At 70.1% G+C, this 54,291-nt stretch carries 56 protein-coding genes (1 of these 56 running past the window's edge); 28 read left to right on the top strand and 28 right to left on the bottom strand.

Going from position 1 to position 54,291, the window contains the following annotated elements; all coding sequences use genetic code 11:
* The first annotated feature begins 392 nt into the window (after positions 1–392).
* From ACIBNE_RS34950 to ACIBNE_RS34940, 3 genes are all read left to right on the top strand, one after another.
* Positions 393–1,142: a hypothetical protein gene (locus tag ACIBNE_RS34950; RefSeq protein WP_399278911.1), complete on the top strand. Its 750-nt coding sequence runs from the start codon at positions 393–395 to the stop codon at positions 1,140–1,142.
* A 212-nt stretch (positions 1,143–1,354) separates the two neighbouring features.
* Complete coding sequence (locus ACIBNE_RS34945) at positions 1,355–1,528, top strand: hypothetical protein (protein ID WP_399278909.1); 174 nt, start codon at positions 1,355–1,357, stop codon at positions 1,526–1,528.
* Between the two features lie 1,594 nt (positions 1,529–3,122).
* Positions 3,123–3,566, top strand: a complete 444-nt coding sequence (locus tag ACIBNE_RS34940; protein WP_399278908.1) for a hypothetical protein — start codon at positions 3,123–3,125, stop codon at positions 3,564–3,566.
* A 609-nt stretch (positions 3,567–4,175) separates the two neighbouring features.
* On the opposite strand, the gene ACIBNE_RS34935 is transcribed toward ACIBNE_RS34940, so the two are convergent.
* On the bottom strand, positions 4,176–4,553 hold the full coding sequence (locus tag ACIBNE_RS34935; RefSeq protein ID WP_399278906.1) for a nuclear transport factor 2 family protein: 378 nt from the start codon (positions 4,551–4,553) through the stop codon (positions 4,176–4,178).
* Between the two features lie 536 nt (positions 4,554–5,089).
* Between ACIBNE_RS34935 and ACIBNE_RS34930 the strand changes: the two genes are divergently transcribed.
* The gene (locus ACIBNE_RS34930) at positions 5,090–6,493 is read left to right on the top strand and encodes a TolB family protein (protein ID WP_399278904.1); all 1,404 of its coding nucleotides are present in this window, start codon (positions 5,090–5,092) and stop codon (positions 6,491–6,493) included.
* A gap of 86 nt (positions 6,494–6,579) precedes the next feature.
* On the top strand, positions 6,580–7,230 hold the full coding sequence (locus tag ACIBNE_RS34925; RefSeq protein WP_399278902.1) for an HAD family hydrolase: 651 nt from the start codon (positions 6,580–6,582) through the stop codon (positions 7,228–7,230).
* Positions 7,231–7,380: 150 nt separating this feature from the next.
* On the opposite strand, the gene ACIBNE_RS34920 is transcribed toward ACIBNE_RS34925, so the two are convergent.
* Both ACIBNE_RS34920 and ACIBNE_RS34915 read right to left on the bottom strand, forming a co-directional pair.
* Positions 7,381–8,043, bottom strand: a complete 663-nt coding sequence (locus tag ACIBNE_RS34920; protein ID WP_399278900.1) for a DUF4097 family beta strand repeat-containing protein — start codon at positions 8,041–8,043, stop codon at positions 7,381–7,383.
* A 429-nt stretch (positions 8,044–8,472) separates the two neighbouring features.
* Positions 8,473–9,522 (bottom strand): hypothetical protein, encoded by a 1,050-nt coding sequence (locus ACIBNE_RS34915; RefSeq protein WP_399278899.1) that lies wholly within the window; start codon positions 9,520–9,522, stop codon positions 8,473–8,475.
* A 521-nt stretch (positions 9,523–10,043) separates the two neighbouring features.
* Here ACIBNE_RS34915 and hppD point away from each other — a divergent pair.
* Positions 10,044–11,081 (top strand): 4-hydroxyphenylpyruvate dioxygenase, encoded by a 1,038-nt coding sequence (gene hppD, locus ACIBNE_RS34910; RefSeq protein ID WP_399278897.1) that lies wholly within the window; start codon positions 10,044–10,046, stop codon positions 11,079–11,081.
* A 127-nt stretch (positions 11,082–11,208) separates the two neighbouring features.
* Here the strand turns inward: hppD and ACIBNE_RS34905 are convergent, their stop codons facing one another.
* From ACIBNE_RS34905 to ACIBNE_RS34895, 3 genes are all read right to left on the bottom strand, one after another.
* Positions 11,209–13,179 carry an Ig-like domain repeat protein gene (locus ACIBNE_RS34905; protein WP_399278895.1) on the bottom strand — a complete coding sequence of 657 codons (1,971 nt, stop codon included), beginning with the start codon at positions 13,177–13,179 and terminating at the stop codon, positions 11,209–11,211.
* 239 nt (positions 13,180–13,418) lie between these two features.
* Positions 13,419–14,522, bottom strand: a complete 1,104-nt coding sequence (locus tag ACIBNE_RS34900; RefSeq protein ID WP_399278894.1) for a hypothetical protein — start codon at positions 14,520–14,522, stop codon at positions 13,419–13,421.
* 172 nt (positions 14,523–14,694) lie between these two features.
* Positions 14,695–15,333: a TetR/AcrR family transcriptional regulator gene (locus tag ACIBNE_RS34895; protein WP_399278892.1), complete on the bottom strand. Its 639-nt coding sequence runs from the start codon at positions 15,331–15,333 to the stop codon at positions 14,695–14,697.
* 112 nt (positions 15,334–15,445) lie between these two features.
* On the opposite strand from ACIBNE_RS34895, the gene ACIBNE_RS34890 reads away from it, so the two are divergent.
* Both ACIBNE_RS34890 and ACIBNE_RS34885 read left to right on the top strand, forming a co-directional pair.
* Entirely contained in the window at positions 15,446–16,096 is a 651-nt protein-coding gene (locus tag ACIBNE_RS34890; RefSeq protein WP_399278891.1) for a DUF998 domain-containing protein, read from the top strand.
* Between the two features lie 61 nt (positions 16,097–16,157).
* Positions 16,158–16,394, top strand: coding sequence for a DUF4287 domain-containing protein (locus ACIBNE_RS34885; RefSeq protein WP_399278889.1), 237 nt, complete (start codon positions 16,158–16,160; stop codon positions 16,392–16,394).
* A gap of 77 nt (positions 16,395–16,471) precedes the next feature.
* Here ACIBNE_RS34885 and ACIBNE_RS34880 read toward each other — a convergent pair whose 3' ends face one another.
* Positions 16,472–16,936, bottom strand: coding sequence for an RICIN domain-containing protein (locus ACIBNE_RS34880; protein WP_399278887.1), 465 nt, complete (start codon positions 16,934–16,936; stop codon positions 16,472–16,474).
* Positions 16,937–17,057: 121 nt separating this feature from the next.
* Positions 17,058–18,032, bottom strand: a complete 975-nt coding sequence (locus ACIBNE_RS34875; RefSeq protein ID WP_399278886.1) for a helix-turn-helix transcriptional regulator — start codon at positions 18,030–18,032, stop codon at positions 17,058–17,060.
* A 233-nt stretch (positions 18,033–18,265) separates the two neighbouring features.
* Here ACIBNE_RS34875 and ACIBNE_RS34870 point away from each other — a divergent pair, with 233 nt between their 5' ends.
* The 3 genes from ACIBNE_RS34870 to ACIBNE_RS34860 all read left to right on the top strand — a co-directional run bounded on the left by ACIBNE_RS34870 (position 18,266) and on the right by ACIBNE_RS34860 (position 19,508).
* The gene (locus ACIBNE_RS34870; RefSeq protein ID WP_399278884.1) at positions 18,266–18,439 is read left to right on the top strand and encodes a hypothetical protein; all 174 of its coding nucleotides are present in this window, start codon (positions 18,266–18,268) and stop codon (positions 18,437–18,439) included.
* Positions 18,440–18,610: 171 nt separating this feature from the next.
* Positions 18,611–19,144: a stress protein gene (locus tag ACIBNE_RS34865; RefSeq protein ID WP_399278882.1), complete on the top strand. Its 534-nt coding sequence runs from the start codon at positions 18,611–18,613 to the stop codon at positions 19,142–19,144.
* A gap of 139 nt (positions 19,145–19,283) precedes the next feature.
* Complete coding sequence (locus ACIBNE_RS34860) at positions 19,284–19,508, top strand: hypothetical protein (RefSeq protein ID WP_399278881.1); 225 nt, start codon at positions 19,284–19,286, stop codon at positions 19,506–19,508.
* Between the two features lie 29 nt (positions 19,509–19,537).
* Here ACIBNE_RS34860 and ACIBNE_RS34855 read toward each other — a convergent pair whose 3' ends face one another.
* Positions 19,538–19,945: a hypothetical protein gene (locus ACIBNE_RS34855; RefSeq protein WP_399278879.1), complete on the bottom strand. Its 408-nt coding sequence runs from the start codon at positions 19,943–19,945 to the stop codon at positions 19,538–19,540.
* A gap of 59 nt (positions 19,946–20,004) precedes the next feature.
* The gene (locus ACIBNE_RS34850; protein ID WP_399278877.1) at positions 20,005–20,484 is read right to left on the bottom strand and encodes an RICIN domain-containing protein; all 480 of its coding nucleotides are present in this window, start codon (positions 20,482–20,484) and stop codon (positions 20,005–20,007) included.
* A gap of 243 nt (positions 20,485–20,727) precedes the next feature.
* On the opposite strand from ACIBNE_RS34850, the gene ACIBNE_RS34845 reads away from it, so the two are divergent.
* Positions 20,728–21,237 carry a hypothetical protein gene (locus ACIBNE_RS34845; RefSeq protein ID WP_399278875.1) on the top strand — a complete coding sequence of 170 codons (510 nt, stop codon included), beginning with the start codon at positions 20,728–20,730 and terminating at the stop codon, positions 21,235–21,237.
* Positions 21,238–21,324: 87 nt separating this feature from the next.
* On the opposite strand, the gene ACIBNE_RS34840 is transcribed toward ACIBNE_RS34845, so the two are convergent.
* The 3 genes from ACIBNE_RS34840 to ACIBNE_RS34830 form a co-directional block, all read right to left on the bottom strand.
* Complete coding sequence (locus ACIBNE_RS34840; protein WP_399278873.1) at positions 21,325–21,822, bottom strand: cupin domain-containing protein; 498 nt, start codon at positions 21,820–21,822, stop codon at positions 21,325–21,327.
* Positions 21,823–21,956: 134 nt separating this feature from the next.
* Positions 21,957–22,205 carry a response regulator transcription factor gene (locus tag ACIBNE_RS34835; RefSeq protein WP_399278871.1) on the bottom strand — a complete coding sequence of 83 codons (249 nt, stop codon included), beginning with the start codon at positions 22,203–22,205 and terminating at the stop codon, positions 21,957–21,959.
* Positions 22,206–22,271: 66 nt separating this feature from the next.
* A complete protein-coding gene (locus ACIBNE_RS34830) occupies positions 22,272–22,469 on the bottom strand; it encodes a hypothetical protein (protein ID WP_399278870.1) in 198 nt (65 codons plus the stop codon).
* A 169-nt stretch (positions 22,470–22,638) separates the two neighbouring features.
* On the opposite strand from ACIBNE_RS34830, the gene ACIBNE_RS34825 reads away from it, so the two are divergent.
* A complete protein-coding gene (locus ACIBNE_RS34825) occupies positions 22,639–23,661 on the top strand; it encodes a LuxR C-terminal-related transcriptional regulator (RefSeq protein ID WP_399278868.1) in 1,023 nt (340 codons plus the stop codon).
* A gap of 31 nt (positions 23,662–23,692) precedes the next feature.
* Here the strand turns inward: ACIBNE_RS34825 and ACIBNE_RS34820 are convergent, their stop codons facing one another.
* The 4 genes from ACIBNE_RS34820 to ACIBNE_RS34805 form a co-directional block, all read right to left on the bottom strand.
* Positions 23,693–24,472: a sporulation protein gene (locus tag ACIBNE_RS34820; RefSeq protein ID WP_399278866.1), complete on the bottom strand. Its 780-nt coding sequence runs from the start codon at positions 24,470–24,472 to the stop codon at positions 23,693–23,695.
* 46 nt (positions 24,473–24,518) lie between these two features.
* On the bottom strand, positions 24,519–25,088 hold the full coding sequence (locus ACIBNE_RS34815; protein WP_399278863.1) for a transcriptional regulator: 570 nt from the start codon (positions 25,086–25,088) through the stop codon (positions 24,519–24,521).
* A gap of 68 nt (positions 25,089–25,156) precedes the next feature.
* Entirely contained in the window at positions 25,157–25,351 is a 195-nt protein-coding gene (locus ACIBNE_RS34810) for a hypothetical protein (RefSeq protein ID WP_399278939.1), read from the bottom strand.
* A 50-nt stretch (positions 25,352–25,401) separates the two neighbouring features.
* Positions 25,402–25,641 (bottom strand): hypothetical protein, encoded by a 240-nt coding sequence (locus ACIBNE_RS34805; protein ID WP_399278861.1) that lies wholly within the window; start codon positions 25,639–25,641, stop codon positions 25,402–25,404.
* A 403-nt stretch (positions 25,642–26,044) separates the two neighbouring features.
* Here ACIBNE_RS34805 and ACIBNE_RS34800 point away from each other — a divergent pair, with 403 nt between their 5' ends.
* On the top strand, positions 26,045–26,623 hold the full coding sequence (locus ACIBNE_RS34800) for a TetR/AcrR family transcriptional regulator (protein ID WP_399278859.1): 579 nt from the start codon (positions 26,045–26,047) through the stop codon (positions 26,621–26,623).
* A gap of 175 nt (positions 26,624–26,798) precedes the next feature.
* Here ACIBNE_RS34800 and ACIBNE_RS34795 read toward each other — a convergent pair whose 3' ends face one another.
* From ACIBNE_RS34795 to ACIBNE_RS34780, 4 genes are all read right to left on the bottom strand, one after another.
* Positions 26,799–28,100, bottom strand: a complete 1,302-nt coding sequence (locus ACIBNE_RS34795) for an NAD(P)/FAD-dependent oxidoreductase (RefSeq protein WP_399278937.1) — start codon at positions 28,098–28,100, stop codon at positions 26,799–26,801.
* A gap of 211 nt (positions 28,101–28,311) precedes the next feature.
* Complete coding sequence (locus ACIBNE_RS34790) at positions 28,312–29,199, bottom strand: nucleotidyltransferase domain-containing protein (protein WP_399278857.1); 888 nt, start codon at positions 29,197–29,199, stop codon at positions 28,312–28,314.
* Between the two features lie 212 nt (positions 29,200–29,411).
* On the bottom strand, positions 29,412–31,178 hold the full coding sequence (locus ACIBNE_RS34785) for a helix-turn-helix domain-containing protein (protein WP_399278855.1): 1,767 nt from the start codon (positions 31,176–31,178) through the stop codon (positions 29,412–29,414).
* Positions 31,175–31,405, bottom strand: coding sequence for a helix-turn-helix domain-containing protein (locus ACIBNE_RS34780; RefSeq protein ID WP_399278852.1), 231 nt, complete (start codon positions 31,403–31,405; stop codon positions 31,175–31,177). Before ACIBNE_RS34780 ends, ACIBNE_RS34785 begins: the two co-directional genes overlap by 4 nt.
* A gap of 200 nt (positions 31,406–31,605) precedes the next feature.
* Here ACIBNE_RS34780 and ACIBNE_RS34775 point away from each other — a divergent pair, with 200 nt between their 5' ends.
* The 9 genes from ACIBNE_RS34775 (at position 31,606) to ACIBNE_RS34735 (ending at position 43,003) form a co-directional block, all read left to right on the top strand.
* Positions 31,606–32,760: a ParA family protein gene (locus ACIBNE_RS34775; protein WP_399278850.1), complete on the top strand. Its 1,155-nt coding sequence runs from the start codon at positions 31,606–31,608 to the stop codon at positions 32,758–32,760.
* Positions 32,757–34,085 (top strand): ParB/RepB/Spo0J family partition protein, encoded by a 1,329-nt coding sequence (locus tag ACIBNE_RS34770; protein WP_399278849.1) that lies wholly within the window; start codon positions 32,757–32,759, stop codon positions 34,083–34,085. The genes ACIBNE_RS34775 and ACIBNE_RS34770 overlap by 4 nt, the downstream gene beginning before the upstream one ends.
* 519 nt (positions 34,086–34,604) lie before the next feature.
* Positions 34,605–35,489, top strand: coding sequence for a ParA family protein (locus tag ACIBNE_RS34765; RefSeq protein ID WP_399278847.1), 885 nt, complete (start codon positions 34,605–34,607; stop codon positions 35,487–35,489).
* Positions 35,482–36,450, top strand: coding sequence for a hypothetical protein (locus ACIBNE_RS34760; RefSeq protein WP_399278845.1), 969 nt, complete (start codon positions 35,482–35,484; stop codon positions 36,448–36,450). Before ACIBNE_RS34765 ends, ACIBNE_RS34760 begins: the two co-directional genes overlap by 8 nt.
* A 359-nt stretch (positions 36,451–36,809) precedes the next feature.
* Positions 36,810–37,343: a hypothetical protein gene (locus ACIBNE_RS34755; protein WP_399278843.1), complete on the top strand. Its 534-nt coding sequence runs from the start codon at positions 36,810–36,812 to the stop codon at positions 37,341–37,343.
* Positions 37,344–37,797: 454 nt separating this feature from the next.
* Complete coding sequence (locus tag ACIBNE_RS34750) at positions 37,798–40,533, top strand: hypothetical protein (RefSeq protein WP_399278841.1); 2,736 nt, start codon at positions 37,798–37,800, stop codon at positions 40,531–40,533.
* A gap of 14 nt (positions 40,534–40,547) precedes the next feature.
* Positions 40,548–41,618: a fatty acid desaturase family protein gene (locus tag ACIBNE_RS34745; RefSeq protein ID WP_399278839.1), complete on the top strand. Its 1,071-nt coding sequence runs from the start codon at positions 40,548–40,550 to the stop codon at positions 41,616–41,618.
* An 80-nt stretch (positions 41,619–41,698) separates the two neighbouring features.
* On the top strand, positions 41,699–42,541 hold the full coding sequence (locus ACIBNE_RS34740) for a metallophosphoesterase family protein (RefSeq protein WP_399278837.1): 843 nt from the start codon (positions 41,699–41,701) through the stop codon (positions 42,539–42,541).
* A 102-nt stretch (positions 42,542–42,643) separates the two neighbouring features.
* Positions 42,644–43,003 carry a hypothetical protein gene (locus ACIBNE_RS34735; protein ID WP_399278834.1) on the top strand — a complete coding sequence of 120 codons (360 nt, stop codon included), beginning with the start codon at positions 42,644–42,646 and terminating at the stop codon, positions 43,001–43,003.
* Here ACIBNE_RS34735 and ACIBNE_RS34730 read toward each other — a convergent pair.
* Complete coding sequence (locus ACIBNE_RS34730) at positions 42,946–44,190, bottom strand: FAD-dependent monooxygenase (protein WP_399278832.1); 1,245 nt, start codon at positions 44,188–44,190, stop codon at positions 42,946–42,948. The two genes, ACIBNE_RS34735 and ACIBNE_RS34730, sit on opposite strands and share 58 nt — an antisense overlap.
* Before the next feature lie 124 nt (positions 44,191–44,314).
* Here ACIBNE_RS34730 and ACIBNE_RS34725 point away from each other — a divergent pair, with 124 nt between their 5' ends.
* Positions 44,315–45,121, top strand: a complete 807-nt coding sequence (locus ACIBNE_RS34725) for a TetR/AcrR family transcriptional regulator (RefSeq protein ID WP_399278830.1) — start codon at positions 44,315–44,317, stop codon at positions 45,119–45,121.
* A gap of 30 nt (positions 45,122–45,151) precedes the next feature.
* On the opposite strand, the gene ACIBNE_RS34720 is transcribed toward ACIBNE_RS34725, so the two are convergent.
* Positions 45,152–45,850 (bottom strand): helix-turn-helix domain-containing protein, encoded by a 699-nt coding sequence (locus ACIBNE_RS34720; RefSeq protein WP_399278828.1) that lies wholly within the window; start codon positions 45,848–45,850, stop codon positions 45,152–45,154.
* A 106-nt stretch (positions 45,851–45,956) separates the two neighbouring features.
* Here ACIBNE_RS34720 and ACIBNE_RS34715 point away from each other — a divergent pair, with 106 nt between their 5' ends.
* Positions 45,957–47,633: a methyltransferase gene (locus ACIBNE_RS34715; protein WP_399278826.1), complete on the top strand. Its 1,677-nt coding sequence runs from the start codon at positions 45,957–45,959 to the stop codon at positions 47,631–47,633.
* A gap of 381 nt (positions 47,634–48,014) precedes the next feature.
* Here the strand turns inward: ACIBNE_RS34715 and ACIBNE_RS34710 are convergent, their stop codons facing one another.
* Positions 48,015–48,878, bottom strand: a complete 864-nt coding sequence (locus tag ACIBNE_RS34710) for an NAD(P)H-binding protein (RefSeq protein ID WP_399278824.1) — start codon at positions 48,876–48,878, stop codon at positions 48,015–48,017.
* Positions 48,879–48,981: 103 nt separating this feature from the next.
* On the opposite strand from ACIBNE_RS34710, the gene ACIBNE_RS34705 reads away from it, so the two are divergent.
* Complete coding sequence (locus tag ACIBNE_RS34705) at positions 48,982–49,974, top strand: AraC family transcriptional regulator (RefSeq protein ID WP_399278822.1); 993 nt, start codon at positions 48,982–48,984, stop codon at positions 49,972–49,974.
* Here the strand turns inward: ACIBNE_RS34705 and ACIBNE_RS34700 are convergent.
* Positions 49,895–50,206: an ArsR/SmtB family transcription factor gene (locus ACIBNE_RS34700; protein WP_399278819.1), complete on the bottom strand. Its 312-nt coding sequence runs from the start codon at positions 50,204–50,206 to the stop codon at positions 49,895–49,897. The two genes, ACIBNE_RS34705 and ACIBNE_RS34700, sit on opposite strands and share 80 nt — an antisense overlap.
* Before the next feature lie 113 nt (positions 50,207–50,319).
* Here ACIBNE_RS34700 and ACIBNE_RS34695 point away from each other — a divergent pair, with 113 nt between their 5' ends.
* Positions 50,320–51,288: an alpha/beta fold hydrolase gene (locus ACIBNE_RS34695; protein WP_399278817.1), complete on the top strand. Its 969-nt coding sequence runs from the start codon at positions 50,320–50,322 to the stop codon at positions 51,286–51,288.
* 58 nt (positions 51,289–51,346) lie between these two features.
* On the opposite strand, the gene ACIBNE_RS34690 is transcribed toward ACIBNE_RS34695, so the two are convergent.
* On the bottom strand, positions 51,347–52,147 hold the full coding sequence (locus ACIBNE_RS34690) for an ArsR/SmtB family transcription factor (RefSeq protein ID WP_399278815.1): 801 nt from the start codon (positions 52,145–52,147) through the stop codon (positions 51,347–51,349).
* A gap of 105 nt (positions 52,148–52,252) precedes the next feature.
* Positions 52,253–53,083: an NAD(P)-dependent oxidoreductase gene (locus tag ACIBNE_RS34685; RefSeq protein ID WP_399278935.1), complete on the bottom strand. Its 831-nt coding sequence runs from the start codon at positions 53,081–53,083 to the stop codon at positions 52,253–52,255.
* 448 nt (positions 53,084–53,531) lie between these two features.
* On the opposite strand from ACIBNE_RS34685, the gene ACIBNE_RS34680 reads away from it, so the two are divergent.
* A complete protein-coding gene (locus ACIBNE_RS34680; protein WP_399278813.1) occupies positions 53,532–53,795 on the top strand; it encodes a hypothetical protein in 264 nt (87 codons plus the stop codon).
* Positions 53,796–53,901: 106 nt separating this feature from the next.
* Here ACIBNE_RS34680 and ACIBNE_RS34675 read toward each other — a convergent pair whose 3' ends face one another.
* Positions 53,902–54,291, bottom strand: partial view of a cytochrome P450 gene (locus ACIBNE_RS34675; RefSeq protein WP_399278811.1) — the 3' portion only. Its footprint extends 867 nt past the window's final position; the window shows 390 of its 1,257 coding nt (coding positions 868–1,257); its start codon lies beyond the right edge, outside the window; it ends in the stop codon at positions 53,902–53,904.

Here is a 54,291-nt window from a genome sequence, read left to right as displayed (position 1 = left end):
AGGCACACCAGCGCGAAATCACGGCGGGCATCACCCAGGATTACGCTGCGTACAACGCGTCGGGAACCCTGCGGTGATTCCGGTACAAGAGGGGCGCACTGAAGCTACTTCAAGATTCTTTGCCGCTCTGGATGCCTGCCGGGACCGAAGAAGTGAAGCTGTCGGCCCATCGCAGAAGGAGCGCCCTCGTGTCCCAGTCCTCCACCACCGCTCCGGTACCCCCACCGTTCCAGGTGGGGCGCATAGTTCCCCCGGTCTGGTATGTCCGGAGTGAAGAAGTCCAGATCCGCGCGGCCTCCGGCGGGGTCTACCACCAGGAGACAGATTGTGGCCTTGGGGTATTCCTATACGAGACCCCCGAGGGAGGGCTGGTAGAACGGCATCCGCGCGACATGATCCACGAACCCGCGATGGACATCGTCATGGGGATTTTGAAGCCGGAGGCGCCTGACCCCCTCGACCGCGTCGCAGTACGCCTGCGCCTCGGCGTGAACGCCCGTTACAGCACTGACTGGACCGAGGTGCCCGACGGTCCAAAGCCGGACATGATGGCTGCGTTGGAGGCCCGCGCCGACGCGCTACGAGGTCGCGCGGACAAGGTGGAGGACTTCGCCTCGCGCATCCTGGCAGTCACCCGCAGCCAGAGATGGAGGGAGGCGGTGTCAACCGCGCTGCTCGGGGACTGGACTGCTCCGCTGGAGCAGTACGGCCATCTCCACCCCCATGCCCTCGGCCAGCTGCGCTCCGAGGTTCGCGCCATCCACCGCCAGCTCGTCCCACTGTGGCGCCGACGCGTACAACGCTCCCGGGTGCTGCTCCTGGACGCTCCACTCGGTGACGGCCTGTGCCTGTACGACCTCGTCGCGGACCAGGCCGACTTCGCCGATGCGCGACTCGGCACGGCTCTACACGACGACCGCCTCGTACGACTCGTGCAGCACCTGACTCCTGAGGAACGGCTCGTCCTGGTCGCCCTGGCCACCGGTGACGGCACCACCTGGACCGAGGCGGCCACCCTTGCCGGCGCCAATGACCCGGTCAGGTTCGGCGAGCGAGTCCGCCGCAAGACCCGCCGCCTCGCCACCCGGGCCGCAGAACGCCGTGCGGCCGCACGCACCACGTCCCAGGCGGCCGGTTCGTAGAAAAACGAGACACACGGCCGCAACTGACGACAGGATGTACACCGCACTGAGGGGATCACCACCCCTCCGGGGAACGGAACACGCCGGACACCGGACGGGGCTGCGCACTTACCTGAGGCCGAGACTCCCGGCCAACCACTTTGCCTGCCTGGCTCTTCGAACACGGAAGGAACCGGTACGCGACGGAGTCCATTGCGCGTGCCGTGACGCCCGTGTACGACGTTCTCCGCGATTCCCTGCCCGAATTCCTCGGCGGTCTGGGCACCGTTCTCGTCACCGCAACCGCCTCTTGGGCCGCGAAGAAGATCCGCGACCGCCACACCGGCCCGCCGCCCGCCCCGCCCGCAGGCCGCGAGGATCGGGCCAACGACCCGTACGCCACCTGACCCTGGCTGGGCCTTGGTGCAGCTACCTGGTCAGCTGTCGCCATTCGGGCAACCACATGACCCCACCGCCGCGGCCGTGCCGCACTGCACTGTCGCGCGGAAGAGCGTGTGGAAGGACATGAGCGTTGCGTACGGCCAGCGCTGCTGCCCGCGGACTATGGGGGAGCAAGTCGCCAGGCTGAAGCTGAAGTCCGGTGGCGGCTTAAAGCGTCTCGATGCCCGCCGCCACACCCGGAACTCCAACGCCCACGACCTCAATCTTCCTCGGTCGCACGGCGAAGGACCGTGCTTGGCCGTAGGCTCGACGGCACTCGGGACGAAGGGCGGGGAAGCCACATGACTCAGGACAGGAAAGAAGACGAGTACGGTCCTGGAAGTCCTGACTATGGCCTGTCGTACGAACCTGGTCCATGGACAGAGCCAGACCCCAACCACGACCCGGATGGGTGGGAAGCCGACTTCCGCGAGCAAGATCCCAATGAAGACCATGCTGAGGCTGGCTGGGAGAAAGCCCTCAGAGACGGCCACATCACTCGGGAACAGTTCCAACGCCGAAGGCAGGGCGGAACCGAGACCCCGTCGTTCTAACCCCCGCCGCCCGGCGGCGTACCCCCCCCCAACAGCCAGGCGCGGGGCCGGACCTCGTCCGGTAGGAGCAGGACGAGGCCCAGGCCGATTGACGCACCCCGAGCCGGCGTAACCTCCCGCGCCAGATCAGCCGACGGCCCTGCCATCGTCGTCCTGGCTAGCTCGCAGATCGTGGCGTGCCGTGGGCGGTGAGGCCGGTCTCGATATCGTGGCCGCGTCCCAAGCCGTACCTCGCCCCGGGACAGCCGACCGCGCCGCGAAGCTCACCGAACAGAAGCCGACTGCCTCATATTCCGGCCGAGGCGGCGGTAAGGGCGTCCTCAAGGCCAATAGGCATCTCCCCCACAAGCGACACGCTCCACGTGGCGGCCCATGACATCCGCGGCAAGCGCAGCAAGTTCCGCACCTGCCTACACGCGCGACATCCGATTTACCCGGAAAACGACAACACTCTTCACCAGTCAGACGACACCCGCGCACTCATGAACCAGACCCACTCCAGCCCGACATCAGTGCATTCACTTGACGCTCACACAGTGAAAGACCCATGACACACATCATCGAGGAGTCCGGACGTCTTCGCGTATGGTGCGCCCACCGCCGCGCGGAAGAGGAACAGCACACGTCCCTCGGACCCGAGGGGCGCACCGTGCCCGTCCCTCCCCTCCTTCTTCTTCCGGGTTGGACGGGGGCGGGGTGCCGTGAGGGGGTTGTCAGGGTTTTCCGGTGCCCGGGATTCTGGGGCTGACCTGGGCGTATGCCAGTGGGCAGGCCATTTCCTACTTGCCCGTTACCTACGGCGCAACAGCGGCGCCAAGCGTGGACAGGCAGGGAAAGGCCTTCCGCTCGGGAAGCGGCATGGGAAGCAACCGCAGGCGCAGCCGTACATTCCACAGTCGCTGTCCCATCTCGCTGAACCTCGACCGACCTCACTGCACTTTGACGGGTCACCAGATGGTTGGGGGCCCTGAGCAGCGGGACGGGCCCGTAGCGAAGGATCGGTGCCATGTACGAGACCTTCCGCTACCGCTACCTTCACGCTGGCATGGGCCTGGCCGCCGACCTGCGTGCCGATGCGTACCAGGCGGACGGGCCCCCGCCTCCACCCACCCTCCTCATCCACCGCTCCCTGTACCTGCGGTTGCCCGGAGACCGAACCCCGTACTGGCTGGATGCGGCCTGGCTTGCCTTCGGGGCCTCCCTGCACGCCGAGCAGCTGGCTGACGGCCGGGCCCTGGTCCTCGACATCGAGGCGTTCACCTACCCCGGCGCCGACTATCGCGCGGAGGTCGCTGCCCTTGCCCTCGACGGCTGGATCCACCGCCGCTTCGGGCTCGCCCCCTGCGGCGCCTCGGTCACGTACGACAGGCCCTCCCACCGCTTCGCCTTCACCTGGCCGAGCCCAGACGCCCCCTTCACCGACGAGTTCCCGCCCCCAGGCCCAGCCTGATCTTCCGCCACCGGTGAACGTTCCCGCCCTGCCCGAAGCGACCGCACCGGCGGGCAGGACCCCACTCCACGACGGCATCCATGCTCAGCACCCTCCCCTTGCCGCTACCTGCCGATGCAGGGAACCCGACGCCCGGACCTTCCCGGCCAGCTACGGACCGCCTCCACCAGCCCCGACTGGTCCACCGCCGCCTGCCCGGCACTCCCGCCCCTGCAACACCCACCCCTCCTCCCCCACCGCCGGTACCCGGGTCTCCGGTCGTGACGGACGTCGCCGACCACGACGTTCCGGAACCTGACGACGACACCGACACCGACAGCGGCCAGGCCCGCGACAGCAACGGCGACAGGAGCGGGAGCAGCGTGGTGTCGTTGGCGGTCTGGCGGACCCGCTGGACGATGTGCTGTCCGAGCGGTTCCAGAGCGCTGCCGGGCATGGTGCAAGGGATCTTTGACGCGTACCGGGAACCCGGACCGGGCACGGGCCGGAGATAGGGCGGATGCCGGTCTACCGGGAGAACAAGCTCACCGCCAACCGGCCGGTGGCCGAACCGACCTGGGCCCCGGACGGGACCGCTTCAAGAGAAGGACGACACCAGAGGGGAACGGCTCACGAGACGGACGGCTCGATCTCCCCCGCGAAGACGATGACCTGGTCGATGAGACTCCGCCGCAGATGGACGACATCCGTTCCCGCCAGGCGGGGACCCCCGTCCGGCGTCGTGAAGACCCACTGGTACCGGGCCCACTCGTCCGGCATGTCGACCGCCGAACAGCGCACCATCGTGCCGGTCCCCGCAGGATGGCGCCGGATGTCCAGCACGAACCGCTCGACCGCCTCAATCCCCTCACTGCGGCCCAACGGCCCCCAGAAAACCACGTCCGAGGTGAGGGCCTGGGAGAGCAACACAGTCACATGGCTGTCGTCCGAGGCATTGAAAGCGGAGATGAACGTATCGATCGCGGACCGCGCGGTCTCTTCCTGCATACACCAGTAATACCAGTCACCTCCCGGAACGCACTCGTCCCGTGAGCCACCCACGGCAACGGCCCCCGACTCGATGACCTCCCCGCTCCTGAGCCCATCCCGCCTGGACAACAGCCGCTGCAGCACGCACATCCTCAACGACAAACACCGGCACGCCCCACCACCACACAGAACCGGCCACTCCACACACACGCAAGCGATCCGGTAATCCACAAGTTCGGCGCCTGCGACAAGCAGTGCGCTCCGCGTGAACGAAGGAGATCGCGCGCACCAGCGTGGACCCCGCCCCACGTACGTATTACGCGTGTGCGTGCATGGGGCCGGTACGGAACCGGGCCACCTGACCAGGCGGGTTCGGGGGCAACACGGAGTTCCCGCAGACCCGGGGGCGTGACCACCGAGGTGTCGTTCGTTGGCTGGTTCTGTGGCCGACACTCCGCCATAACCGGCTGCGTGTCCACGTGGTGGACAAACCGCCACGTACCAGACGTGGATCTTCAATACTCTCGCGACTCCACATATCAACGGAGGAACTTGTGAAGGTATTCCGTGCGGCTCGCCCGCAACTGCGCACGCTGGGGGCCGCGTTCGTCGCGCTGCCCCTGATCGTCGGGGCGGGCGCCCAGTCGTTCGCCGCGCAGAGCGCGGAGGAGCCCAGACAGCCGTCGACCCAGCGCGTGAGCCTGAAGAACAACGGCGGGCAGACCAGCGGGGGCGCGTACAGCATTGCCACCACGCCCGACGCCCGGTTCGTCGCGTACGTCTCCAAGGCGTCCGACATCGTCCCGGGCGACACCAACGGCGCTGCCGACATCTTCCTGCGCGACCGGCAGACCGGCACCACCGAGCGCATCAACGTCTCCACCACCGGCGAGCAGGCCCAGAAGGGGCCGGTGATCGGCGGGCCCTTCGGCTGGAGCTTCGGTTCGACCAACCCGACGATCAGCGCCGACGGCCGCTACGTCTTCTTCAGCTCCGACGCCCCGAACCTGGTGCCCGGCGACACGAACGGCGCCCAGGACGTCTTCGTGCGCGACCGCCAGGCGGGTACCACCGAGCGCCTCAGCCTCAACAACAGCGGCGCGCAGGTGGCCCAGGGCGGCGACACGCCGTCCAGCAGCGCCGACGGCCGTTACGTCGCGTTCCTCTCGGGTGCGACCAACCTGGTCTCCGGCGACACGAACGGCGTCGTCGACGCCTTCGTGCGCGACCGCCAGACCGGCACGACGACGCGCGTCAGCCTCGGCAACACCGGTGCGCAGGCGAACGCGGACCTGCAGGACCTCCAGATCAGCGCGGACGGCAAGGTGGTCGTCTTCGGCACCACCGCGTCGAACCTGGTCACCGGGGACACGAACGCGCTCAGGGACGTCTTCGCGCGCGACCTGGCCGCCGGCACGACGCAGCGGGTGAACGTCAGCAGCACGGGCGCCCAGGCCACCGGCGGCGAGTCCGGCGTGGAGGCCGGCAGCGTGAGCGCCGACGGCCGTCACATCGCGTTCGTCTCGGAGGCCAAGAACCTGGTGCCCGGGGACACGAACGCGCTGACGGACTTCTTCGTCCGGGACCGTCAGACCGGCGTCACCGAGCGGGTCAGCGTCGACTCGCAGGGCGCCCAGATGACGGGCAACATCATCACGGTGTGGACGTCGAGCATCAGTGCCGACGGTCGCTACGTCGCCTTCTCCACCGAGGGCAGGCTGTCGGCCAACGACACGCCGTACTTCGTCTCCGACATCTTCGTACGTGACCGTCAGACCCAGACGACCGAGCTCGTCAGCGTCGCCAACGACGGTACGTCGGTCGGGAGTTCGGCCATCTACCCCGCGCTGAGCGCCGACGGTCGGCAGGTCGCCTTCGTCTCCCGCTCGTCGCAGCTGGTCGCGGACGACACCAACAACGCGGAAGACGTCTTCGTGCGCGACCGCGGCACGCTGTAACCGGAGCGGGCCGACGCCTTCGGGCCGGGACGTCTTCGTACCGGCCCGGGGCGCGTCGCCGGGCGCGCGCGCCCTATGCTGCCGGGATGTCCAATCCGATTGAGCTGGTGATATTCGACTGCGACGGGGTCCTCGTCGACAGCGAACGCATAGCGGTCCGCGTCCAGACCGCGCTGGGCGCCGAGCTGGGCTGGGCGCTCACCGAGGACGAGGTCGTCGACCGGTTCATCGGGCGCTCGCACGCCTCCATACGCGAGCAGGTGGCCGACCGCCTCGGCGCGGAGACCGCCGCGATCTGGTCGGAGCGGTTCGAGCGGCTCCACCGGGAGGCCGTGGACTCCGCACTCGCCCCCGTCGACGGGCTGCCCGATGCCCTTGCCGGGATCGCCCTGCCGACCTGCGTGGCCTCCAGCGGTTCCCACGACAAGATGCGCCACACCCTGGGCCGTACCGGTCTCTACGAACACTTCGCGGGCCGTATCTTCAGCGCCACCGAGGTCGACCGCGGCAAGCCCGCGCCCGATCTCTTCCTGCACGCCGCCCGCCGGATGGGGGTCGACCCCGCCGCCTGTGCCGTGGTCGAGGACAGTCGGCCGGGCGTCCTGGCCGCCCGCGCCGCGGGCATGCGTGCCTTCGGGTACGCCGGAGGGCTCACCCCCGCCGAGCGTCTTGAGGGCCCCGGGACCACCGTCTTCCACGACATGCGCAAGCTCCCCGTGCTCCTCGCCGAACACTGACCGGCGCGGGAAAGCTGATGTGCCCTGATGGGGTGCGTGCCGGCAGTCCTGGCGTTTCGTCACACCGGTCGGTGCCCATCCATTCGGAAGGCGCGTACTCAGGCCCTCGGTGGGGTTGATGGTGCTCCGGTCGCTCTGGACGGCCTCCGCTCAGAGGCTGCGGGCGTGGATGTCGCCGTGGGAGGTGGTCGCGCGGATGTGGAGTGCGGTGGTGCCGTCGTTCTTGAGCTCGTTGTGGATTCGGCCGTAGACGGTGCCCGCGTCCAGCGTGGCGGAGACTCCGTGCGCGGCGGTGACCGACACGTCGCCGGCCTCGGTGCGCAGGACGAGGGTGCCTCGTACGGCTTCGGTGATGCGGATGTCGCCCTTCTGAACGCCGATCTCGGCGGGGCCGGTCAGGCGGCCGAGGGTGACGTCGCCCGCGGCGGCGGTGAGGCGTGCGCTCATGGCTTCGTCGAGCTTGACCGTGGCCTGCGCGCCTTCGAAGGCGACGTCGCCGAGGCGTCCGACGCCTCGCAGGTCCAGGCTCGCGGCCTTCGCCTCCACGTGCGAGCCGACCGGCAGCTGGACCGTCACCTCGATGGTCCCGGCGGCTCCGGCGAGGTGGTTCTTCGCTTCGGCCTCGATGCGCAGGATGCCCTCGCGGAAGTCGACGCGGGTCTCCTGGGCCGCCTTCACGTCCCGGTTCTTCGCGGGGTTCGCGGGTCGGACCTCGACCACGGCGTCCGCCCGGTCGGCGGCGATGAACTGGACGCGGCCCGCGGGGATCTCCAGGACCGTGGTGACGGCGGCGGTGGTGGCGAAGGTCTGCATGATCGGCTCCTGATTGTCTGCGTTGCGCTTTCTGTTTCCTACGAGAGAAAAGCTACGTTGCGTTTTAGTCCTTGGCAACTGTTGCGCTGCGCTCTTGCCGCTTAAATGCAGGTCAGGATGGGTAAACTGTTGCAATGAATTGAAGATCAATGCAACGTGGCGCGCCTCTTGTGTTGCAATGGAGTGAGAGTGAATGCGACGCGCTTCGGGTTCGGCGCTCTGGGGTGTTGCTGGATGGGTGCGGCCGGGACCAGGGCCGGGGGGCCTGGGTGACCCGCAGGTGCGGGTCGGCAGGGAAGCGGTCGCGGCCGACGTACGGCTTCTTGACGGTCCGTTTCCTCTTGGCGGGGTTCTACGAGGCGGTCTTCCGCAACGGCGTCTTCGCCCTGCGCCGGAACCTGCTCGCTCCTGCCGGTCCTCGCTCTTGGCTCAGCGGTGCTTCTTCCCATCGGCTGCGTCCGACACGAGTCGTGCCAGCTGTGCGAAGAGGGCGTCGATGGTCTTCTGGTCGGCGAGCAGGGGCAGGGTGTCGAAGTACAGTTCCCATTCGCCGTCCGGGCCGAAGCGTTCCACGATGCCGAAGGGCACGCGCTCGCCCGGTGTGCGTGAGACCGTGCCGTGCCACTCGACGTACGTCGTGGTCGTGCCGAAGGCGACCTGGCCCGCTTTGAACTCGACGTCCGCGGTTTCGAAGAACCGCTGGAGGTAGGCGTTCTTGGCGGCCGCGGTCGCCAGTGGTGTGCCGAGTCCCGGTCCCGACAGGCGTGCGTTGCCCGTACGGGCCAGCAGGGCTCCGGCGTTCTCGCTGTTCCATGCCGCGAGGCGCTGGGTGAGCTCGGCGGGCCGCAGCCGCGCGGGTGACGCCGGTTCGGCGGGCGCGGGGCCGTTGTCGGAGATCCCGTCGAACAGGCCGACGGGCGCGCCGGGCAGGGTGTCGCGCAGGAGTACGTGGCGGTCGTAGTAGCGGCGGGCCTGGAGGGACTTGCCGTCGTCCCCGAGCACGTTGCGCGCGATCTGGGGGAAGGCGATCCGGTGGCCGTTGATCGTGGCCTCGTTCCACTGTCCGAAGACCACGACGGCCCCGTCGGCGACCACGTTCGTGCCCCGGTAGCGCAGGTCCTTCACCAGCCCCAGGGAGTTGATGATGGACGGGCCGATCTCGTCGCGGCCGTACTTCGCTCTGCTGCCCGCCTCCCAGAGCGTGGCGTCCGTGTCGAAGATGTCGAGGTACGCCTTGACGCGGGGGTGGTCGAAGTCTCCCGGCCGCGGCGCGGGACCGGTCGGCATCTCGCCGAACGCGATCTGGCGTTGCAGGAACGCGCAGACGTTGGGTGTGATGCGGCCTTCCAGCCGTTCCGCCTTCGTGTGCGCCGCCGGGCACGCCTTCCGGACGGCGGTGGTGCCGCGCTCGGCGGATCCGCTGCCCGGGAGTGCCGCCGCCGAGGCCGTCGTCCCCAGCACGACACTCGCCAACGCCATTGCCACGACGCCTCGCCGATTCGCCAACACGCCCGTCCCCGCTCTCTGTTCGCCCTGTGCGGCCCTGTGCCGCTCGGGGGAACAGCATGCGGCGCGGGCGGCACCGGGATCGATTACCTCCGGAGTCATTGCGGCGATGGCGGATGTGTGTCGTTGCCATTTTTTAGGAGAATTCGATGAGGGATTGTGTGGTTCTTCTCGGTGTGCAGTTGCCCGCTGCGGTGCGCGCCGAGCCGGAGATGGTGCGGATGGCCGTCGAGCTGTTCCGCGCGGACCTGGGCGTCGTGGGCAGCTGCCGCTTCCGCCCCGGCGACCGGGTGCGCCTGCCCGAGCACGTGGCGGCGCGTCCGCTGCGGGTACCGGGACGCGCGTCTCGGACGGTGTCTCACGCGGCGATTTCCATGAGCTTTTCCCGGAAAGTCAAGGCAGTTTCAGAAATGTGGGAGGAGGGGAATTGCGGACCCTCTCGCCCGGTTCGGAACGTGACGGCTTCACCGGCCGAGCATCGGATGGGGAACATCATGACCGCACACGACGTCGAGTTCATCGAGATCTACACCTGCGACCAGGAAAGGACCACGGACTACTTCGTGTCCTCTTTCGGATTCCGGGAGATGGCGCGGTGCAGTACGGGTGGTCTGGATTCGACGCTGTTGCGCCAGGGCGGCCTCCAGCTGGTCGTCAGTTCCGGGGCGGCGGCGGCCGGGTTCCTCGCCGAGCACGGCGACGGCGTGGTCGACATCGCGTTCGCCTGCGAGGACGCCAAGGCTTCCTGGCGCGGCGCGCTCGCCGCGGAGGCCCGTGATCTCACGGTGGACGGTGCCCCCTTCCCCGCCGTCTCCGGGTTCGGCGCGGTCCGCCACACCCTGGTCGAGCGCCCGGCAGGCCTGGCGGCCGGGCTGCCCGCCGGACGGCCGTGGGCGCTGACTCCGGGCTCCGGGGCGGGCCGCAGCGGTGTGCCCCGGCTGCGGCGCCTGGACCACGTCGCGGTCTGTCTGGCGGCCGGTCGGCTGCACAACGCGGTGCGCTTCTACGTCGACGGGTTGGGCTTCGAGAACCACCACAGCGAGTACGTGACCGTCGGCGAGCAGGCCATGGACTCGATCGTGGTGCGCAGCCGCTCCGGCGGGATCACCTTCACCATGGTCGAGCCCGACCCGGCGAAGGAGCCCGGTCAGATCGACGGGTTCCTCGACCGCAACGGCGGCCCCGGCGTCCAGCACCTGGCGTTCCTGGTGGACGAGATCGTCCCCGCGGTGCTGGAGTTCGAGGCCGCCGGCGTCGAGTTCCTCCGGACTCCGGGGGCGTACTACGACGCGCTCCCCGGGCGGATCGGGGACCTCGTCGAGGAGGTCGCCGACCTGCGCAGGACCAATGTGCTCGCCGACCGGGACGTGTGGGGCCACCTCCTCCAGCTCTGCACCCGCTCGCCGTTCGAGCGGCGCACGCTCTTCTTCGAGCTGATCCAGCGGCACGGCGCGCAGGGCTTCGGCAGCTCCAACATCCGGGCGCTGTACGAGGCCGTCGAGCGGGCCGGGGTGGTTGCGGAGGCGAACTGACCGTACGGGCCGAACGGGCGGGTGCCCCGTCGGCCGCGGCGTGCGGCGGACGGGGCACCCTGTGGTTCGGGACCGGGGACCTCTGTCAGTGAAGACCGGGGGCCTCAGTTCGTGAAGGCCGGGGGCCTCAGTTGGTGAAGGTGAAGTACTTCCAGGCGCCGTGCGTGGTGGAGTTGACGGAGTCGCCGGAGGCGCCGTTGATGTAGGAGGAGCGCATGCGGGCGTGGATGCCCGCCTCGCCGGGCGCGGGGAGGCTCACGGCGGACTTGCCGTTGCGGCCCAGGGCGAAGTACTCGGCGCCGTCGCCCGCGTCGTACCAGGTGCCCCGGTAGAGGACCTGGACCTGGAAGCGCTGCTTGCGGCCGCCGTAGTAGTTCATGGTGGTGGTGAACAGCGGGTCGGTGCTCTTGCGGAAGTAGTAGTAGGTCGTGGAGCCGATCCGGCCGGTCCTGTAGTGCCGGGAGACGGCGGTGGTGACCTTGGCCTCGGCGAGCGCCGTGGCCGTCACGGTCCTGGGCGCGGTGCGGGCGTCGCCCGTGAAGACGGCGGTGACGGTGGTGTCGCGGGTCATGTCGACGACCGCCGCGACGTTGCCCTTGGCGTTGACCTTCGCGGTCTTCAGCAGCTTCTTGGGCTTGTCGGAGCCGAAGGGGTCCGCGTAGAGGGCGACGGTGCGGTTCGTGTAGGTCGCGCCGAGGTGCGCGGTGAAGGTGACGTCCTTGCCGTACGCGTAGAGCTTGCCGTTGTTGTTCAGGCTCATCGCGGGCGTCTTGCGGGAGACGGTGACGGCCGCGGTCGCGGTGGCGGCCGCGCGGGTGGCGTCGCCCGCGTAGGTGACCTTGTAGCGGACCTTTCCGCCGGCGGTGGGTGTGTCGGTGAAGGAGAAGGTGCCGTTCGCCGCGGTCTTCACGGCGGGCAGCTGCTTGCCGCCCGGCCGTTCGACGTCGGTGCGGACGACGGTGAGGGCGGTGCCCGCTGCGGGGACGGTCTTGGAGGTGAGGCGGCCGGTGACGGTGAGCTTCTTGGCGCGCTCGGCCTTGGCGGGCGCCGAGACCGTCAGGGCGGGGAGTTCCCTGACCGGGTCGGTCAGGGTCCGCAGGGTGTGGACGTTGTGGTTGTTGACCGAAACGGCGAACAGGCGGGTGCTGTCCGGGGACCAGGCCAGCGCGCCGTCCACGAGGGTGTCGGCGCCGCTGCTGGTGCCGGTGTTGGGGAAGTCGTACTCCCGTACCGGGGTGCGGCCGCCGGGCTTGTGGATGTGGACGTCGTCGCCGTACCAGGATTCGCTGCCGCCCGCGATGGTGCCGTCGGCCGCGACCCGGACCGCGTTGGGGTAGGCCTCGATGGGGTAGCCGCTCTGCGCGGCGAGGTCGCCGGTCGAGTACTCGCCGAGGCTGTAGCCGTGGCCCATCGGGCCCCAGGAGGTGAGGACCCGCTTGCCGTCGGGCGTCAGGTCCAGCTGGTCGACACTGGTGCTCATGTCGCCCTTGACCCGCAGGACGGCTCCGTCGGCGGTGACGTCGTACACGGCGAGCGCGCTGCCGCCGCCCGCCACCAGGACTCCGGGCACGGCCGGGTCGGAGGCCAGCAGGGTGGCGCCGCTGAACGTCACGGCGCCGTTCTGGGAGAGGCGGACGACCGGCTGCGGGCCGGAGACGTCGAGCGAGCCGAAGCTGGAGTCGTGGGAGAACCAGATCCGCCCGTCGACGACCTCCAGTTCCCGCGGCGCCGCGCCGAGGTCGTAGCTCGCGGTCGTGGTGTACGTGGCGGTTTCCACCGACACGATCCGCCTGGCGTCCTTCACCGCCGCGTACACCTGGGAGGAGTCCGCGGAGAGTGCCAGGCCCGACACGCCGGACAGCCCGGTCAGGGTGGCCTTGACGGTGCCCGCGTAGTCGGTGACGACGATCTTGCCGCTGCTCGGGTCGGAGACGTACACCCGCTGGTGGACGCCGTCGACGACGAGGTCGCCGACCGAGGCGACCGAAAGGATCCTGGCCGAGTCGGCGGATGCCTGGCTCGCCGCGCCCGTGGCCAGGACGACGGAGCTGAGGCCGACGGCGAGTGCCGTCGCGATGGACGTGCTGCGTGTGCGCACGGTGATGTGACCCCCACATGTGCCGGCCCGGCACTCGCCGGGCCGTGTTGAACCGGCCGCGCGTCCCCCCTTTTCGCACCGCGTTGCGGGTGCGTGGACGCTGCCGCGGTTGAGCGTATGGCATGCCTGTGACATGCACGCACGCGGTGTCCCGGCGGCGGCCCCCGCCCGGCTGCGGCCCCGCCCCGGCTGTGGCCCCCGCCCCGGCTGCGAGGCCGGGGCGGGGGCCGTACCGCGGTCTAGTAGAAGCGGCGGATGAACAGGTCCGGCTTGCCGTTGGTGTCGCCGGGGACGATGTCGTCGGCCGCGGACCTGAAGACCACGTCACGGCCGTCGGCGCTGACCGCGTCGACCTCGGCCGTGGCGGGCTGGTCCGAGACGGTCTCGTCGGTGCCGGTCTGGAGGTCGCGCAGGACCAGCGAGGGGCCGGTCGTGCCGACCGGGGCGTACAGCAGGTAGCGGCCCGTGGGGTCGATGGCCACGCCCTTGACGTTCGGCACCAGTTGGGCGGTGCCCGCGCTCACGTCGTGGACGTAGGTGTCGGCGCCCGAGAGGTAGACGGCCTTGTTGCCGTTGTCGCTGAGCTGGACGAGGGTCGCTTCCTTGGCGGGGCCCTCGATCGGGCCCGTGCTGGTGCCGCTGGTGCGGTCCCACACGAAGACGTCCTTCGTCTGGCCGTCCTGGTAGGCGACGCGGCGCGCGTCGCCGCTGATGGAGGGCAGCGCCGACTGGGTGTGGTTGAAGGTGGCGACGGTCTGCCTGGAGCCGCTGATCCAGTCCCCCACCTCGACGCGCTGCTGGGTCGCCGACACCCTGATGACCACGGCGACCTCGCCGAGGCCCGCGGACAGGGACGGCTGGTCGCAGGTGTAGGCCAGGCAGTTGAAGGAACCCGTCGCTCCCGTCTGCACCTGGTCCTGGCGCACCCGGATGTTCCGCATCCACGGGATCGAGTAGGCGACGTACTGGCCGTCCCCGGTGATGACCGGGGGCGCGAGCGGGGAGTAGGAACCGATCCGCTTGTTCTGCCCCGTCCGTTGGTCGCGGACGTACGGGGTGTTGTCTCCCGGCGTGCCGCCGGGGACGAGGTTCGTCGCCGTGGACGTGAAGACGACGTGGCGGCCGTCGGGAGTGATCGAGGCGCCCGCGGAGTCGCCGTTGGACTGGCTGCCGTCGGGCGCGACGCTGATCCTCTCGACGCCGGCGCCGAGGGTTCCCGCGGCGCCCGTCGACTCCGCCGCGGCGGATCCGGGCAGTACCGCCGTGACCGCGCAGACCACAACTGCCGCGCTCAGGACGGTCCTTGTACGTCTGGTGGTGCTTCGGTTCTTGTTTCCTCTCATGTTTCCCCCCTGCAGGTCCTGCCTCCGGTTTCGTTACCGGAGGACCGCAAGCATGCAATCGCAGTGGCGCTGTGGGGTCAATGAGGCGCGTGGCGTCAGCATCTTTCCACTGGGACTGGGCGGTACGCGCTCAGCGGTACGCGCTCAGCGGTACGCACCCAGTAGTACGCGCTCAGCGGTATGCGCCCAGGAACGCGGCCACGCCCGCCCTGCCCTGGTCCGCCAGCTCCGCCCGCGTGTGCTGGGCTCCGCCGTGGAACATCGCCTTGTTCACCGGGATCCACAGCAGCAGGCCCGTGAAGTGGTTGGCGGCCAGCAGGGGATCGTCGATGCGCAGCAGGCCCGCGTCGGCGAGGTGCCGGAAGGTCGTCGCGAGGGTGCCGAGGACCCGCTCGAAGCCCTGCTCGTACCAGGCGGCCCCGAGTTCGGGGAAGGTGTCGGCGTTGGCGATGATCAGGCGGCGGAGCTGGAGCACCTGGGGCTGGGTGAGGGCGGTGAGCAGCTGGTCCGCCAGCCTGGTGAGGTTGGCCTCCAGCGCGTCGGCGTCGGCCGGGATGTCGGCCACCAGGTCGACCAGGGCGTCGACCCGGTCGGTGGTGGCCAGGACGATCTCCGTGAACAGCTTCTCCTTGTCGGAGAAGTGCTTGTAGACGGTCTGTTTGGAGACCGCGGCGAGTTTGGCGATGTCGTCCATGCTGGTGCCGGGGTACCCCTTGGCCATGAACACCCGGGTCGCGGCGTCCATGATCGCTTGGTGCTTGAGGGCCGACCGGGTCTGTTCCCCGCCCTCCGTCCGCTGCCTCGCCGCCATGTGCGCTCCTTCGTCGGTCAGTACTGGACAGTCTAGTTCTGATGGGTCTACTGTAGCGCCCGGAGCGCAAGCAGTACTAGACCGTCCAGTTCCAATCTTCGGGAGGTTCCTCATGACCCACGCCATCGGCGCACCGGCGTCCGCGACGCCCGCCAGGTCCGCGACGCGCACCCTGCTGGGCGGCGGGGTCGTGGCCGGGCCGCTGTTCCTGGGCGCGGGGCTGGTCCAGGGGCTGACGCGGGACGGTTTCGACTTCACGCGCAACGCCATCAGCCAGCTGAGCCTCGGCGACCTCGGCTGGGTCCAGATCACGAGCTTCGTCCTGACGGGCGCCCTGCTGATCGCCGCCGCGGTCGGCATGCGGGGAGCGCTGCGCGACGGCCCGGGAGGGACCTGGGCGCCCCGGCTGGTCGGGGTCTTCGGCGCGTCCTTCCTGCTGGCCGCGGTGTTCGGCGCGGACCCGGGCGGCGGCTTCCCCGTCGGCGACCCGGCCGCCGACTCCACCGCGCTGAGCTGGCACGGCACCGTGCACATGCTCGTCGGCATGGTCGGCTACCTCGCCCTGTGCGCCGCGTTCCTCGTGCTCGCCCGCGTCTTCTCCGCGCGGGGGCGGCGCGGTTGGGCGATCGGATCCCGTCTGCTGCCGGTCGGTGTGCTCGCCGGTTTCGCGGGCTCCTCCGCCACCGTCGTGGCCTTCACCTTCGGCGCCGGCCTGGGCCTGCTCGGCCTGGCCGCGATCACCGCGCGCCTCGCCGAGGAGTAGGGCGCGCTCCCCCCGCAGTCCGTACCGTCAAACCTCCGTACCGCACAGACAGGACAGGCACATGAGCGCACCCGTGAAGGGCCCCGCGAGCTACTTCCCCTCCATCGAGAAGAAGTACGGCCGCCCCGTCGCAGAGTGGCAGGACCTCATCCGTACCTCGCCCCTCACCAAGCACATGGAGCTCGTCGCCTGGCTCAAGGCCGAGCACGGCCTCGGCCACGGCCACGCGAACGCCCTCGTGGCCCACACCCTGGCCGAGGGCAAGGACGCGAAGGGCAAGGACGCGAAGGGCAAGTAGGCCGCGAGCGGGGCGAGGAAAGCGGGGCGGGGGCCGTATGGCCTCCGCCCCGCTCCCGTTCTTCCGGGGCGCTCCCCCTACGCGTACCACTGCTGGTACGGGTTGCTCTCGCCGTAGGTCTTCAGGTACGCGTTGCCCTTGGTGTTCGAGTCCACCGCGTAGCTGCGGTCGTCGACCATGCGGACCTTGCCGCCGATGGTCAGCTCCCACCAGAGCTGCTCGGGGTCGTTCCTGTCGCACGGCTCGGTGACGAGCCCTTCGGTCCAGGCGTCCTCTATGGTCAGGCACCGCCCGGTCCCGACGTTCTTGAGCTTGATCCTGCCGTTCACGACCGTGCGGTCCCACTTCTGGAACGGGTTCGTGCTCCCGCAACTCTTGGTGTAGACCGCCCCGTTGGCGTTGGAGTCGAGGCAGAGCCCCGTCTGGACGTTCCGGTACTGCTTGGTGTCGGCGGCGCTGGCGTTCGGGGCCGTACCGGTCACCAGCAGGACGCTCGCCCCGACGACAGCCGCGGCTCCGGCGAATCCTCTTCTGAAACGCATGGGTTTTCCTCCTTGGGGAACGTGGGACTGCTTCTGGACTGCTGGGTTTCTCTGGACTGCTGGGTTTCTCAGGAAAGTCGTGGGTTTCCCGGGCGGGGGGGGCGGGGGGCCGAGTGCGGGCTCAGACCCACCCCCGTTCGCGGGCGCGGAGCGCGGCCTGGAAGCGGTTGTCCGCGTCGAGCCTGGCCATGAGCCGGGCCACGTGCTTCCGGTAGGTCCGCAGCGCCATGTTCAGTTGGCGCGCCCCGGTCTCGTCCTTGTCGACGAGGTACAGGGTGCGGAGTATCCGCTGCTCGGTCTCGGTGAGGGTGGGCAGGGCCTCTTCGGGGAGTTCCTGCGAGGCCGCCCACATCCGTTCGAAGAGCGAGACCACGGTGCTCACCAGACCGGGCTCGCGGGTCAGGAGCGCTCCGCGGGCCGTGTTCTCCGGGTCGATGGGGGTCAGGGCGACCGCACGGTCACAGATGATCATGCGTTCGAGCGGATGGGGCGAGACCCGGATCTCCGCCCCCTGGGCCGTGAGTTCCCGCAGGTAGGCCATGGTCGTCCCGTCCCGCAGGCAGGCCGACGCCATCAGGGTCCTCATGCGGACCCCCCGGCGCAGGATCCTCAGGTCGATCGGGCGGGAGACCTCGATCGACTCCGTGGAGAGCACCCCGACCGGGTTGGTGGTGAGGTTCTCGGTGTGGGCGAAGAAGGTCATCTCGTCGATGGCGCCGCGCACCGCCTCCAGGCCCTCGATCTGACGGATCGCCGGGTTGTCGTACGTGGCCGTCCTGGTGGCCGTACGGGCGGGGTCGGCCTCCGCGCTCAGGGAGTCGACGACCCCCGCGCGCCGCCCCGTCTCCTCCAGGTCGTCCTGGACCTGGCCCAGCCGGTGCTCGATCAGCCGCTCGACGGCCCGCTTGGGGGAGAGCGGGCGCAGGCCGCCCGCCGGGGTGCGCACCACGACGCCCAGTTCCAGCATCCGGGTGACCACGACCGGTTCGTGGTCGCCCGCGGCCTCGCGGTCCCGCAGGAGGGCCCGGTAGAACCGCTCCTCGTCGGGCGAGACCCCGAGGAAACCGAGGTCGTTGGCCGTCCGTCCGGTGGTCACGGCAACCACCGCCCGCCCGGCGGCAGGTCGCGTCCCGGAGCCGGGAGCGTGCAGGAAACTGCACGGGAACCGGGTCCCTTGCTGCACGGTCGCGGCCCGCTGCCGACCCCTCCCAGCAGGCAACATTCTTCTTGTGAGGGCGGCCCGCCGGAACGAAAGCCGAAACGGCGACGGCGGGAGGGCCCGAACGGCGCACCACTGTCCAGCACTCTCGCCGCTCCAGGAGGTACCCCGTGAACCGCTTCGCTTCCCGCATCGCAACCGGTGCGCTCACCGCCCTCCTGGCCGTCGGCGGCGCCGGGTTCGCCCAGGCCCACGACGCGGCCCCCCGTACGGCCCCGGCCGGGCAGGTCGCCTCCGCTGACGCCTCGGCCTCCGTCGGTCCGCTCACCAACGACTGGGGATGAGCGGGTCCCGGTGACGGCGGCCGCGCCGACAGGAGCGGCCCGCACCGCCGGGAACCCGACCGGCCCGACCCGGCGGAACGCCTCCACCGGTCCCCCAGCACCCTCTGATCGACCCCTTCCGTACGCATCCCGGGCATCCCTTTGCCCGAAAACCCTTCCGAGGAGATCGAAATGTCGAAGAACCTGAAGCGCGCCGCCCTCACCCTCGTCAGCGCCGTCGCCGTCGGCGGGCTGATGCTCCCGACCGCCGCGCAGGCCGCCACCACCCCGGCCCAGGCCCCCGCGCCCGCTCCGGCCGCGGCCCAGCAGGTGGGCACGGCGCAGCAGGTGGGCACGGCGTCGATCCTCTCCCCGCTGGTCCGGGTCGACGTCATCAACATCATCGGCGGCATCGTCGCGTCCGCCATCGAGCAGGCCCAGGCGAACGCGACCCGGGACACCTTCGTGAAGAGCCAGCTGGAGCAGGCGTGGAACAAGGCCGGCGGGCGCTACAACGTCATGGTCATCAACACGAAGCTCAACTACTCGCTGGACCTCAGGGGCGTGGTGGGTGACGTCACCTACCACCACAACGTCTACGGCTACCGCGTCCTCGTCTTCGAGTCGGGCACCGTCGTCAACCGCGGCGACGGCGGCTGGATCAACTGGGGCTTCCAGGGCTCGTGGACCCGCAACGGCGGCACCGTGAACTTCAGCAAGTTCTGATCTCACCGCCCGGACCTCCTTCGTCCTCTTCCTCGGTCCCGAAAACTCACGCAAATGGGCCGGTCTCCCTTCGGGAACCGGCCCATGCCGCGTCCTTCCCGGGGCCTTCGGATCCCACCGATCGGCAGGAGAAGAGACCGTGGAACACAGAGTTCGGCTCACCGGTACGCCGCATGCCGCCTCCGAGCTGGCGTGTCTGCGCGTCATCGCCCGGCTGCCGTCCCACTGGTTCAGCGAAATACTGGAATGCGGAACCGGATACGCCGTCCTCGGACTCCACACGGACGCCTCCGACAAGGACGTCACCGAAAAGGTCGACGCGGCCCTCACGGCATCCGCCTTGCGCGACTGGGTACGGGATTGACGTGCCGCATTCGATGCGGGGGCGGCCGGTCAGGTGAACTGGACGGTCACGGTCTGGTCGTTCCAGTCGCCCAGCCACTTCACCGAGGCGTACCCGCCGAAAGACAGCTTGTCGCCGGTCCTGTCCCGCAGCCAGAGTTCGCAGTTCTTGGAGGAGGAGTAGAGCTTCAGGGACGATATCCGCCACCGCCACTCCGAGTTCAGCGGGAACTGGTACTCGGGAATCCCGTCCTTGTCCTTGCTGCACCCGTTCCCACGGAATTCGATCCGCGACCCGGTGAAGTTCGCGTCCGCGTAGACGATGCCGAGCACTTCCGGCCCTTCTCCCATGGTCAGGAGGTCGTAGGGCGGCTCGGGCGCGGGTGCCGCGCTGGCCGGCACGGCCACGCCCAGGGACAGCAGGGCCGCGGCGCACACTCCGAAGAGCCTCTTCTTCATCTGGTTTTCTCCACTCTCGTGTCTCGTACGAAGAATTCTTGACGGACGGGCCGGGGGACTTACTCGTACCACTGCTGGTACGGGTTGTCCGGCCCGTACTCCTTCAGGTACGCGTCGCCCTTGGCGTTCGAGTCCACGGCAGCCTTGACGAGAGTTCCGTTCGGAAAGGCGTATCCGGTGATGCGGGTCGTGCCATTGGCCTTCTCCTCAAGCCACTGCTGCGTGCCGTCGGTGACGCACGGCTGAGTGGTGATCTTCGACCCGCCACCGGCCTTGGAAAGGCAGCGGCCGGTCTTGAGGTTACGGAGCCGGAGAACACCGTCCTCGTACCTGCGCTCCCACTTCTGGTACGGGTTGTCGCTGCCGCACTGCTTCGTGTAGACCGACCCGTTGGCATTGGAGTCCAGGCAGAGTCCCGTCTGCGCGTTCCGGTACTGCTTGATTTCGGCGGCATTGGCGGACGTCGTCGTACCGGTCACCAGCAGAACGCTCGCCCCCGCCGTGGCGACGGCACCGATGATTCCTCTTCGAACGCGCATGAAATTACCCCTCGGTGGGATGCGGAGAATGGTGAAGGCCCCGTCCTGCGGGGGCTCCTTCACTGTGCCGGTGAGCCGGTCGGCCACTCAAGTCACGTATTTCCGTCACCGAAAAAGCGGTACCGCGGTCCCGTTCCACCTACCTGGCCCGGTCCGGGTCACGGGTTTTCGTGACTGGTCCCGCGGTGTCGCCGTACAGGAGAGTGCTCCTGTCGGGCGCCGCACCAAGGACGGAGGACACCCATGACTGACTCGGCCCACGCCGCGGACGGCCAAGCAGCCCTGCACCTCCAGGAGTTGGCCTACTTCCTGGGCGTCCACCTGAACCGGGCACCGGGCATCCTCTGGTCCGAGCACGACCATCCGGCGCTGGGCGGGGCGGCGGGTCCCCAGGAGCTCGACGCGTTCGCGCGGGCGCTGGCCCTGCTGACGGGCCTCCCGGTGCGCACCCGTCCCGGCCGGCGGCCGACCGGCGCCCCGGCGCACGGCACCACGGAGCACGGCACCACGGCCGGGCACCTGCTGGTGCATCAGACGGCGGGGGCGGGTTCCTGGTACCTGAAGCGGACCCCGCGGGCGAGCGTGCCCGAGGACGGGAGCAAGTTCACCGAATCGCTGCGGTTCCGGCTGCGGACGGGCGACGTGCTGTACGTCCCCGCGTACTGGGGCTGGGAGGCCGATCTCACGCCGGAGGCGGAGCTGGTGGTCTCGGTGCTGGGGGGACCGCCGGGCGAGGCCGCCGGGACGCCGTGAGCCCGGCCGGCCCGGCCGCATCGGCCTACTCGGCTTCCCCTGCTTCTTGCGCTGCTTCTTCTGCTTCTTCTGCTTCTTCTGCTTCTTCTACTTCGCGGCTTCGAGGGCGGCCTGCCAGGCCGGGCTGTCGACGTAGTGGTTGTCGTACAGCTCGGAGGAGTTCTTGATCTCCTCGAAGCCCGCCTCGCCGCGCATGACGCGGCCCAGCAGACGCAGGTAGTCGAAGCGCGGCATTCCGGGGCCGAAGACGAACAGGACGTCCGCCTCACGGCCGGGCGCAGCGGCGAAGGCGTGCGGGGTGTGCGGCGGGACCAGCAGGAAGTCGCCCTTCTCCAGGACCTTCACCTCGTCGTCCACGAGGACCTGGAGCGCGCCGTCCAGCACGAAGAACAGCTCGGACGCCTTGGTGTGGAAGTGCGCCGGGGCGCCGACCGCGCCCCGCGCGAACGTCGAGCGGTAGCTCGTGAGGGCGCTGCCCTCCGTGCCGTAGTCCGCGAGCAGCGTCATCACGCTGCTCGGGTCGGCGGTCGTCTCGGCGGTGGCGGCGCGGGTGAGGACGGCCTTGGCTGCGGGCTGCGCGTTCATGGTGCTGTTTCCTGCCTCTGAGCTGCGGTTCCGGGCTCTCCCGGCGCCTTGTGAACACAACTCTACGAGGCACAGTGACATGGCATCAGGTGCATTTTGCTGCCCGATCCATGGGTCAATTCTGCGCTCGGCCGTCAGCCTGCGATGACCTGGCCCGGGGTGACCTGGCCGTCAGGGAGGCCGTGGATGCGGCAGGCGACCACGGCGAGCTGGAACTGGTTGGCGGCTCCGGTCTTGGCACGGATGCGGCGCAGGTAGGTGTCGACGGTGTGCGGGCTGAGGCGGAGGTGGTGGGCTATCGCGGGGTAGGTGGAGCCGTCCAGGAGGAGCCGGAGGATCTGCAGTTCGCGGGCGCTGAGGGACGGGGGCGAGGCGTGGGACATCGGAGTCTCCCTTTCGGTGGAGCCCGGTCTTTCGGTGGGACTCGGTGGGCGGCCCTTCGGGGCGGGTCAGTCGAGCGGCTTGCACCGGGGCGTGCCGCAGCTCCAGGACGTGTCGTCCTGGCCCGGGTGGCCGCCGGTGTGGGCGCCTCTGGTGGGGTCGGACGCGGCGGCCCGTGCGGTGTGGTCGGTCGAGACGGCCGCGGCGGTGGGGGCGGCGGGCAGGAGGGCGACGAGTGCGGCGACGGTGACGATCCAGGGCTTCATGGTTCCTCCGGGGAGCGTTCAACTGTGTGCGGACGGGCGGTTCTTCACTGATCAGCCCCCTTTGAGGTGGGTGCCTCTCGTGGATCTAGGATGTGGCCCGTGGCAGGGGCGGCGCCATGCTGCGGGCCCCTCACCAACTTCCGCGGCAGCAAGCTGACGAAGGAACGAAATGGCCATACGCTCAGATATGCCGCACGAGGCTTCGGAGTACGGACCTGATCGGACCGATACCGCGGTCTACGCGTGGGTGCTGGAGCACCGGCAGGTCGATCTCGACGCACTGGCCGCCCATCTGAGCAAGCTCGGTCTGGACCCCGAAGACGCGCAGGCGGCGCTCGACCGGCTGGTGCGCCTGCAACTCGTACACCCCGATCCGCACGACCCGCGCCGGGCGCAGGCCGTCGCGCCGCACGCGGCCATCCACGCCGTCTGCGCTCCGCTGGAGGAGCGGATGGCCCAGTTGCACACCCAGCTCGCCACCAGCAGGACGATGCTGGCGGGGTTCCTGCCGCACTACCTCGGGGCGTCGAGCGGCCGCGCAGGTGACAGCGTGGAGGTCATCGCCAGCAGGTCCGAGGTGCGCGCGGCACTGGAGTACCAGTCCCACAGCTGCGGCAGCGAGGTCATCTCCAGCCAGCCCGGCGGGGTCAAGTCGCCCGAGGCGATGGAGGAGTCGCTGCGCCGCGACCGGGCGCTGCTCTCGCGGGGCGTGCGGATGCGGACGCTGTACCACCACACGGCCCGGTTCAACGCCTCCTGCCAGGCGTACGTGGAGCAGGTCTCCGCGTCCGGTGCCGAATACCGTACGGCGCACCAGCTCTTCGGCCGTCTGATCGTCTTCGACCGGCACACCGCCTTCGTCCCGCTCGCCGACGGTTCCTTCGGCGCGGTCGTCGTGCGCCAGGAGTCCCTCGTGGCCTACCTGTGCGAGATCTTCGACCAGACCTGGGCGCTCGCCCAGCCGTTCACGGCGGCCGCCGAGGAAGGGCTCGCGCAGGTGGCGCAGGCGGTCGACGACACCATCGTGCGCCTGCTGGCCGCCGGGCTGAAGGACGAGGCAGTGGCCCGGCGGCTGGGCATGTCGCTGCGCACCGCGCGTCGGCACATAGCCGACATCATGGAGCAGTTGGGAGCGGAGAGCCGCTTCCAGGCGGGTGTCGCGGCGGCGCGCGCGGGGCTGCTCGACGAATGAGGCGCGGTGCCGGCCGGTGGTCGGGCGGGGCCTAGCCGTCCATGAGGGTCAGGGTGGTGAGGGCTTCGCGCACGCGCTCGCCCAGGTCCGCCTGGCCCACCTCGTGGTGTGCCGCGGGGAAGGTGCGGTGCGGGGGCTTCTCCTCCCACTCGTAGACGCTGCGGGCGGCGCGGCGCACGAAGACCAGTACGCCCACCGCGTTCTGGAAGAAGACGACCTCCAGCTCCCCGAACCGGTCGGCCCTGGTGGGGTTGCCGAGGAAGAAGACCTGGTGCAGGCCGTGGTTCGCCTCGACGTCGGGGATGTACTCGTCCATCAGCTGCGAGCCCTCGACGCGGTACCCCTCCTCCGCGAAGGCGTCCAGCACCGCCTCGTACACCGGCGGGGCCGCGATGTGCAGGAAGTCCAGGTCCTTGACCGGGGAGTCCGACTCCCAGCTCAGCTTGGTGGTCAGCGACACGTCCACGCCCAGTGCCCGGCCGCCGAGCTCGGTGACCGGGCACTCCCAGGGCAGGCGTCCGCCGAACGCGGAGCGCTCCTCCGCGCCGGGCGCCACGTCCAGCGAGTAGCGGCGGGCGTCGAGCCCGGTCACCGTCTCCTCGTTGACCTTGCCGTCGTAGTAGTGGGCCTTGGCCACCACGTCGAGGTCCAGGTGCTCGACCTTCAGCCCCTTGCTGCCGCCCCTGAGGGTGACCTCGCCCTCGACCTCGTGGCCCGGCAGCAGGGTCACCGAGAGGATCTGCGTGTCGATCTCCGGCGGCTCCTGGCCGTCGCCCTCGTCACCCGTCCCGAACAGCCTGCGAAATCCCATGGCGCGTTCCCTCCCCCTGGTGTCTGGGGCGCAGCATAGCCGCTGGTCAGGCCGCGAAGCCCACGTTCGTGACGTACTCGTACTGGCCCCACTGCGACCCCAGGTCCGTGATCACATCGGTCCAGGCGTCGTCGAGGGTGCGTTGGTCGCCCGCCGCCCAGGCGCCGATGATGCGGTCCCACTTACGCACGTTCAGGGAGCGGTACTCCACCACGCGCTGGTAGGGGCGGGCCACCTGGGACTGGTTCAGCGGGTGCAGCTCGACCCTGGTGCCGCCGCGGGAGTTGAGGCGCTGGAGGAGGTGGCGGGCGACGTTCTGGCGGCGGACCGTGCGGTAGGCGCCCTCGATCTTCTCCAGGCTGGCCCGCGACGGCTGCCGGCTGCCCGCCAGCCAGGCCCGCAGGGTGCGGTCCGTGACCGTGAGGCCCGCGGCCCTGGCGGCCGCGCGGGCGTGTTCGGTACGGGTCAGGTAGTTCAGACGGGCCATCAGACCGCGCTTGGCGGTGATCGGGGTGGCGATGCCGCCGCTGAGCGCGTCCAGTCGGCGCGCGACCAGTTCGCTGCCCCTGCGGCCCTGTGCGCCGTACTTCCCGAAGTCTTCGTTGTGTTCAGGCACCCGTCCGTCTCGTCCCTGTCGCCTGGTTTCCGGTCAAAGGTATAGGAGGGTGGGGTGGGGACGCGTGATCAGGGCGGGAAGGGGACGACCCGTACCACCGTGTTCGTGAAGACGGAGCCCGACACGTAGTAGCGGATGATGACGCCCGTGACGGTGGCCTCGCGGCGGTCCCGGTCCGAGCCGACCTGGCTGGAACCGTGCCCGTAGGGATCGGCGCCCAGGGTGCGCTCCAGTTCCGCCCTGAAGCGCTCGGCCCCGGTCATCTTGGTGAGGGCCGTGTCCGCGGGCGGGGCATACGTGATGCGGTAGCGGGTCAAGCGACGCGCCTCTCCCGCTCCCGGAGCCGTGCGGTGATCGCGCGCTCGGACTCGTCCTCGGCGAGTTCGAGGATCCAGTGGCGCAGGACCCCGTGGATCTCGTGCACGTCCGCTTCGTTGACGGCCCGGTCGAACTCCGCGCGGCGGTGCTCGGGAAGGGCGGCCCTGATGCCGGGGATGGTGCTCGGAAGCTCGATCTCCCGCCCGTTGCTGATGGTTTTCAGCGGCTCGGCCATGGCTCGCGCTCCCCGGGATGGACGCCTGCTGCTGCGGCCACGTTAGCGAGCACGGCAGAACGGCCCGGGGCGGTCCCGGGCCGTTCCGTACGCCTGTTGCCGGTGCGTTTTCCGTCCGTGCCGTGCCGTGCGCGGTGCTGTCACCGGCGCGTGCCCGGCTTGGGGAGCGGCCGGGGGCGCGGAACGGAACGCGGCTTCGGCTGCCGGAAGCCACCGGAACGGTTGAACTGGTGAGGGGCGGTCACGGTCCCGCTGTGGTGGGCGGTACGGGTGGTGCTGGCTCGCATCGCGTCTCCTGGGAAGGTCGGACGTGCCGGTCTCCGCGTAGTACTCTGCACGAAGTGATGTGAATATAGTACTGCATTTGCAGTGGTGTCAATGGAATCCGGAGGCTTCCCCCGCCATGCGTACGAACACCGAGCGCCGCACCGCACTGCTCGACGCCGCCATCGCCGTCCTCGCCCAGGAGGGCTCGCGCGGGCTGACCCTGCGCGCGGTCGACGCGAAGGCGGAGGTGCCCGTGGGCACCTGCTCCAACTACTTCCGCAACCGCGGCGAACTGCTCCGCCAGATCATGGGACGCACCCGCGAGCGCCTGATGCCCGACACCTCGTTGATCGAGGGCATGCTCGCCCAGGGGCCCTCCCGCGAGCTGACGTCCTCGTTCATGCGGCTGGTGCGCGAGCGCATGCACGCCGACCGGGACAGCCACCTCGCCATGCTGGAGCTGCGCCTGGAGGGCGTGCGGCGGCCCGAGCTGCGCGCGGAGCTGACGAAGGTGCTCGGCGACGAGATCGAGAACAACATCGCGTTCCACCTCGACGCCGGGCTGCCCGGCGACCGCGCCACCGTGCTGCTGATGTACTTCGCGATGTTCGGGCTGTTCGTCGACGAGTTGACCATCCCGGAGGCCGTCGACCGCCTGCCCGTCGACGAGCTCATCGGGACCCTGGTGGACCGGCTCACGCCTGCGGGGGAGTGAGCCGGAGGGGGGAGCGGGGTCGCCGGTGCGGTCCGAGCGGACGGCCGGCTGTTCACGTCACGCCGTCGTACGGTTCATGCCGCCGTGCGGGTCGCGCCGTCGTGCGGTTCACACCGTCCTACGGTTCACGCCGTCCTATGGTTCACGCCACCGTACGAGGCGCCCGGCTTTCCCGTCACACCGCTGTACGGGTCGCCCGGCCGCCCTTGGAGAGGCTCGCCGAGACGTTGAACCGCTTGCTGAGCCGGTACATCTTCACCGGGCTGCCGCTGATCGTCTCCTTGTACGCCACCGCTCCCCTGCCGGTCAGGCACCAGCGGCGCGGGCTGTCGTCGGCGCGAGTGAACTGGATGACCGCGTCGCGGCGGCCGAGGCTGACGGGCTGGTGGAAGTAGCCGAAGCGGAACGGCCTGACCGGCTTGGCGCGCAGTTCCCTGGCGATCGTGTCGGCGGCGTGGGCGGCGGCGGGCAGACCGCTCTGGCAGGTGCCGTGGACCTTGCCCCACGCCTGCTCCACCGCGGCCGCGTCACCGATGGCGTAGACGGTGGGGTGGGAGGTCGAGCGGAGGTACGGGTCGACCTGGACCAGACCGCGCGCATCGGTGGCCAGGCCGGAATCTGCGGCCAGCGGTGAGACCCGGACCCCCGTGCTCCACAGGCACAGGTCCGAGGGGACGAGTTCGCCGCCGTCCAGCTCGACCGCGTCGGGCAGCACCTTCGTGACCGTCGCGCCGGTCCGCAGGGTGACGCCAAGCCGCTCCAGGGCCCGGCGGAGGTACGTGCGCGCCCGGTCGCCCATCATCTCGCCGGGCGTGCCGCGGCTGATCAGGGTCACGTCGAGCCCGGGGTGGCTCTCGGCGATCTCGGCTGCGGCCTCGACGCCTGTCAGGCCGCCGCCGCAGACGGTGACCGTGCCACCGCCCGCCGCGGACAGTTCGGCGAGGCGGGTCGCGAACTGGCGGGTGGATTCCTGGCTGTTGAGCGTACGGGCGTGCTCGGCGGCGCCGGGGACCGTGCTGGTGTCGGTGGTGCTGCCGAGCGCGTACACGAGGGTGTCGTAACGCAGGAACTCGCCGTCGCTGAGCGTCAGTCGCTGTTCCTCCGGGTCGATGGCGGTGGCCGCGGCCTGGTGGAAGGTCACGCCTGTGCCGTCGAGCAGATCGGGGATGTGGTGGTGGGGCAGCTCCTGGCCCGCGGCCACCTGGTGCAGCCTGAGGCGCTCCGTGAAGCGGGCGGAGGGGTTCACGAGGGTGACTCGGGTGGTGGGGGCGGTGCGTGTGATGCGAAAGGTGCGGCCGGTGCGGGGACTTGCTGTTGGGGCGTTGTCCGAGGCGGGCGCGATTTGTTGTCCGCGGACAACAGATTCGGGGGCGCTTACGGCTCCGGTGCGGTGGGCCAGGCGGATCGCGGCGAGCATTCCGGTGTAGCCGGCGCCGAGGACGACGATGTGGTGGGTAGCACGGAAGTTGGCGGTCATCTCTCGCTCCATGGGCGCGGTGGTGAGGCGGACGTCCATGGGACTGAGCAGGCCCTGCTCCCGTGACAAGCCCGGAGGGTGACGTGGGTCACGCACGGATGGACGGTCTGCCGGGGCTCTCGGAGATCCCGGCAGACCGTCCGACCTGTCGTGCGATGCCGGTCAGTCGCGGTACCGGTCGGTCGCGGTACCGATCAGTTGGTGGTGTCGATCAGCCCTGGTTCAGCAGAGCACTGATCTCTTCGTGGAGTCCGGTCGGTACGGCGATGCCCCAGCGGGCCGCCGCCTCGGTCGCGAGGTCGCGGCTCCACTGCCAGCTGTCGCGCGCGGCGGCACGGACGTCCTGCGGCCGGGCCGCGCAGGTCGTCGACGTGTAGCGGTCGCGGTCGGCGGCGGGCAGGTCCTGCTCCAGCGCGCGGCTCGGGGTCAGCCAGTGGGCGGTGCTGCCGCGCAGGAGACGGCAGAGCTGGAGCTGTTGGGGGGCGACGACGGTGCCCAGGAGCGCGTGGGCACGGGCGGTTTCGCCGCGCCGGAGGACGTGGGCGAGCATCAGCGTCCAGTTGGTCAGTTCGTGGGCGAGCCGCTGGGCCGTTGCCGCTGCCTCGGGCGGGCAGTGCTCGGCCAGCTCCCGGGCGGCTTCCGTGAGACGGCCCGTACGGTCGAGGAGCACGGCGGCCTCGGGGTTCGGGAAGTGGACCGTCCCCCGCCAGGAGGGAACCTCGGCGATGCCCGCCTCCGCGGGCGCGAGGTGGAACTCGCCGCGCATCAGGTCGTCGAAGACGACGGCGAGGATGCCGTACATGTTGGTGTACGCCAGCTTCAGCGGCGCCAGGCCCGCCAGGAACTCCCGGCCGTCGAACCCCTCGACGTACTCGTCCCCGATGTAGAGGTACGCCTCGATGTCGGAGTGGGCGTCGGCCTCGCCGAGGGTCCACGAACCGTAGAGCAGGACCCCTTCGAGACGGGGATCGACCTGGGCGAGGCTCCTGAGCCGTTCGATACGGGCGTCCAGAGCGGGGGCGTCCAGAGCGCGGGCGGCGGATCCGGTGGTGGACGTACGGGGAGCCGTGGGGTGGGGCGTCGCAGGGCGGAATGCCATGGCTGTGTCTCCTGGGACATGGGTGAAGAGGAAGCGACGGAGGCCGTGTACGGGTACGCGAAACCGTCCCGGGACCGCCGGGAGGTGCTGTCGCGGACTCGCGTCCGTCTACTCAGGAGACGCCCATGAGGGGCAGTCTAAGAGCCTGTGTCCGCTCTGGGTCCGCCCTGGGTCGGACAGCAGGCTCAGACACGGGCTCCGGCTCCAGGCAGTCAGTCGGTCTCGGCGCCCGCCGTGTAGACGTCCTTGACCTTCACTTCGGTGACGCCCCTGCCCTCGGTGAAGACGCCGCGCCAGTCGCCGATCACGTGGAGCTCGTCGGTACCCATGGCCCGTACGACCGCGAGACCCTCGTCGTAGCACCTGTACGCCTTCATCCAGAGGTTCGCGAACGCCTGGGAGCGGATCAGGTGCATCCAGTCGGGGCGGTACAGCTCGCGGTTGAAGTTCGACTCCCCCATCGTCGCGACGAACTTGGAGTACATGGCCTTCACGTACTCCAGGGTGACGTCGTCGCCCGCTGCGATGGCCTCCTGGCGGGCCTCGACCAGGGTGGTCCTGAACTTCTCAAGGAGGTTCTCCGTCGCGCCCGAGGTGTACGACTCGTGGATCTCCGGCGGGTCGCAGAGCCCGTACTTGCCCGTCGACAAACGCAGCAGGAGCCGGAGGGTCGGTTCGGTGACCCAGAGGGGGCCCGGCTCGTCGCGGGATCCGATGGGGTTGGGGAGCACGGCCTCGTGCTCCCAGGCGGGCGGGGTGATCAGGTGGACGCCCGCGCGACGGCGGTCGTGGTGGTTGCCCGTGGAGTGTTCGAGGGTGCCGATCGGGAGGTGCGTCTTGAGTGCGGACAGGTAGGCGCCGTTGATGTCGAGCGCGGTGATCTCGTGGCGGCCGGGCGGGAGTTCATCCCGGGTCCACTTCGGCCGGGCCTCCCAGATCTCGTCGGCACCCTTCGACGTCTTCTTGCGGAGGATGTCCGGGAGCGGGGGGTGGCCGATGATTTCGTAGCGGGCACCCTTGCGGCAGGAGTCGAGCAGGGCCATCGCGTCGGGGATCGCCCGGCGTACGAGACGTGCTGTCGCGGCCTCGACGTCACCGTCGTGCGTGGTGAGGGCGTCCCGCACCGCCGCGGCGACGAGGGCCACCTCGTCGGAAGGCTCCTGGAAGGCACGGTTGGTACGGCCGGTTCGGGTGGCGTGAGGCCGCGATTTGTTGTCCGCGGACAACACTTTGGGACCGGCGGGGGTGCTGGAGGGTCGAGGCGATCTGTTGTCCGCGGACAACAGATCGGGGTCGGCAGCGGGCACGGGGGGCGCGGCCGAGGTGTTGTCCGCGGACAACAGATTCGGGTCAGCGGGGGAAGCAGGGGGCTCGGGCGAAGTGTTGTCCGCGGACAACAGATTCGCGACGCCCGGGGCGGCACCCGGTCCGGGTGATGTGTTGTCCGCGGACAACACTTTCGCGGCGCCGGGGGCAGTCGCGGAGGACGGCGAAGTGTTGTCCGCGGACAACAAATCCGGGGTTGCAGCCTCTGCGCATTCCTCTGGAGTGAGGTGCTGCGGGAAGCCTTCTACCTGGTCACGGGCTGGTTGCCCGCACAGCACGCAAGGCTGAGGAGCGGCGAGTTCCTCGTCAGCGGAGACGGAGAGGAAGCCGGAGGCAGAGGCGGAGGCAGTAGCGGGCGCCGGGCCTGAGGCCGGAGCCGGGACCTCGGGCGCGGGGGGCTCTTCCACGGCCGGGGAGGTCTTCGCCCGGAGGCCGTCCAGGAGGTAGGCGTACTTGGTGCGGATCTCGCCGGTGGGCTCGCGGCCCGCTTCCCAGCCGCCGATCGTCGACGGGCTGACGCCGAGCGCGCGGGCGACCTGGGCCTTGGAGAGGCGGGCCGTCTCGCGCAGCCGGACCCGGTCGGCGGGGGCGGGCAGTTCGGCTTCCTCGGTCACCGAGTTCAGCAGGGCGTCGATCGCCTCGAAGTCGCTCACGGGTGGTGCCTCCGGTAGCGGTGCGCCGGGAGCACCGCGCATGCTCGACCCGGGCCCGCCAGCAGGTCGAGAACGGGAATGTCGTAGTGGGCGGCGAGTACCTCGCAGTCCTTCAGCGTCCAGGCCGTCGTTCCGGCCTGGCGGCGCGACACCTGGGTCTGTGTCAGGCCGAGTGCCGCCGCCAGCTCGCGCTGCGGCTCGCCCGTCATCTGGAGCAGTGCTGCCACGGTCGTTCTCAGTGTTCCTTCCAGGCCCGGCTCCATGCGGGGTAACCCTAGTCGACCTTCATGCGTTTTCTGCATGTCCGCCGGTTGCGCGCACCGGCGGGCGCGGGACGGGCCGGGTCGGCCACCGCTTCTGAGAAGTTGTCACGCCAATCCCGCGCGTTGTGTCGTGCATCAGGAGCGAAGGTGAGTAAGGTACCCCCATGACCGCCCCATACGCCCCAGAGGAACGGGAAAAGGTAGTTGCCAAGCTCCCGGCTTCCCTCCGCCAAGAACTGAAGGTCCGCGCCGCAGAATTGGGCGTCGACATCAAGGACGCCGTCACCGAAGGCGTCCACGCCTGGCGCGCCGACTCCGCCCCCCGGCCGACCGTCGACACCTCGGGGGCCAGCTCCTTCTCCACGTACCTGCCCGCGGGGCTGTACGGCGAGCTGAAGAGCGACTGCAAGAAGCGGGGCGTGCCGTTCAACCAGGGCATCGCCCAGTCGATCCGGCTGTGGCTCGACACCCACCGTTCGCCCCGCCGCGTCCCCCGCACCACGGGTGCGAGGCGTCTCGTCATCGGCAACCAGAAGGGCGGCGTCGGCAAGACCGCGATCGCGGCCGGTGTCGCGCAGAGCCTGGCGGAGCTGGGACACCGCGTGTGCCTCATCGACTTCGACCCGCAGGGCCACCTCACGGTGCAGCTCGGCAACCAGATGTTCGGCATCGAGGACCCGAGCCTGGCCAAGCACATGCTGGGCGAGGCCAAGGGCGAGCTGCGGGAGCTGCTGGTCCCGATAGAGGAAGGCGTCTTCGGCGGACGGCTCTTCCTGCTGCCCGCGTGCAAGGACGCGTTCCTCCTGGACGCGAAGCTCGCCACCACCCGCCACGTGCGGGTGAAGGAGACGGCGCTGGAGAAGGCCCTGGAGCAGCTGGAGCAGGACTTCGACTTCATCGTCGTCGACTGCCCGCCGAGCCTCGGCTACTCCATGGACACGGCGCTCTACTACAGCCGTACGCGCGAGGGCGAGGAGCCCGGCACCTCGGGCGTCTACGTCCCGGTGCTGGCCGAGGACTCGTCCGCCGACGCGTACGACATGCTGTCGGACCAGATCCAGGACCTGATCGACGACCTGGACGTCGAGGTCGCCCTGCTGGGCTTCGTGGTCAACATGTACGACGGGCGGAAGGGGTACATCGCGACCTCCTCGCTCAACAGCTGGAAGGAGATCGGGGACCCGCCGGTCGTCGCGGTGATCCCCGAGCTGAAGGAGCAGCGCGAGGCGGTCCGCCTCAAGCAGCCGCTCCTCTACTACGCACCTGAGAGCGAGCAGTCCGAGGCCATGCGGGAGATCGCGCGGAGGATCGTCGTATGAGCCGTGTCGGAGACCGTCTCGGAGCCGGGTCGTTCGGCAGCTCGCCGGCGCGTCCCGGCGGGCGCAGCGCGCGGGGCCGGGCCAAGGCCGTGGCCCAGGGCGACGTGCCCGCGTACGAGCTGGTGCGCATCCCGCTCGACCTCGTCTCGCCCACTCCCATCAACCCGCGCCGGAACTTCGGTACGGAAGAGGAGAAGGAGCGCTTCGGCGAGGAGCTGCGCCAGGCGCAGCTCGCGGCGTGCGTGGTGGTGACCAGGTCCGCGTACCTGAATCTGTGGCCCGAGCACGAGGCGGAGCTGGGTGCCGCCGACTACGTCCTGGTCAACGGCGAGCGCCGGTACCGGAGCGCCACGCACGTGGGGCTCGACGCGCTGGACTTCGTCGTCCGGGACGACCTCGCGTCGTCGCGGGAGGAGTTCGTCGACCACCTCCTGAAGGAGAACCTGGAGCGGGAGGACTTCGACGTCATCGAGCGGGCGCGCGGTGTCCTGGAGCTGGTGCAGGTCTGCGCGGAGGAGTCGGGGGCCGGGGCGAAGGCTCGGGCGTCGAAGCGGCTGGGCAGGGACCGGTCCTGGGTGACCAATCAGCTGGCGCTGCTGGACCTTCCGTACGAGATCCAGACGATGCTGAGCGCGGGCACGATGCCGGAGCGCGACGGGCGGCGGCTGGCTCGGCACAGCAAGGAGAACCCCGCGCTCGGGGCGGCCGGCCTGCTGGCCCACCTCCAGCAGTTCAAGGACCAGGAGGCCCGGACGAAGGCGGAGCAGCGAGCCATCCTCCAGTCCGTGAAGGAGGCAAGGAGCGCGGAGGCCGTCGCTGAAGTGTTGTCCGCGGACAACACTTCGGGGGTCGGAGCGGCGGGGGTGCTGACGTCGACCGCGGGTGCCGTGGAGGCTTCGGGTCCTGCGGCTCCCCCGGCTGATCCTGTTCGTCCTGCGGCTTCGGCTGTACCGACGGCCACCCCGGCGACGGCTCCGGCGACCGCTCCGTCAGCTCCGGCGAAGGCTTCGGCGGCAGCCTCGGCGGCGGCTCCGGCGAAGGCTTCGGCGGCAGCCTCGGCGGCGGCTCCGGCAGCCTCTCCGTCCGCCGCGTTGTTGTCCGCGGACAACACTTCGGAGCTTCGGAAGCCCGCGAAAGCTCCCTCGGAGGCTTCTGTAGGAGCCAACGTGCCGCATCAGGCCGCTGAGCCGAATCCGGCTCCTGGCGCTCAGGCGCTTGTACAGAAGCTCGGTTCGACACCCGCGGAGCAGGCTCGGACGCTCGCGGCGGGACTCAGCAGGAGCGATCTGCACGCGTTGGTGACCGAGCTGCGGACGTACGCATAGCCGGGAGGGAGGTCGATGTGTTGTCCGCGGACAACATCCGGGGCAACTCACGGACAGCACATCGACCCGCTCCCGTCCTCCATCCGAACCCATCCCCGTTACGGATATAACGATGACTCTCACGATGGATGTTCTGTTGAGTACTGTGATCGCTGAGACGAATGTTGTTGCCCTGTTGCTAGCTGTCTCCCTAGTCCACTATCGGGTGACTCAACGGACTGGCGTTCTCATTCGCTGATCTGATTACTCGACACCCTTCCGCTTCCGATACGGTTCCCCCTAGCCGCAGTGAAGCCCTGGGTATCACCCCCTCTCAGGACTTCTGGCGCGTCTCCCCGTGCGCGTAGGGCATTCCTGTTATCGTCGTGCGCACCAGCTCCCGTGTCGCTAGAGCCCCCTGAAAACGGGTCGCTCCAAGGCCGCCTGGTTACTGGGGGATTAGGGACTCATCGGGACTTACCCCCCTGGTGTCACGCGGCGACGACCAGCAGCAACAGCTTCAGAGAGGCGGAGTAAGCGATGAAGGTCATCGCCGTCGCAACCCAGAAGGGAGGGGTCGGCAAGACGAGCACCACCGTCAATCTCGGTGCGGGGCTTGCTCTCTCGGGCGCTCGGGTGCTCGTCGTCGACCTCGACCCGCAGGCGCAGGCAGGTACCGCACTGGGAGTGAACCTCTCCGGTGAGGATCAGTTGGCGCGTTCGCTGGGGTGGGTGCTTCAGGCCCGGCTCCAGGGCATGCGGATGGATCTCTCCACCATCTGGTTCGACCGCAGCGAGCTGCTGGCCGAGTGGGAGGACGCCGGTACGGTCCATCTGCTCGCCTGTGAAGAGTCGACCATGACCGCGGCCCAGGACCTCATCCACAAGAAGGGGTACCAGTCGACGCCCGTACTGCGTCGCATGCTGCTTGAGGCCGCCGACCACTTCGACTTCGTCGTCATCGACACGCCTCCCGCGGTCTCCTCCCTCTCCGCCACCGCACTGGCCGCAGCCGACTACGTCGTGACGGTGTGCATCCCCGAGTACCCCGCGCTCAAGGGCGCGGCCGCGACGCGGGGGACCGTGCGCTACGTGAAGGACCGGACGGGAGGGGAGTGCGACCCCGTCTTCCTCGGGGCCGTGCTCAACCGGGCCAATCCGCCGTCCAAGTGGAAGAGCCAGGAGATCAACATCCGCAACGGCATGCTCGAAGCCGGACTGCACCCCTTCCTCACCGACATCCGCATCGACAACCGGATCTCGGACTCCTTCGCCTACGGGGTGCCCGCCGCGGTCCGTTACGCGAGCCACGCGCCGGGCAAGGCGTACGGGCAGCTGATGCTCCAGATCCTGGAACGGATGCAGCAGCCGCCGGAGAAGTGGGAGACGCCCGAGCTGATCGACCCGGAGGCATCCGTTGACTGAGGCCGGCGGCGCCAGGAAGAAGGCCGCGGCCAAGCCGAAGAAGAAGGCGCCCAGCCACTTCAAGACCAACGGGTCCAATCTCGTGCAGGGGCTGATCGCCGGAGCCGATTCGGTCGCCGGTCGTTCGTTCCTCGGTGGGGGAGGGGTGCCGGAGCCCTCTCGGGGCACCGACGCGCGGTCCGGAGCCGGGTCCCGGGAATCCCTCGTTGACGTCGATGTCGTGGACGAGGCGGACGACGAGGTCGAGGCAGCCGCCGCAGCGGCGCCGCCTGTTGCCTCTGTTGCTCCCGTTTCCCCTGGTACACCTGGTGTAGCTGGGGTTCCGTCCCAGGCGCGGGAGGCCGCGGCTCCAGAGCCGTATCCGTCGCTTGCACCCACGCCCGTCAACCGTCGTCGCGGCCTTCCCTCTGTCGTGTACGAAGTTGTAGAAGCGCTTGACCCGCCCGAGCCGCATGGTCCGGGGCAGCCTTGGGCCCATGAAGCGCTGCACCGGAGCTTCGCCGAGGCCAAGATCCACTCGGAGAAGTGGCGGAGCCATGGATTCCGAATCGAGCCCGAGGTGTTGGAGCTCCTGAAGGACCGGATAAAGGCGGACCGGCGTTCGTCGCGGAACGCCGTGCTCAGCAAGGGTCACTACCTCGACGCCGCGCTGCGGCACGTCCCCGACGACATCGACGAGCTCATCGCCCTGGCCCATGACTTCCAGAACGAACGCATGGGTTACGTGGAGGCCGGTACCCAGTCGACCTACCGGGTCGGGGAGCACGCCTTCGCCTTGGTCTCGAACCTCAATCAAGCTCTGCAGGAGGTCGATTACGGCCGCCGGGGGCTCTACGTCGTATCTGCGGCACTCGAACGTTTTTTGCATGCTATGGCTCTTGAGGGTGAACTTCATAGGCCGCGACGCCGCCGGCAGGAAGCCGAACTGAGAGAGTCGGAAGGCGATCCAGGGGCACAGTAGACCTTTCCGTTTATGTGACGGTCCGTCATCCAGAGATGGGGCCAGCGCCTTGGCGCTGGCCCCATCTCTGCGTTGAGCTGCAGGTTCTTGCTAACGCTGTTGCTATAGCTGTTGCGAAAGATGTTGGGAAGGATGTTGCGCCGTGACTATCGCTGTCACAAATCCTGCGACACTCGATGTCGTGATGAAGCGTTTCGCCTGGGAGTCGGTGACGATGCCTCACTTTGGGCTTCCTGGTTGTAGATTGCGAGGCGGTGGTCGCACATTGAGAGACACGCATTTCTAGTGACGCGGGTTGGGATTGAGCCGGGTGCGCTAGTGTGAGACGCACGATCAACACAGGTTTTGGGAGCAGATCGATGTCATCGCTGTACGGGATGTCCGGGATGAGCAAACAGCTCAGCACGAATGCCGTTGCCGTGGCGGCCGGTCTCAGTGAGTCCTGGGCCTGGCGCGCCCGTGATCAGGGCATCCTCTTCGAGCCTCACTTCGAGGACTCGGTGGTCGCCCTGCGCGTGTACGCGTTCGTCTCCCAGATCGTCTGGCCCGGGACGCGGCGCGCGCGAAGCGCCCGTCAGGAGCTGGAGCTGTGGCAGTCGACGGCGGTCGAGACGGCCCGTCAGGCCGCTTCCGACCCCAACACGACGCCCGACACGGCGCTGTGGGTGCTTGAGGACTCCGTCCATCTCGTCACCACTCCCGCCGAGCGTGCGGCGTTCGACCTTGAGTATCTGAACGGACGAGTAGCGATCCGTATCCCTGTGGGGTTGTGGGTGGCCGAGCTGCCCGACGCGATAGCGGGTCAGGTCGACCGGAGCCGTAGTCGCCGACGCGCTACGGCCGCAAGGGCCCGCAACTCCACCGCCTCGCTGCCGGCTGCGGCAGGGGCCTGAGACGCAGAAACGGCCCGGGAGTTGAACCACCCGGGCCGTTCTATCGAAGGAGTGATGCCCGGCCAGTGACTGGCCGAACAACCTTCTCAGTGGCGACTCCTGTTTTCGCGGGCAGCCGTCGCCACTGATTTCCAAGAGCTCACGGGTTCTTGACCGAGGCGGATGCGAACCACTCCGGTCAAACCGTCAGCACTTTCGTCGCTGTTGCCAGCAACAAGGTGGGAGTGCTTGATCAATTGATCATCCGACCCGTGTAACCCGGCCTAAGCCGTGCCTTGGAACCCGTGCCGTATCCACACCCTTGGAGTGCATCATAGCCGCTGTTCCGAGGGCTGATTTAGTGTTGCCGCAAACTGACGCAAAGTCGTCATCTAAATCACACAAAATCAGTCCATACCGAAATGTTTCGCTCTCAGATCTCTCCGAGAGCGGTCCTCTTCAGCTCGGTCGCGCCATGCGCACCAGGCTGTTCTCCGCCGTTCGTACCCTCCTCGACGACCCCGCACTCGCGGGGCTGTCGGATGCCGCGCGGCTCGGTGCCGTCGTACTGATGGCCAAGGCCTCCGCAACTTCCCGCCGCACGTCCATCTGGGCCGCGGAGCTGGGTCGTTGGGAGGGCCTTTCCGAATCTTCCGTCGACCACGCGGTGCTGCCCGCACTGCGGGGGTCCGGTGCTGTCTCCACCCGTGCCGTCACCGACGCCTCCGGCCAGGTGACCGGGCTGGAGTGTGTCGTCATGCCCGTGTGGCGCGCCCGCCACGACGCCGGGCACCCGCTCGCCCTGTCCCGCAAGGAGCTCGCCACCCTTCTTCGACTTCTGGAAAAGCTCTTCGGTCCGGGCTGGGCGCCCAAGGGCCGCGAGGCGACGCCGCCGGGGCTGCTCGCCGGGCGCCGGGGGAGGGGTGCGGCCACGGACCGGCTCGCCCTGCTGCTGCTCGCGCTCCAAGCCCGTACGGACGGGCGCGTACGGATGGTGGGCGGAACTGTGGCCTCCGGGCGCGGTCGGGCCGGGGCGACGGTCGCCCGGCTGCTGGGCTGCTCGGTCGCGGGCGGCAGCAAGGTCGTGGCCCGCCTCGCGGACCTGGGAGCCGTCGAACTGCCGCGTGCGCAGAGCGGGTCGGGGCTCTTCGGGAAGGCGAGGTTGGTCGTCCCGGCGATCGCGGCGGCGAAGGCCTCGGCTGCGGCTGCGGTTATGGCTGCGGTGCCGGTGCCGGTCTCGGTGCAGGCTGTGGCGACCGCTGCCGGGGCCGGGGCGCGGATGGTGTCCGGTGGGGTTTCTGAGGTTGTTGTTGCTTCCCATGGCCGGGGTCTCCAGCGCCCCGCTGCTGCACCCGGGGGTGGCTGTGCGGGGGAGGAGGGGTTGTGGCCGGTAAACAGCGGGTTCGCGGCGTCTTCGGGAGGGGATGTCCGTGGAATTGCAGAGCGCCCCGGTACTGCCCCCCTCCACACCCACCACGCTTCTGTGGTCGATCCAGGTAATTCCGCTGAGGTTGTCGTTGGGCTTTCCGGCGAAGCCGTGGGGGGCTCGGGCCGTCTGCGGGCCGACGCGCGGGCGCGTGAGGCGGGCGAGGCGGGCGAGACCCACGACGTACGAGAAGCCCAGGAGGCTCAAGGGGCACGTGGGACGCGCCGAGGCGCGGAAAGGCAAAAGACTGCTCCGTCTCGGGATGAGGCGGTGTTCGAAGCGCTGCTGGACGGGCCCGCCTCGGGCCTCTGGGGGCGTATTTCGCGGGCAGGGGGCAGGGAGCGCGTGCTGGCTGCGGTCCAGGCCGAGTTGGGACGGCTGGTGGAGGTCCTGGGGGACCGTGCCGTGGCGGAGCGCGTGCTGGCCGAGCGGCTCGGGCGGCGTGTCGTCGCCCAGGGGTGCGCGCCGGTGCGCAACCCCGTCGGCTGGCTGATCGGGCGTGGGCTGCCGCGCCGTGCCTGCTGCTACGACGTGCGCTGTGACGACGGCGTGCGGATGGACACGGGGGCCGTCTGCGAGGCGTGCCTGGACCTCGTCGCGGGGCGGCGCGCCGAGCGGCGTGCGGTGGGGGAGCGGGTCGCTGCCGAGATCAGTGCGGCGGGGACGCCCTGTGACGGGCGCCGGGTCGCCGATGAGGTGGAACGGCGCTTGGGGGCCGCCGTGTTGAAGCGGGCCCGTGCCGTACGCGCACGGCACGAGGAGGCTCAGGCGTCGCGCGTCGCGGGCGGGGAGGTGGCTGCGGCGGCTGCGGCGCCTGCGGGCAATGGCCTGGGTTTGGGCGTTGAGCCTGGGACGGGATCGGGATCGGGATCGGAGCGAGGATCCCTGGCTGGTGCTGGTGCTGGTGCTGGTGCTGGCGCTGGTTTGGGGGAGGGCTCTGCCGGGGGCGAGTGCGTGTCCTGTGCGGATTGCGGGGCGGGGCACGGGTCCTGCCTGTGCGGTGAGTCCCGCCGTACCTCGGATGCGATCCGGGATGCCGTACGGGCCCACGTCGCGGGAGGCGTCGACCCATTGGACGCGGCGGGTCGGGTGCGGAGCGAGGTCGAGAGCGCGCGGGCGCGGGGGATCGAGGGCGGGGCCACTCGGCAGACCCTCGCGGTGCTGGTGCGGCTGACCGCGGAGAACGCCGCGAGTGCGGCGCGCAGGGAGGCGCTGGAATCGTTGGCGCGGGGGCCGTTGGCCGAGGAGGAGGCGGTACGGGCGTACCGCACGGAACTGGTGCGGCAGCGGGTGGTCGGCGGGCGTGGCGAGGCCGCGCTCGCGGTGGCCAGGGAGGCCGGTGAAACGGCCAGGGGGCGTGCAGCCGAGCGGTTGTTCGCGGAAGGGGTACGGGCGGAGGAGATGCGGGCGCGCGGGACAGGGCCCCTGGGCGGCGCGGCTCCGGGGGCGGCCGGGAAGGCGGCTTCGGTTCTGCACGCGGCGCCGTTCGTGGGCCTGGACGGACGCTTTGGCGCGGTGCCGACCTCGCGTACGGCTGTGGGCACAGCTGTGGGCACGGCGTCCGGTGCGGTGGCGGGCTCCCGTACGGGAGTGGACCCCCGTACCGTCGGCGTGGTCGGGCCCCGGGCCGGAAGCCGGGGGTTGTCCGTGCCAGGACAGACCCGGGCCGAGCGGCTGGCGGTGCTCGCCGCCCGGCCGCTGCCGGGGGAAAACCCCCCTCCGGGGGTGGGGGAAAGTGCACCCGCATCCGGGGGCCAGCGACATTCTGCGGTGGAAAATGCCTGAGCATACTGAGCCGCATGGTCAACAACACGGTGCTGGAACCGGCGATTTCGCCCGGTGCCCGGGAAGACTTCCCGGGAAACCTCAGGGAAAGCGGAAGCGACTTCTCCCGACTTTCCCGGAGAATAACCGAGGCGGGACTGCTGGACCGGCGGCCGCTCTATTACACCCTGCGGTTCGGTGCCGTGGGCGCCGTGCTCGTGGCGAGCTGCGCGGCATTCTTCCTCGTGGGGGCGAGCTGGTACCAGCTGCTGCTCGCGCCGGTGCTGTCCGTGGTGTTCGGTCAGCTGGCGCTCGCCGCGCACGACCTTGCCCACCAGCAGGTCTTCTCGCGCAAGCGGCCCAGCGAGGTCGGCGGGCTGATTGTGGCCAACCTCCTGTTGGGCATGAGCTACGGCTGGTGGATGAACAAGCACACCCGCCACCACGCGAATCCCAATCACGAGGAGAAGGACCCGGACGTCTCGCCCGAGATCCTGGTGTGGTCGCAGCGGCAGGCGCGGGAGGCGAAGGGGCTGCCCCGGTTCGTCGGGCGCTACCAGGCGTACCTGTTCTTTCCGCTGCTCCTGCTCGAAGGACTCAATCTCAGCTTCAACAGCTTCAAGGCGCTGCGCAGCCCCACGATGAAGCGGCCCAAAATCGAGGGGCTGTTGCTCGTACTGCATTTCGCGGCGTATTTCGGGGCGATCTTCACCGTGCTGCCGGTGGGCATGGGGCTGGCCTTCGTCGCCGTCCACCAGGGCCTCTTCGGCGTCTACCTCGGGTCGGTCTTCGCCCCCAACCACAAGGGCATGCCCATGATCACCAAGGGGCAGAAGCTCGACTTCCTGCGCCGCCAGGTGCTCACCTCGCGCAACGTACGGGGCGGTGCCTTCGTCGACGTACTGATGGGCGGACTGAACTACCAGATCGAGCACCATCTCTTCCCGAGCATGCCGACGCCCGCGCTGCGCAGGGCGCAGGTCATCACCGAGGAGTTCTGCGCGGAGCTCGGGGTGCCGTACCACCAGACCGGGTTGCTCGCCTCGCACAAGGAAGCCATGCGGCACCTGATGCACGTCGGCGAGCCGATCCGACAGGCGGGTTGAGTCGGCGGGCGGGGGAGGGGCGTCCGCATGCGGAGATGCCGGGGTACCTCTCGGTGCCATGACCATCTACGGTTCAGAGCATGACGACGGGGAAGCTCTGGGCGATCAGTGACCTTCACGTGGCGTTCGCCGAGAACAGGGCGATCGTCGAAGGGCTGCGTCCCGAGTCGGACGCGGACTGGCTCCTGGTCGCGGGCGACGTCGCCGAGCGGGTCGAGGACGTCGAATGGGCGCTGGGCGTGCTCGGCCGGCGGTTCGCCAAGGTGGTGTGGGCGCCGGGCAACCACGAACTGTGGACGCCCCGCGACGACACCCTCGGGCTGCGGGGCGTCGCCCGGTACCAGCACCTGGTGAAGCTGTGCCGCGCGGCGGGAGTGGTCAGCCCCGAGGACCCGTACCCGGTGTGGGACGGCGAGGGCGGTCCCGCGATCGTCGCGCCGCTGTTCCTGCTGTACGACTACACCTTCCGTACGGGAGGCGCGCGGGACAAGCAGGAGGCGCTGGACCGGGCCTACGAGACGGGCGTCGTGTGCAGCGACGAGTTCATGCTCCACCCCGATCCCTACGCCTCGCGCGACGAGTGGTGCAGGGCGCGGGTCGCGGAGACGGAGGCGCGGCTGGAGGCGTGCGGGCGCGAGCTGCCGATGGTCCTCGTCAACCACTACCCCTTGGTGCGGGAACCGACCCGGATCCTGCGGTACCCCGAGTTCGCACTGTGGTGCGGTACGGAGGCGACCGCCGACTGGCACACCCGGTTCCCCGTCCGGGTGATGGTCTACGGGCACCTGCACATTCCCCGTACGAGTCGGCACGACGGGGTCCGGTTCGAGGAGGTGTCGGTGGGCTATCCGCGCGAGTGGAAGCGGCCGAGGCACCCGCGCGTCGGACTGCGGCAGATACTGCCCGAGCCTGCTGGGCGTTAGATCGAGGAAGTTCACGCAGTCGATTCGCGCAGGCCATGTGCACGGTCGACGGGTGTGGGTGCTCCGCGTGGACCATGGGCGGCGAGAGCGAGGGAGTTGACCATGTCGGTGCTGCTGACCGGGGCTCTGAGCGAGACCCTGCACGGACTCCTGGCCGTTCACACGGCGCAGGAGCGCAACAAGGAGATCGCACGCTCGATGGTGCGGGCCGCGAACGACGGCGGGACGAACGAGCTGACGGGGCATTGGGCGCCCGGCAGTGCCCCAGGGCTCAGACTGGCCTGCGAGAGCGTCATCGCCGACGAGGACCGGGTCGCGCTGCGGCTCGCCGCGGTGAGCGGCGGGGCGAGCTGGCGGCTGCTGGAGGAGCTGCGGTTCGACGCGGCGGGGCGGGTCGTGGAGCACTACGGGGTGCTGGCGGAGGCGGAGCCCTCCGTGGAGGTACGGGCGGAAGCGGCGTAGTCCGGGGCGGTCGGGTAGTCCGGGAGTTCCACCGCGCTGCTCACCTTTTCCCCCGCCTTCAGCATCATGCCCAGCAGCAGCGGCCTGTTCAGCAGGCCGTTGCGCAGGCGCATGCCCGTCCTCGTGGCGGGCGCCAGGAACCTGCCCGTACGGTCGCCGCCCGTCTGGCACCGTTCGGCGTACGCGCGGAGCCTGCTTTCGTAGCGGGCGAAGGCGGTCCTGTGGTCGCCCCCGGCGGCGGCCAGCTCGCCCGCCAGTACGTACGCGGCGACCATCCCCGTGCCCGTGCCCATCCCGCCGATGGTCGCGCCGCAGGCGGCGTCCCCGACGAGGCCGATGCGGCCCTTGGACCAGGCGGGTACGTCCGCGCGGCTGATCGAGTCGAAGTAGAGGCCGGGGCCGGGCACTTCGCGCAGTGAGTCGAGCAGCCGCGGGACTTCCCAGCCGAGCCCGGAGAACGCGTCGAAGAGGAGCCGCTTCTGCTGGTCGGGATCGTGCCGGTCGTACGCGACCTCCGGCGAGGCGAAGACGAAGAAGGCGCCCGCGCGGGTCGGGTCGCGGTGGTCGACGCCGACGGACGCGAGGCGGCCGGGTGCGTTGAGGCCGACGGAACCCCCGGTCAGGCCCAGGTGGTTGGGGAGCTGCCAGGTCGCGGCGTAGTAACCGAGGTGGCTGACGTACTCCTCGTCGGGGCCGAACGCGAGGCGGCGGACGTGGGAGTGCAGGCCGTCCGCGCCGATCACCAGGTCGAACTCGCACGGGGCCGAGTGCCGGAACTCCGCGCGCACGCCGGTCGGGTGCTCGGTGAGCGCGGTGACCGAATCGCCGAACACGTACTCGGCGTACAGGCGGCTGTGCTCGTACAGGATCCGGGTGAGGTCGCCGCGCGGCACCTCGACGGCGCCGCCCGCGAACTCCGCGGGGAGGTCGAGCAGGGTGCGTCCTTCGGCGTCCACGAAGCGCATCGGGCTGCCGCCGGTCTGTGCGCGGCGCAGTTCGGGCAGGAGGCCCATCCGTTCGAGGACGGTCAGGTGGGCTTCGCCCCTGAAGTCGACGGCCTGTCCGCCCTCGCGCAGGGCGGGGGCCAGCTCCACGACGGTCGGGCGGAAGCCGTGGCGGCCCAGCCAGAAGGCGAGGGCGGGGCCCGCGATGCCGGCGCCGGAGACGAGGACGGTCTTCTGGGGCATGAGGGCTCCTGGGAAGGGTGGCGTGTGGGCTGCTCAATAACTGTGTCCATTGGACTCAGTTATTAATGTGTACGGTAGACGCAGTTTTGGTCTTCCGGCAAGGCCTTCCGGCGAGGGGACGCGCATGAGCGACAGGACGGTGCGGCTGCTGTGGGGGCCCCAGCCCACTCCCGCGCGGGGACCCAAGCGCACGCTCGACCTGGACCGGATCGCGCGCGCGGGGGTCGAGGTCGCCGACGCCGAGGGGCTCGCGGAGCTGTCGATGCAGCAGGTCGCGGCGCGGCTCGGGGTCACGAAGATGGCCCTCTACCGGTACGTCCCCGGGAAGGCGGAGCTGGTCGCGCTGATGGTGGACGCGGCTGTGGGGGAGTATCCGGAGGGGGGCGGTTTCGGAGGGGAGGGCGGTCCTGGAGGGAAGGGCGGTTCTTCTTCGGAAGGGGCGGCTTCCGGGGCCGGGTGGCGGGAGGCGCTGGGGGAGTGGGGGCGCCAGCTGTTCGCCGTCTTCGGGCGGCACCCCTGGCTGCTGGACGCCACCATCGGGCCCCGGGTGATGGGCCCCTGCGAGCTGGCTTGGACGGAGCGGGCCGTGGCGGCGCTCGACGGTACGGGGCTCAGCGGCGCCGAGCGGATGGACGCGGTCGTCCTCCTGGTCGGGCACGTGCGGGGCATCACCCAACAGGGGCGGGCCGTGGGGGCGGGCGACAGCCCCGAGGAACAGTTCGGCGCGGTGCTGGGGCCGCTGCTGCGGGAGCACGGGGAGCGGTTCCCCGCGCTTGCGGCGGTCTTCGGGGAGGCGGCGGGGGCGAACGCGGAAGAGGGGGGCGCGGGGAGCGCGGGGAGCGCCGTGCAGCGGGACCAGGCATGGGAGTTCGGGCTCGAACGGATCCTGGACGGACTCGCCGTCCTCATCGAGGGGCGCCGCTCGCGCTGAGCGGTCCTGCGTTGAGGGGAGCGGTCCGGTCTACGGGGCGGTGTCGGGCTTCGCGCGTACGTGCAGGCGCTCGCCCTGCGGGCCGAACAGGCTGAGCAGCTCCGCCGGACGGTCCCCGACGTTGTAGAACGCGTGCGGGACGCGCGTGTCGAACTCCGCCGCCTCGCCCGCCGTCAGCTCCAGGTCGTGCTCGCCGATCCGCAGGCGCACCCGGCCGTCCAGGACGTACAGCCACTCGTACCCCTCGTGGACCCGCTGGTCGGGCGGGCAGGACTCGTCCGCCTCGCCGGGCGGCAGGATCATCTTGAACGCGTGCAGCCCGCCCAGGTGGCGGGTGAGCGGCACGAAGGTGCGGCCGCCCCGCGCGAACGGCTTCGGGTGGATGCGCGGGTCGCCGGTGGTGGGCGCGCCGACCAGTTCGTCCAGCTGGACGCCGTGCGCCTTGGCGAGGGGGAGCAGCAGTTCGAGAGTGGGTTTGCGCTGGCCCGACTCCAGCCGGGAGAGCGTGCTCAGGGAGATGCCGGTGGCCTCGCTGAGCTGGGCGAGGGTGATCTCGCGCGTCAGGCGCAGGGCGCGCAGGCGGGGGCCGACCGACGTCAGGACGTCGGAGATCTCGGCCTCGGGCGTGGTGGCGCGCGTCGGGGCGGGCGCGATGGACCGGGGCGCGTGGGGTGTGTGGGGCTTCTTGGCGGGCTGGGCCTTCTTGGGGGGCTTCGGTGCTTCGCTCATGAACTCATTTGCCGGTTCGGCAACAAAGTTTGTCAAGCCGTGGAGTGCGGGCGCACCATCGCCAGCGATGACGGAACTGTACGGATTCAGTGGTGGAGGTGCGGTCATGAACGGCAAGACTGTCGACAGTGCTGGGGGCGGGATCGTGAGCGAGGACGCGGGTACGGGCGCGGGTGCGGGTACGGGGGTCTCGTACGACGTGGTGGTCGTCGGCGGCGGCGCCGCCGGGCTCAGCGGTGCGCTCACCCTCGCCCGCGCCCGGCGCCGCGTGCTCGTCGTCGACTCGGGCGAGCCGCGCAACGCCCCGGCCGCCCACATGCACGGCTACCTCGGCAGCGACGGGATCGACCCCGCGCTGCTGCTCGCCGCCGGGCGCGACGAGGTGAAGGCGTACGGCGGCGAACTCGTCCAGGGGCAGGTGGTGGACGTCGCCCGGGACGGGGAGAGCGGTGCCTTCCGCGTCGTGCTCGACGACGGGACCGTGCACACCGCCGCCCGGCTGCTCGTCACGACGGGCCTCGTGGACGTGCTGCCCGAGGTTCCCGGGCTCGCCGGACGGTGGGGACGGGACGTCCTCCACTGTCCGTACTGCCACGGGTACGAGGCGCGCGACGCGGCCGTCGGGGTGCTCGCCACCGGGCCCAGGTCCGTGCACCAGGCGCTGCTGTGGCGGCAGTGGAGCGCGGACGTGACGTTCTTCGCGCACACCTACGCGCACGCGCTCGCCGACGAGGAGCGCGAGCGGCTTGAGGCGCGCGGGATCGCCGTGGTGGAGGGCGAGGTGTCGGAGGTACTGGTCGAGGGCGACGCGGTGCGTGGCGTACGGCTGGGCGGTGCGGCACCGGAGGGTGCGGAGGGTACGGCGTCGGGCGGTGCGGAGGGCGGGGTGGTTCGGGAGTGCTCGGCGCTGGTCGTCGCGCCCGAGCTTCTCGCCCGGGACGGCTTCCTCGGTGCGCTCGGGATCGGCGGTGGCGGGACGGAACCGGTCGCCGTCGACGCGACCGGGGCGACGGAGGCCGCCGGGGTGTGGGCGGCGGGGAACGTCGTCAGCCCCCACGACCAGGTCCTCTCGGCCGCCGCCGCGGGGTCGAGGGCCGCGGCCGCGATCAACGCGGACCTGGTGGAGGAGGAGACCGCGCGGGCGGTCGCCCACCGCAGGGGTACGGAATTCTGGGACGGCTTCTACGGGGAGAAGGACCGGATCTGGAGCGGCAACCCGAACGTGGTGCTGGTGCGGGAGGCGGCCGGGCTCGCCCCTGGGCGGGCGCTCGACCTGGGCTGCGGCGAGGGCGCCGACGCGGTGTGGCTCGCCCGGCAGGGATGGCGGGTCACCGGCGTGGACATCTCCCGGGTCGCCCTCGAACGGGCCGCGGGGCACGCGGCCGACGCTGGGGAGGAGGTCGCCTCGCGGATCGACTGGCAGCGGCACGACCTCGCGGAGACGTTCCCCGAGGGGGAGTTCGACCTGGTGTCCGTGCAGTTCCTGCACTCCACCGTCGAGCTGCCGCGCGAGCGGATCCTGTACCGCGCGGCGCGGGCGGTGGCGGCCGGCGGTGTGCTGCTCATCGAGGGGCACGGCGGGTTCCCGTCCTGGGACGAGGAGGCTCGGGCCCGGCACGAGCACGTGCACTTCCCCACTCCGGAGGAGGTCGTCGAATCGCTGGAGCTTCCGGAGGGGGAGTGGGAGGTCGTGCTGAGCGAGGAGCACGAGCGGACCCAGAAGAACCGGGAGGGGGTTGAGGGGACCCGGATCGACAGCACGGTGTTGTTGCGGCGGCGATGAGGAGGTTTTGGGCGGGGGTGGGGCCCCGTTGCCCGGGGTGGGCGTTTTCGCCTGCGGCGGGCAAGTCCCCTCCCCGCCCCTTCCCGAAACCCTGCCGGGGGCTGGGTGGGTGGGGTGGGCGGGGTGGGTGGGGGTGGGGTTCTGGGGCGAGCCCGCTCGGGGTGGGTGGGTCGGTGCGGCGTGTGCCCCACTCTCGCGCAGTTCCCCGCGCCCCTATCGGGGCGCTCCTGTGCTCGCGCCCGCGCGGCGGAGCCGCACATCGGGTACAGCCCCGCGCCCCTATCGGGGCGCTCCTGTGCTCGCGCCCGCGCGGCGGAGCCGCACATCGGACACAGCCCCGCGCCCCTATCGGGGCGCAGCTGCGGGAGGTGTTGTTCGTTTCTACTGCCAGGCGTTTTCTGCTGCTGCCCTTGTTGCCCACTTCTTGAGTGGCGTCGCCTCGCGGTTCAGGATGTGGGGGATTCCTGTTGCCGGGGTCGTCGTGTGGCCCTTCCTGTGCAGGGCGAACAGGGCGTCCAGGGCCGATACCCACTCCTCGGGGACGCCCGCTTCCCGGAGTTCCGTGCGGTATTCCTCCGGGGTGAGTTCCACGTACTCCACCGTGCGGCCCGCCGCCTCCGCGACCGTTGCCGTCGCCTCGCGGAAGGTCAGGGCCTCGGGGCCCGACAGTTCGTACACCTGGCCCACGTGCCCCGCGTCGTCCGGTGCCGTGAGGATGGTCGCCGCCGCCTCCGCCAGGTCCTCCAGGTCGATGAACGCCTCCGGCACCTCGCCGATCGGCAGCGCCAGCCGGCCCTGGAGCACCGGTGTGTGCCACAGGTCCTCGGTGAAGTTCTGGAAGAAGTTGGTGGGCCGCAGGATCGTCCACTGGGCGCCCGAGCCGCGCACCGCCTCCTCCGCCGCCAGCATGCCCTCGCCGAAGCCCGAGCCGACCGCGTGCTCGATGCCCCGGCCCGACAGGGCGACGAAGCGCCGTACGCCCGCCTCGACGGCGCGGTTCACGAAGTCCCCTATGGGAGTCGGGTCTTCGGGGGCCACCAGGTAGACCGCGTCCGCTCCGTCGAGCGCCGGGCCCCAGGTCGTGCGGTCCGTCCAGTCGAACTTCACCTCGCCGGAGCGGGACGCCGCCCTGACGGTGACTCCCGCCTCGCGCAGGACCCGGGTGACGCGGCGGCCGCTCTTGCCCGTCGCGCCGAGGACGAGGACGTCGGAAGGGGTGTTGGGGGTGCTGTCGTTCGTTGTCATGGGGACATGACATCAAGGGGTGGTCAGGGGCGGCCATGGCCGTTTGTCCGCGGTGCATAGGCGATCGTCCGGGCCGCGGGTCGCGGCCGCATATCGTGACCGTATGGACGTGTTCGACGAGCTGTTGAGGGGCGTGCGCGGTACGGGGGCTGTGTTCGGACACTCCGTGCTGTGGCCGCCGTGGTCCCTGCGCTTCACCGACGAGGCGTATCTGACACTGTGCACACCGCTCCACGGGGAGGGGTGGATCGTTCCGGCCGGCGGGGAGCCCCGGTTCGTACGGGTCGGGGAAGTCGCGATCGTACGGGGGCCCCAGCCCTTCGTCTTCACCGACGATCCCGAAGGGCGCGGCGAATCGCTCGACGTGTCGTGCGCAGCGGACCGCGATGTCGACGCCCCGGCGGGTGCGACGGTGCTCCTCGCGGGTGCGTACGACGTACGGGCCGAGGCGCCGCAGCGGCTGCTGCGCGTGCTGCCGCCCGTCCTCGTGGTTCCGGAGGAACAGGACTGTTCGGCCGTGCGCGACTATCTGGAGATCCAGATAGCGGCGGCCAGGCCCGGCCGTCAGATCGTGCTCGACCGGCTGCTCGACTGGCTGCTGGTGTGCACGCTGCGCGACTGGTTCGACCGCCCCGAGGCACGTGCGCCGCAGTGGTACGCGGCCTACGGCGACGAGGTCGCGGGGCCCGCGCTGCGCGCCCTGCACGAGGATCCCGCGCATCCGTGGACGACCGCCGAACTGGCCGCGCGCGTCGGGGTGTCCAGGACCACGCTGGCGAAGCGGTTCACGGACCTGGTGGGGGAGGGGCCCGCCGCGTACCTCGCGGAGTGGCGCATGACCCTGGCCGCCGACCTGCTGCGCCGCCCCGAGCTGACGGTGGGCGCGGTGGCGCGCAGGGTCGGGTACGCGGACGCGTTCGGGTTCAGTGCCGCGTTCAAGCGGGTGCAGGGCATGAGCCCGACCGCCTACCGGAAGGAGACGGTCGAACAGTCCTCGGGCGCCGGGGAGCGGCTCCTCAGCGGCGGGACGGTTCCGCCAGGACCAGGGGGAGCAGCCCGGGGAAGCGGTTCTCCAGCTCGTCGCGGCGCAAGCTGATGTAGAGCTTGCGGCCCTCGGGGCGCTGCCGGATCACCCCTGCCTCGCGCAGCGCGCGCCAGTGGTGGGTGAGGCTCGACTTCGGCACGTCGGGCACGATCGCTCCGCAGAACAACTCCTCGTTCGCGGAGGCGAGTTCGCGCACGATCGCGAGGCGGACCGGGTGTCCGAGCGCGGCCATGACGTCGACGATCTCGATGTAGTTCAGGTCGGGATGGGGTGTTTCGGGCATGGGGCAACTGTACGCGCTCTTCGTACTTGACCAACTGTACGGAGATCTCGTACGGTCATGATCGTACGAGAAAGTCGTACGATCCTTTCGGGTTCTCGAAGTGAGGAACAGTCATGACCGATGCCCACGCCCTCTCGGACGCCGCACTCGCCCGCTCCCTGGACGGCGACTTCACCAGCCGGTACGCCGACGTCAACGGCGTGCGCCTGCACTACGTCGAAAGCGGTGGGAGCGGCGGGAGCGGAGGGAGCGGAGGCGGGGGCGAGGCCGGGGACCGGCAGCCGCTGATCCTGCTCGGCGGCTGGCCGCAGACCTGGTGGCAGTGGCACAAGGTGATGCCCGAACTCGCCCGCCACTACCGGGTGTTCGCCGTCGACCTGCGCGGCATGGGCGGCTCGTCCAAGCCGGAGTCCGGCTACGACAAGAGGACGATGGCCGAGGACGTCCACGCGCTCGTGCGCCACCTCGGCCTGGGGCCCGTGCACATCGCGGGCCACGACATCGGCGCGATGGTCGCGTACGCGTACGCCGCCAACCACCCCGATGCCGTCGGGCGCATCGCCCTGCTGGACGTGCCGCACCCCGACCCCAACTGGTCGTCGATGACACTGCTGCCGGGACCGAACCAGCACGTCGACGGGGACATCACCAGGGGCGCCGACGGCTATCTGTGGTGGTTCGCCCTCAACCAGGTGCGCGGGCTGCCCGAGGCGCTGCTGGACGGGCGGATGCGGCTGCTCGTCGACTGGCTCTTCGACCGCGAGGCCAAGGACCCCGCCTCGGTCGACGAGCGCTCGCGCGAGATCTACACGCGCGCCTACTCGACCGCCGACGCCGTCCGCGCGGGCAACGCCTGGTACCAGGAGTTCAACCAGGACATCGCCGACTTCGAGACGTACGAGCCGGTGTCGCTGCCGCTGCTCGGGCTGGGCTCGGAGGGCTCCAACCACGCGTTTCTGGCGGCGGTGCTCCCCGAGCACGGGACGGACGTGCGGCTGGTGCAGGTGAAGGGCTCGGGGCACTACCTCCCCGAGGAGCAGCCGGAGGCGGTGGTGGAGGAGCTGGTGGCGTTCCTGGGATGAGTCGCGAGGTGTTGTCCGCGGATTTGTTGTCCGCGGACAACAAATCCGCGGATGCGCGTCAGGCCGACTCGGGGAGCGCCTCGCCCGTCTCCAGCAGCGTCTTCATGCTGGACAACAGCGCGGGCCAGCCCTCGCTGATCATGGGCAGCATGGTGCTGTCGGGGACGAACCCCTCGTGCGTGACGGTCAGCTTCACGGTCGCGCCGAGCTGCTCGATCTCGAACGTCGCCCGCGTCCTGGGCTCGGCCGCGAGCCTGGTGCGCACCTCCTCGCCGATCCCGACCGCCTCGGCCCACTCGGGCGTGAAGGTGTGCCAGGTGTAGGAGAGGCGGCGGTACGGCTCCGCCTCCAGGACCGTCTGGTCGGGGTCGACGGTCCTGCGGTCGCCCTCCACCCAGACCATCGGGGATCCGGGGCGCCAATCGGTCTCGAAGGCCACGCCCCAGTACCGGCGGGTGAACGCCGGGTCGGTGAGCGCCTGCCAGAGCCGTTCGGGGGTGGTGTTGATGTGGGTCCTGTAGACGAAGACGGGGTTGCTGTCGGAGGACATGGGGGGTTGCTCCAATGCCGCTTTCAGGTCCGCGAGCGCATGTGCGCGCCCACGGTCGTACTGGTTGATCCACCGCTCGGCGATGGCGTTGATCGGCGCGGCGTTGAGGTGGTGCAGCTTCTCCCGCCCGCTGCGCGTCGTGACCACCAGATCGGCTGCCTCCAGCAGGGCCAGGTGCTTGCTGACCGCCTGCCGGGTCATGTCGAGACCGGCGCACAGCTCGCGCAGACTCTGGCCGTTCCTGGCGTTGAGGCTGTCCAGCAGGCGTCGCCTGCTGGGGTCCGCCAGTGCCTTGAAGACCTCGTCCATTCCGGTCCCGCCCTCCCCACCATGAAAATGCAACCTATTGGTTGCCTAATACGATAGGCAGCCAATAGGTTGCATGTCAAATGTCGGGCCCCCGGCTGACCGGTCTCAGCGCGGCTTCAGCAGTTCGTACAGCGCGGCGACGCTGTGCTCGGCGTGGCCCTCCGCCACCCCGCGCCGCAGAAGCTCGTGCATCGGCTCGTGCCAGCCGTAGTCGACGCCGGTCTCCTCGGCCAGCTCCTGGTCGTGGGCGATGGACTCGTGGAAGAGGCCGAGCGAGGAGAGCGGGTCCGTGTAGCTGCCCCGGTCGATCTCGTCGGCGTAGTGGGGGAGGAGCGAGATCACCATCTCCAGCCACTTCGCCGTGTACGGAACCAGCGTGCTCGCGTCCAGCCCGCGCTGCTTCACCATCGCGGCGGCCTGGAAGTAGCCGAGCAGTACGGGCAGCAGCGTCGTGCCCACCGCCGACTCGTACAGTGCCGCCAGGTCGGGCTCCGCGCCCAGGTGGCGGGTGTCGCCGCCCATCACCCGCAGCACCGCTTCGTACGTGTTGAACACCGCCTTGTCGCCGCTGTAGTACAGCAGCGTGTCCGGCAGGCCGACGGCCGTCGGCACGTTCTTGACGGCGCCGTCCAGGAAACGCGCACCGCTCTCCGCCGCCCAGGCCGCCGCCTCTCGCGCGCCCGACGGGGTGCCGCTGTTGAGCGTGACCAGGGTGCGGTCGGCCAGCGCGGCGCGGGCAGGGGCCAGGGCTTCGAACGTCGCCCGGTACGTGGTGAGGCAGGTGACGACCAGCGGGCTCGCGGCCACCGCGTCCTCGACGGCGGGCCGGAACACCGCACCCTTGGCGACGAGACGGTCGGCCTTGTGCGGAGTGCGGTTCCAGACGGTCGTGGGGTGACCGGCCGCGAGGTACGCGTCGGCGAGCGCGGCGCCCATGGAGCCGAGGCCGATCACGGTCACGGGAACGAGGGCGGAGGGAGCGGCGGCCGCGGGGGCCGCGGGGGCGGCGAGGACGGCGGGGACGGCGGGGACGGAGGCGGCGGAGGCGGCGGAGGCGGCGGAGGCGGTTTCGGGCATGGCGGAGTCCCTGAGAATGTGAGGCGGTCCGGGAGGACTCCATGCTCTGCGGCGGGCGCGCGCACGCTCAAGTACCGACAAAAAAGTGCGCACTTACCTCCAGGTCAGCATGTGAGTGCCGCACCGGCGCGCCGCACCGCCGTTCCGACGCGGACCCGCCGGAACGGGCGGCCCACGGGAAGTGACCCGGAGTGACGACGTCGGCCCGACGCCGGGCTTTACGCGTGCCGGGTAGATGAACGTCGTACTACAGTCGACGGAGAGGCTCGTAGAACTCATAGAGACTCGTAGAGAAAGGGGCACCGAGTTGGCCGGTCGAATTCGTCGAGTCCGTGACCCGGAAGCCGAGCGCGCCGCACTGGTCGCGGCGGTGGATCGGATGTTCGCCGGGGAGCCGCTGCGCTCCGAGGCGGGACAGCTGACGGTGGTGGCGCTGCTCGCCGAGTCCGGTGTGCGCAGAGACATCGCCTACCGGGCCCACAAGGGATTCCTGGAGGCGTTCCAGGCACGAGTGGCCGCCCACAGAGCGGCCCAGGCCGCTCAGGTGCCGGTGACGACCGGAGCTTCGTAGGCCGATTGCGGTGCCGCCGATTTGTTGTCCGCGGACAACAAATCGGCGGACATGAACGACCGGGCCCACCCCGCCCCCGCCCCCGCCCCACCCCGTCTCTGCCGCCTCAGCCCAGCAGCACCGGAATGGCCTGGTGGCCGTTGGAGACGAAGGACTCCAGGGGCTTCAGATGGGTCGAGGGGACTGCCAGGGACAGGTGGGGGAAGCGGGCGAAGAGCGCGGTGAGCGCTATGCGGGTTTCGCAGCGGGCCAGCTCCGCGCCCAGGCAGTAGTGCGTGCCGTAGCCGAGCGAGAGGTGTTCCCTGCGGGTGCTGCGGGTGATGTCGAAGGCGTCCGCGTCCGCGCCGTGCACCAGCGGGTCGCGGCCCGCCGACGAGTAGCTGAGGAGGATCGGCTCGCCCCGGAGCACGGTCAGGCCGGACGGCCGGTCGTGGATGTCGTCCGTCGCGTAGCGCAGCGGGATGTGGGCGATCGGGGCCTGGTGGCGCAGCGTCTC

It is taken from the genome of Streptomyces sp. NPDC050504 (assembly GCF_044458065.1).
Lineage (GTDB): Bacteria > Actinomycetota > Actinomycetes > Streptomycetales > Streptomycetaceae > Streptomyces.
The sequence above is the reverse complement of the archived record's forward strand: the minus strand, read 5'-3'. Positions and strand labels throughout refer to the sequence as shown.

Bases quoted from the DNA above. Each gene is read 5' to 3' on its own strand.
- ACIBNE_RS34700 (WP_399278819.1), bottom strand. From the start codon at position 50,206: ATGCCCGAAACACCCCATCCCGACCTGAACTACATCGAGATCGTCGAC.
- ACIBNE_RS34765 (WP_399278847.1), top strand. From the start codon at position 34,605: ATGAAGGTCATCGCCGTCGCAACCCAGAAGGGAGGGGTCGGCAAGACG.
- ACIBNE_RS34710 (WP_399278824.1), bottom strand. From the start codon at position 48,878: ATGACAACGAACGACAGCACCCCCAACACCCCTTCCGACGTCCTCGTC.
- ACIBNE_RS34935 (WP_399278906.1), bottom strand. From the start codon at position 4,553: ATGCAGGAAGAGACCGCGCGGTCCGCGATCGATACGTTCATCTCCGCT.
- ACIBNE_RS34740 (WP_399278837.1), top strand. From the start codon at position 41,699: ATGACGACGGGGAAGCTCTGGGCGATCAGTGACCTTCACGTGGCGTTC.
- ACIBNE_RS34755 (WP_399278843.1), top strand. From the start codon at position 36,810: ATGTCATCGCTGTACGGGATGTCCGGGATGAGCAAACAGCTCAGCACG.
- ACIBNE_RS34750 (WP_399278841.1), top strand. From the start codon at position 37,798: ATGCGCACCAGGCTGTTCTCCGCCGTTCGTACCCTCCTCGACGACCCC.
- ACIBNE_RS34855 (WP_399278879.1), bottom strand. From the start codon at position 19,945: ATGAAGAAGAGGCTCTTCGGAGTGTGCGCCGCGGCCCTGCTGTCCCTG.
- hppD (WP_399278897.1), top strand. From the start codon at position 10,044: ATGACCGCACACGACGTCGAGTTCATCGAGATCTACACCTGCGACCAG.
- ACIBNE_RS34705 (WP_399278822.1), top strand. From the start codon at position 48,982: ATGGACGTGTTCGACGAGCTGTTGAGGGGCGTGCGCGGTACGGGGGCT.
- ACIBNE_RS34690 (WP_399278815.1), bottom strand. From the start codon at position 52,147: ATGGACGAGGTCTTCAAGGCACTGGCGGACCCCAGCAGGCGACGCCTG.
- ACIBNE_RS34850 (WP_399278877.1), bottom strand. From the start codon at position 20,484: ATGCGCGTTCGAAGAGGAATCATCGGTGCCGTCGCCACGGCGGGGGCG.
- ACIBNE_RS34915 (WP_399278899.1), bottom strand. From the start codon at position 9,522: ATGGCGTTGGCGAGTGTCGTGCTGGGGACGACGGCCTCGGCGGCGGCA.
- ACIBNE_RS34695 (WP_399278817.1), top strand. From the start codon at position 50,320: ATGACCGATGCCCACGCCCTCTCGGACGCCGCACTCGCCCGCTCCCTG.
- ACIBNE_RS34940 (WP_399278908.1), top strand. From the start codon at position 3,123: ATGTACGAGACCTTCCGCTACCGCTACCTTCACGCTGGCATGGGCCTG.
- ACIBNE_RS34810 (WP_399278939.1), bottom strand. From the start codon at position 25,351: ATGACCGGGGCCGAGCGCTTCAGGGCGGAACTGGAGCGCACCCTGGGC.
- ACIBNE_RS34925 (WP_399278902.1), top strand. From the start codon at position 6,580: ATGTCCAATCCGATTGAGCTGGTGATATTCGACTGCGACGGGGTCCTC.
- ACIBNE_RS34820 (WP_399278866.1), bottom strand. From the start codon at position 24,472: ATGGGATTTCGCAGGCTGTTCGGGACGGGTGACGAGGGCGACGGCCAG.
- ACIBNE_RS34800 (WP_399278859.1), top strand. From the start codon at position 26,045: ATGCGTACGAACACCGAGCGCCGCACCGCACTGCTCGACGCCGCCATC.
- ACIBNE_RS34685 (WP_399278935.1), bottom strand. From the start codon at position 53,083: ATGGGCGCCGCGCTCGCCGACGCGTACCTCGCGGCCGGTCACCCCACG.
- ACIBNE_RS34825 (WP_399278868.1), top strand. From the start codon at position 22,639: ATGGCCATACGCTCAGATATGCCGCACGAGGCTTCGGAGTACGGACCT.
- ACIBNE_RS34805 (WP_399278861.1), bottom strand. From the start codon at position 25,641: ATGGCCGAGCCGCTGAAAACCATCAGCAACGGGCGGGAGATCGAGCTT.
- ACIBNE_RS34775 (WP_399278850.1), top strand. From the start codon at position 31,606: ATGACCGCCCCATACGCCCCAGAGGAACGGGAAAAGGTAGTTGCCAAG.
- ACIBNE_RS34770 (WP_399278849.1), top strand. From the start codon at position 32,757: ATGAGCCGTGTCGGAGACCGTCTCGGAGCCGGGTCGTTCGGCAGCTCG.
- ACIBNE_RS34735 (WP_399278834.1), top strand. From the start codon at position 42,644: ATGTCGGTGCTGCTGACCGGGGCTCTGAGCGAGACCCTGCACGGACTC.
- ACIBNE_RS34865 (WP_399278882.1), top strand. From the start codon at position 18,611: ATGTCGAAGAACCTGAAGCGCGCCGCCCTCACCCTCGTCAGCGCCGTC.
- ACIBNE_RS34720 (WP_399278828.1), bottom strand. From the start codon at position 45,850: ATGAGCGAAGCACCGAAGCCCCCCAAGAAGGCCCAGCCCGCCAAGAAG.
- ACIBNE_RS34725 (WP_399278830.1), top strand. From the start codon at position 44,315: ATGAGCGACAGGACGGTGCGGCTGCTGTGGGGGCCCCAGCCCACTCCC.
- ACIBNE_RS34885 (WP_399278889.1), top strand. From the start codon at position 16,158: ATGAGCGCACCCGTGAAGGGCCCCGCGAGCTACTTCCCCTCCATCGAG.
- ACIBNE_RS34890 (WP_399278891.1), top strand. From the start codon at position 15,446: ATGACCCACGCCATCGGCGCACCGGCGTCCGCGACGCCCGCCAGGTCC.
- ACIBNE_RS34845 (WP_399278875.1), top strand. From the start codon at position 20,728: ATGACTGACTCGGCCCACGCCGCGGACGGCCAAGCAGCCCTGCACCTC.
- ACIBNE_RS34745 (WP_399278839.1), top strand. From the start codon at position 40,548: ATGGTCAACAACACGGTGCTGGAACCGGCGATTTCGCCCGGTGCCCGG.
- ACIBNE_RS34790 (WP_399278857.1), bottom strand. From the start codon at position 29,199: ATGGCATTCCGCCCTGCGACGCCCCACCCCACGGCTCCCCGTACGTCC.
- ACIBNE_RS34835 (WP_399278871.1), bottom strand. From the start codon at position 22,205: ATGTCCCACGCCTCGCCCCCGTCCCTCAGCGCCCGCGAACTGCAGATC.
- ACIBNE_RS34920 (WP_399278900.1), bottom strand. From the start codon at position 8,043: ATGCAGACCTTCGCCACCACCGCCGCCGTCACCACGGTCCTGGAGATC.
- ACIBNE_RS34730 (WP_399278832.1), bottom strand. From the start codon at position 44,190: ATGCCCCAGAAGACCGTCCTCGTCTCCGGCGCCGGCATCGCGGGCCCC.
- ACIBNE_RS34900 (WP_399278894.1), bottom strand. From the start codon at position 14,522: ATGAGAGGAAACAAGAACCGAAGCACCACCAGACGTACAAGGACCGTC.
- ACIBNE_RS34830 (WP_399278870.1), bottom strand. From the start codon at position 22,469: ATGAAGCCCTGGATCGTCACCGTCGCCGCACTCGTCGCCCTCCTGCCC.
- ACIBNE_RS34950 (WP_399278911.1), top strand. From the start codon at position 393: ATGATCCACGAACCCGCGATGGACATCGTCATGGGGATTTTGAAGCCG.
- ACIBNE_RS34840 (WP_399278873.1), bottom strand. From the start codon at position 21,822: ATGAACGCGCAGCCCGCAGCCAAGGCCGTCCTCACCCGCGCCGCCACC.
- ACIBNE_RS34795 (WP_399278937.1), bottom strand. From the start codon at position 28,100: ATGACCGCCAACTTCCGTGCTACCCACCACATCGTCGTCCTCGGCGCC.
- ACIBNE_RS34715 (WP_399278826.1), top strand. From the start codon at position 45,957: ATGAACGGCAAGACTGTCGACAGTGCTGGGGGCGGGATCGTGAGCGAG.
- ACIBNE_RS34895 (WP_399278892.1), bottom strand. From the start codon at position 15,333: ATGGCGGCGAGGCAGCGGACGGAGGGCGGGGAACAGACCCGGTCGGCC.
- ACIBNE_RS34880 (WP_399278887.1), bottom strand. From the start codon at position 16,936: ATGCGTTTCAGAAGAGGATTCGCCGGAGCCGCGGCTGTCGTCGGGGCG.